Source organism: Flintibacter porci, assembly GCF_041925195.1.
GTDB classification, from domain to species: Bacteria; Bacillota; Clostridia; order Oscillospirales; family Oscillospiraceae; genus Lawsonibacter; species Lawsonibacter porci.
This window is the reverse complement of sequence record NZ_JBHEVB010000001.1, coordinates 228333-284898: the sequence shown is the minus strand read 5'-3', so window position 1 is coordinate 284898 and position 56566 is coordinate 228333. Positions and strand designations below refer to the sequence as shown.

Sequence of the window (56566 nt, the reverse complement as noted above, 5' to 3'; positions counted from 1 at the left end):
GGGGAGCACCTACGATGAGATTTTGACCTGGTACTACACCGGCGCGGAAGTCTCCCCGCTTTCTTAGAAAGAAAGCTTGGCAAAGAACTTCCTGCGAAGCTTCGCTTCGCCTCTGCGCCCGTAAGGGAGGTTTTTGGTAGGAGTGATGTGCTGCGTCGCTCCTACTGTTTATTTGGAGAGCTCCGCCCTGCGGGGCGGGTTCCTTTTTGGGGCGGCAGTGGTCGGGGGATTGGCTGCCACAGTTTTGCCAGAGTAGGCGGTGTGCGTACAGCGCAGATACTCCTAAATTTCTATTGAGTAGGCCCCAGTGGGCCGAGGCAAGAAGGAAAGTCTGACCTGGTTTTGCCCGCCGGATGAAATTGCCTATTTTTCAGGAGGGCGTTCCCCGTAATGGGGGCCTGGGGGGCAGATGACTGTGAGCGCCCGCTGCGCGAAGGCGCTCACCGGAATCAACCCCCAGCGCATCTTTGGTTACTTTCTGGGCGAGCAGAAAGTAACACTCGCCCCCAAAATAAAAAGGGAGCAGCCCAAGGCCGCTCCCAACAAAAACAGAACAATAACTTATTTCCCCACGCAAAACCGCTGAAAAATTCGCGCGGTAACATCCTCTCCCACACTCTGTCCGGTGAGCTCACCCAGAGCCTGGAGGGCCGCCTCCACATCGGTGAGCAGGGCGTCGGGGGTCATCCCGGCCTCCAGGGCCTGCCGGGCCCGTTCCACGCCCTCCAACGCCCGCCGGGCCGCCTGGGCCTGCCGGGCGTTGGACAGGAGTTCTCCATAAGCGGAGTCGCTGCCCTTGGGGAACAGCTGGGCCACGGCGGCCTCCAGGTCGGCCAGGCCCTCTCCGGTCTTGGTGCTCAGCTTCACCACCGGGGGCAGGGGGGACAGGTTGAGAAAGGGAACCGGGGCAGAGGGGAGGTCCGTTTTTGTGTGTATTAGAATGGTGGGGGCCAGACTCAGGGCGGTTTCCAGCAGCTCTTGGTCCTCCTGGGTGGCGGTCACGGAGCTGTCCCACAGCACCAGGATGAGCTCCGCCTCCTCCATGGCCTGACGGCTGCGCTCCACGCCCAGGCGCTCAATGGGGTCGCTGCTGTCCCGCAGACCGGCGGTGTCGATGAGCCGCAAAGGCACGCCGCCCAGCTCCACCTCCGCCTCCAGAGTGTCCCGGGTGGTGCCGGGGATGTCGGTGACGATGGCCCGGTCATAGCCCACCAGGGCATTGAGTAGAGAGGATTTTCCTGCGTTGGGCCGCCCTACCAGGGCGCATCGCACCCCTTGATTGAGCCGACGCCCCCGCTGATAGGTGGCCAGCAGGTCATGGAGAGCCCGGCTCTGGTCGGACAGATCGTCCTCCAGTTTGGTGAGGGTGAAGGGGTCGATATCCTCATCGGGGTAGTCCAGCACGGCGTGGAAGTGGGCCATAACGTCTACCAAAGCGGAGTAGATCTGCCCGACCCGGCGGCTCAGCGCGCCGGACAGCCGCCCGGCGGCGTGGCGGGCGCCCTCCCGGCTCCGGGCGTCCAGCAGATCGGCCACGGCCTCCGCCTGGGCCAGGTCCAGCCGCCCATTGAGAAAGGCACGCTGGGTAAACTCGCCGGGACCCGCCTGACGTGCTCCCTTAGCAAACAGGGCCTCCAGAGCCAGGGTGAGCACCATGGGGGAGCCGTGGCACTGCAGCTCCGCCGTGTCCTCCCCGGTGTAGCTGCCCGGTCCCCGGCTGTAAGTGCACAGTACCTGGTCGATGACCTCCCCCTGGGCGTCCAGCAGGCTGCCGTAGACCAGTTTGTGGGCCGGGTGGTCCTCCAAACGGTTGCCCGCGGCGGGCCGGAAGCAGGCCGAAGCCGTCTCCACCGCCCGGGGACCGGACAGGCGCAGAATACCGATGGCCGATGGGACGGCGGGGGTAGCCATAGCGGCAATGGTGTCTTGGTTCATGGGGAAGGCTCCCTTCTCAAAGAATGGTGGAAAACCGCCGGGATAGCGGGCAGTTCCTGCAAAAATCGGATTTGTGGATTTTTCCTCGAAAAAAAGGCTTGACACGGATTTTACCTGGATTTTCGGTAAAAATCCAATGTTTCTGTTCACATAACAACCTGTGGAAAACTTTGTGGATTGTGTGGAAAACCCTTGCCCCGCAAGGAAATGGGAGAGATAAAACCGGCGGTCGAAAAAATTTGTGGATTTGGATAGAGGATTTGGCAGCGCAGGGGGAGGAGAAAGAAAACTCCGCCGGAGCGTCTGCCCAAAATGCAGGAATGCCGCCGCGGGATGACCCGCGGCGGCAGGTGAGGGTTTAAACTTCCTCCTGGATGCGGCGCAGCACCGCCCGGGCGGCCTGCACGCCGGAGGCTCCGGCCTGGGCCAGACCGCGGGTGACGCCCGCGCCGTCGCCGGCGGCGAAGAAGCCGGGCAGGGCGGTCTCCAGCTCGGGGGAGAGAGCCAGACGGGCGGAGTAGAACTTGACCTCGGCACCGTAGAGCAGGGTGTCGTGGTTGGCGGTGCCCGGAGCGATCTTGTCCAGGACGTAGATCATCTCGATGATGTCGTCCAGCTGCCGCTTGGGCAGGGCCAGGGACAGGTCGCCGGGGACCGCGGCGGTGAGGGTGGGGCGGGTGAAGGACTTGCCCAGCCGGTGCTCGTTGGTGCGCACGCCCTTGACCAGGTCGCCGAAGCGCTGCACCAGCACGCCGCCGGCCAGCATGTTGCTCAGAGAGGCGATGTGCTTGCCGTAGCGGTAGGGCTCATTGAAGGGCTGGGTGAAGCGGTTACTTACCAGCAGGGCGAAGTTGGTGTTCTCACTGCGCAGGGAGGGGTCGGCGTAGGAGTGGCCGTTGACCGTGTTGATGCCCTCCACGTTCTCGGCCACCACGTGGCCGTAGGGGTTCATGCAGAAGGTGCGCACCTGGTCGCCGTACTGCTTGGTGCGGTAGACCAGCTTGGACTCGTAGACCACGTCGGTGATGTGCTCAAAGACGGTGGCGGGCAGCTCCACCCGCACGCCGATGTCCACCTGGTTGTTGAGCAGCTCCAGCCCCAGCTGCTTGCACTGGTTGGAGAACCACTCGGCGCCCGAGCGGCCGGGCGCGGCGATAAGCCGCTTGCAGGTGACTTCCTCCCCACCGGCCAGAGTCAGGCAGAAGCCGCCGTCGGCCTGGGCGATGTGCTCCACCGCGGTGTTGAAGCGGAACTCCAGCATGTCCTTGAGTCCCTCATAGATATTCTGGAGGATGCGCAGGTTGTTCTCCGTGCCCAGGTGCTTACACCGGGCCTGGAGCAGGTGCAGGTCATAGCCCAGGGCCTTCCGGGCCAGAGCCTTGGCCTCGTCGCTCTGGGTGGAGAAGACCTGGGTGGTGGCCCCGTGGGCGACGTTGATGGAGTCCACGTAGTCGATAAGGTCCATGACCACCTTGGGGTCCATAAAGTCGGTGAGCCAGCCGCCGAACTGGGTGGTAAAGTTGAACTTTCCGTCGGAGAAAGCGCCTGCGCCGCCAAAGCCGCACATGGTGTCGCATACGGCACAGTGGATGCACTCGCGGACCTTGCCCGCCACAATGGGGCAGCTGCGGTGGTAGATATCCCGGCCCTGGTCCAGGGCCAGTACCTTCAGGTCAGGACGGCTGTGGGCCAGCTCGTAGGCGGCAAAGATGCCCGCCTCGCCGCAGCCCAGGATCACTACGTCATACATGGCATTCATGGAAGTTCTCCTTACATTTTCTTCTGTTTCGGCGGCAAAAAGCCCCGTTCATACAAAATATAGTATAACATACTTTTCAAAAAAACAAAATGGGAAATCCGGTGAAAAGACACGAAAAAGGCCGCCCAAAGGCGGCCTGACAGGGAGAGATTCAGCTTCGCTCCTCAAAGCTGGCGCCGCAGCTGCGGCAGGTGACGGTAATTTTTCCCTTGCCCCGGGGGACACGCAGCTGTTGGCCGCAGTTGGGGCATTTGAAGTAGCGGTGTTCCTTGTCTCTGTGTGCCGTGCGCTGAAAGCGCAGCCAGCGGATCACGGGGCCGGCCACCTGGAGAAACTTTGCGTTTTCAGCCCGGCGGCGAGCAGCGTTGCGGGAGAGAGTACGAAACAGGAGAAGGACAAGCACCGCCAGGGACAGCCAGTACAGCACCCCCCACCGGGTGAGGGCGGAAACCAGATACAGGACCAGGTATAAACCCAGCAGAGCCAGATTGAGCTGGTCGGTCCCGTAGCGGCCGTACATAAAACGCTGGATGGCGTTGCGGATCATAGGCAGCCTCCTAAGTAGAGAAAACAGGCGCGAGGGCGGTTTTTTCTCTTGAAATATCTTGAAAATATGATAGCGCGAGAGTATGAACTCGTCAAGGAAGCAATCGTAAACAAAGTGTGAATTGTTCCTGGCAGAACAACAGAAACCGGGGCATTTGTCTTGCGCCAGGGGACAAAATAGGGTATACTTTTCCCAAATGAACTGGGAGGACCGCTGTATGAAGCGCATCGACAAAGAGAACTATTACCTGGATATCGCCGAGACCGTGCTGGAGCGGTCCACCTGTATGCGGCGGTGCTATGGAGCCATCATCGTCAAGAACGACGAGATCGTCTCCACCGGCTATAACGGCGCGCCCCGTGGCCGGAAGAACTGCATGGACCTGGGCTACTGCACCCGGGAGGCCATGAACGTGCCCAGCGGCGAGCGCTATGAGCTGTGCCGCTCTGTCCACGCGGAGATGAACGCCATCATCTCGGCCGCCCGGCGGGATACCCTGGGCGCCACCCTGTACCTGGCTGGCCGGGAGGCCAAGACCGGGGAGCTCCTTCACGACGCCACCTCCTGCTCCATGTGCCGCCGACTCATCATCAACGCGGGCATCCAGCGGGTGGTCATCCGCAACACCGACCGGGATTACAGCGTGGTCCATGTGGAGGACTGGGTGCGGGAGGACGACTCCCTGCCGGAGCAGCATAAGTAAGGCTCCACCTTGACAGCCCCTGCCGGGGCGGGTACAATAAAGATGACCGCATAACAATCGAGCACAGGGGCGCTGGAAGCTTTTCCAGCTGAGATGCAAAGGCGAATAGGCCGCCTTCGGTCCCTTAAACCTGATCCGGGTAATGCCGGCGTAGGAAGTGAACGGAATGTGGACTCATGTCGTTTCTTTCGTACCGCACTGCACCCGCTTGGATGTGTTGCGGTACAACATTTTTTAGGAGGAAACGAGTATGAATTCCACTGCTGTGACCCGGCGCGCCCAGTCCATCCGGCTGCGCCGCCTGGTAGAGAGCGCCATGATGCTGGCCATCGCCACGGTGCTGAGCATGTTCCCCTTCCAGGGACCCTGGGCGCTGGGGGGCGGCATCACCGTGTGCTCCATGCTGCCCTTGGTGGTGCTGTCCTGGCGGTACGGCTGCAAGTGGGGCGTGTTTGCCGCCTTTGTGTACAGCCTTCTGCAGATGGTGCTGGGCATCCAGAACGTGCAGTACGCCGACAGTGTGCCCACCGCAATTCTGATCATTTTGTTTGACTACGTGCTGGCCTTCTCGGTCATCGGACTGGCCGGAATGTTCAAAGGCCGGCTGGGCAATCCCCGCCTGGAGCTGGTGCTGGGCATTGTGCTCACCTTTTTGGTGCGCCTTGGCTGCCACTATGTCTCCGGCGTGGTGGTTTGGGAGGTGCTTTGGCCCAATGAGCTGGGCTGGGCCGCGCCCATCTGGTCCATTGCCTACAACGCCAGCTACATGATCCCGGAAATTATCATTACCTCCCTGGTGGCGGCGCTGTCCTACGGCCCGCTGAAGAAGTATTACCAGGGCCAGGACCTGAACTGACCCCTTCGGGGGCGAAGAAAGAGAGGCCCCCATGGGTAAATTTGACGGCCTGCTGCTGGTCAGCGACTTTGATGATACCTTATACGATTCCCACCACCGGGTGCCGCCCCGCAATCTGGCAGCCATCAACTACTGGCTGCGGGAGGGGGGACGGTTCACCGTGGCCACCGGGCGGGCCTACACCACCTTTGCCCCCTACGTCCACTTAGCGCCCATCAACGCCCCGGTGGTGCTGTCCAACGGCTCGGCCATCTACGATTTCCACACCGATACCATGCTGCTGGAGACCCAGCTGGACCCCCGGGCGCCCCAGGACTTCCAGGCCCTGATGGACGCCATGCCCTCTCTGGGAATGGAGGCCTACCACGGGGAGGATATCTATGTCTACCGCCCCAACTATGTCACCGACGGCCACATGCGCAAGGTGGGCACCGACTACACGGTAGCCCCCATTGCCGACATGCCCACCCCCTGGAACAAGGTCATTGTCCAGCAGGAGTACGACCAGTTGCTGCGCGCCCGGGCCTGGCTGGAGGAGCACTGCCCGGAGCGGTACGAGGCCATTTTCTCCAACCGCTACTACCTGGAGGTCACCCGCCGGGGATGCAATAAGGGCGGCATGGTGCAGCGGCTCATCGATATGCTGGGGGTGGAGCGGGACAACCTCTACTGTGTGGGGGACAACCAGAACGATATCCCCATGATGGCCCTGTCCGCCATCCCCTTCGCGCCGGCCAACTGTGCCCAGGAGGTCAAAGACTGGGGCGCCAAGCTGCTGTGCCACTGCGACGAGGGCGTCATCGGCGACATCGTGGAGATCCTGGACCGGAAATATTGAGTATCACCTCCCCGCCCTTCAAATGGGGATTGACAAAGAGGGGCGGGGGGGGGATAATAAACCCGTCCCAGCCAAGGCCGGGACATTCTTCGGACGGAAAATACAATGGGGAGCGCGTGAGCGCTGAGAGGAAGTTCGGCTTCGACCCAGAAACCTGATGCGGATCATGCCGCCGTAGGGATGTGGACGTGCTGTTGTGCGTCCGGGCGTGCCTGCGGCACGCCTCTTTTGTTTTTTTCGGCCGGAGTGCGAGGAAGGACTGCCAAAGGCGGCAGGCCGAGGGGGAGCGCCCTGGGCCTGTGTCCTGCTTTCGTATACAACTGGACAGCGATGGGAGGCCGTGTTCCGGCATGAGAGGAAGCCAGTAAGCTTCGACCGACCCGACCCGGTAGTTTGCCCGGGCGGGGGCTCCGCGGCGCCGGGAGACCGGCGTGGGGGAGGGCTGTCCATGTGGGATCCCACTCCTTTTCCGCGGAAGCTTTTGGGAAAAGGAGTCTTTTTTATGAAACGCAACCCCTCTCTTCTGCGCCTGGTGGTGCTGGCTATGCTGGTGGCCGTGGGCGTGGTCATCTCGCCCATCCTCCGTGTGGAGGGCATGTGCCCCACTGCCCACCTTATCAACATCGTGTGTGCGGTGCTGCTGGGTCCGGTGTACTCCTTCGTGTGCGCCTGCACCATCGGCGTCATCCGCATGAGCCTGATGGGTATTCCCCCTCTGGCCCTCACCGGAGCGGTGTTTGGCGCGGCCCTGTCGGGCATTTTGTACCGTCTCAGCGGCGGGCGGCTCATCTTCGCCGTCATCGGTGAGGTGGTGGGCACCGGCATCATCGGCGCGGTGGCCTCCTACCCGGTGATGACCCTGTGGTGGGGCTATACCGGCCTTACCTGGGTGTACTATGTGCCCTCCTTCATTGCCGGTACCCTCATCGGCGGCAGCGTGGCCTTCCTGCTGCTCAAGAAGCTGGCCAAAAACGGCATGCTGCTGAAGATGCAGCAGGATCTGGGGGCCAAGGTGTTTGACCGCCCGGTCACTGTGGCCGGCGACAGCATGGGCATCGTCTTCCTGGGCATCATTGCCTACCTGGCGGTGCTGGTGCTGGTAAAGAACGTGCTGAAGGCCACCGGCGCTGCCATGGCCATGCCCTGGGTGGTGCTGGCTCTGTTCGTGGCCGTGGCCGCCTACTACTATTTCTCCCACCGAAAGGAGAGCGTCAACGCATGAGTCAGTCCCTGGGAGCGCTGCTGGAGGCCCTGCGCAGCCGCCGGCCCCTCATCCACTGCATCACAAACCCCATCTCCATCAATGACTGCGCCAACCTGATCCTGGCGGCAGGGGGACGGCCCATCATGGCCGAGCACCCCGGGGAGGTGGCTGAGATCACCGCCACCGCTGCCGCTCTGGCGGTGAACCTGGGCAACATCACCGACGTGCGCATGGAGTCCATGGTGTTGGCCGGGCAGGCAGCCCGGGAGGCGGAGGTGCCCATGGTGCTGGACTGTGTGGGCGTGGGGTGCAGCAGCCTGCGCCGGCGTTATGCCCAGGACTACCTTGCCAGGATAAAGCCTCAGGTGGCCAAGGGGAACCTGTCGGAGCTGTTGTGCCTCTCCGGCGCCCGCCAGGGCATGTCTGGGGTGGACGCGGACGGCAGCGACCGGCTGGAGGGGCAGACCCTTTCCGCCCTACGGGAGTTCAGCCGCCGCCAGGGAGCGGTGCTGCTGGCCTCGGGGCCGGTGGACGGGGTGTTTGCTCCCGACGGGCGGCGCTGGGAGATCCGCAACGGCCACAGCATGATGAGCCGACTCACCGGTACAGGGTGTATGCTCAATGTGCTCACCGCCGCCTTTTTGGCGGTAGGGGAGCCGGAGGAAGCGGCCACGGCCGCTGCCGCCATGCTGGGCATCTGCGGAGAGCGGGCAGCCCGGGAGGCCCGTGGACCGGGGAGCCTGCGCGCCGCTCTGCTGGACGCGGCCTATACCCTCACGCCGGAAGAATTGGACCATGAGGCGGCGGTACGCCCCTTTGAGAAAGGATGAAACATATGAACCCTGTGGATTTGAAGCTGTACCTGGTGACGGACAGCGGCTACTACGACGAGAAGCGGTTTTTGGACATGGTGGAGAAGGCCTGCCGGGGCGGCGTGACCCTCTTGCAGCTGCGGGAGAAGAACCGGGGCGGCCGGGAGTACCTGCGCCTGGCCCAGGCGGTGAAGGAGATCACTGACCCCGCGGGGGTGCCTCTCATCATCGACGACCGGGTGGACGTGGCCCTGGCCTGCGGCGCGGCGGGCGTCCACGTGGGTCAGACCGACCTGCCTGTTTGGGCGGCCCGGCAGCTGATGGGACCGGACAAGATCGTGGGTGCTACCGCCAAGACGGTGCCCCAGGCCTTGGAGGCCTATGAGCAGGGGGCGGACTATCTGGGGGTAGGGGCCCTGTTCCCCACCGAGACCAAGGTGAACACCGTCCTCACCTCCATTGACACTTTGAAAGACATTGTCAAGGCGGTGCCCATCGGCGTAGTGGGCATCGGCGGCCTGGACGAGAGCAATGTGGACATCCTCACCGGCAGCGGAGCCCAGGGCGGCGCGGTGGTGCGGGCCATCGTCAAGGCCCAGGACCCGGAGCAGGCGGCCCGCCGTCTGCGGGAAAAGCTGGATGCCATCCTGAAATAAAAAATCCGGACCTGGTTTTTAAAACCGGGTCCGGATTTTTCTATGTGGATGAAACTGCCTGTTTAGTACCAGTACAGGGGGATAAAGAACAGCGAGGGGGCGGTGACGATAGCCATGGTGAGAGCCACCACGTGTTTTTCCCGCTGGGTGAGCAACTCGCACTCCTTCATGGCCCGCTTGTCAAAGTAGTAGATGCATATCCCGGCCAGGGCTACACCCGCCAGCATCCAAAGAAACGCTACGGGGTGAAGGAAGGCGTTGGCATAGATGGAAGCGCTTATGTCGTCGGCCCAGGACGCATGAGGGAAAAAGAAGGGGAGTAAGACCCCTGGCAGCAGGAGTGCCATCCCAATAAAATCGGCGACAAAGCCCCACCACCAGAATTTCAACCCTAGTTTTTTCACCACGGCCCACTTGTTTTTGTGCTTCAGGCCCAGCAGAGCCAGGGTGAGCACTAGGCAGTCCACCAGCAGGTTGGCGGGGGCGACGATCAAAAAGATCTGGGGAAAAAGCCAGAGAAGCCACACGGGAAAGAGCACGTTGTACAGGCGCACTTCCTTCTTCATGGAAGGTCCTCCTTCCCATTGTTGCGTTTTGTGCGGTTTTCCCGCCACAGCGCCCCCAGAATATTGCCTGCCAGAGCGGGTATGGCGGTCATAAAGCAGTGAAACAGGGCGCTTTCGTTAAACAGCAGGTATACCATAGGCAGATAGCACACAAAGCAGGCAATGGGAAACAGGGGACATACCCCCTGGCGCTTGCCAAGAGACAGCCCAGCGCACAGGCTGGCTACGGGAAGGATGAGGTAGGGGTACACAAGTCCGGTGAGGGCGGGGAAGTCAACCACCACGGCCCGCTCGATCCCACGCAGCCCCAGCGGAAGGGCGGTGCACAGCAAAAGGACAAAGGGCAAGTAGGGCAGAGTCTCCCGCCACTTGAGGGGAGTTGGCCCGGGGTCCAGACCCAGCAGCTCCCGCAGCTGAGCCACCTCCAAATACCACCCCGTCCAGCGGCCCAGCCAGATGAGCAGGTACAGCAAAAGCAGCAGGCTTTCCCAGAACAGCACGCCGCGTACATCCTTGGCCATATTCAGCTCTACTACCAACAGGGCAAAAAAGGCGGCGGTGCATACAAAATGGCCCATAGAATGGAGCAGCAGCGCACGGCCGCTGTCCGCAAAGGGCTGGGTGGCCAGTCCCGCCATGGCGCCAAGGCCCACGCAGGCCAGCACCGCCAGAAATGAGCTCTCCCGGCTGTGTATCACGTAGGGGATCCAGATGATCCCCACCAACAGTCCCAGTGCACTGCCCAAAAGGATGCGCACCAGCAGCATCCGTGTCTCTTGTTTCATCGTGTCCGCCTCCTCTCCAGCTGTAAGGCCTCTTTGATTTTCTTCACATACCGCCGGGACACATAGGCGTATCCTGCCTCTCCCAGGGTCATACGGATGGTGCCGGTGAGGGACAGATCCACCGCCGTCACCTTGTCCAGATTGATGATCTCTCCGTTGGAGATGCGCACAAATTTTCCCCGGTCCAGCTGCTCTTCCAGCTCATACAGCCGCTCCCGCAGCAGATAGACCGTCCCGCCGTTCACCGTGGCATACACCCGCTTGTCCTGGGCGTAACAGCGCACCAGCTGGCTCTGGGGCAGCAGAGTCATGGTGTCCTCCTGCCAGCCCCGCAGGGGGGAGAGCTGTTCCGCCTCCAGCCGGCGCACCAGCTCGTCCAGCTCCGGCGAGGGAGCGGGCGCCAGCACCACGATCCCGATCTCCTTGCGCTCCGGGTCCAGCTTCACTTCTACCTGCATCCCTTCGCCCCCTTTCTTGGTTTTAGTATAGACGACGGCTTCTTCTCCGTCTAGCGATTTTGGACGGATGGCCGTCAGCACAGGACAAACGGAGCGGGACAGCTTTCCCGTTGACAGTTTTCCGGCGGTGGGCTACAATAGAGGGGCTGTATCGCCAAACTGAATATGCGCCAGTAGCTCAATAGGATAGAGCGCGCCCCTCCTAACAATCCAACCGTTCGAATCCCGGAGCCTTGTATAACTGAATAATTTGTGTATATGCCCCCGTACCTCACCAGGATAGAGGGTCCGCCTCCTAAGCGGATGCTCTACACTCGCCGTTGGCACCCTTTTTTCCAAAATTTCATATCTGCGTCCGTAGCTCAGCAGGATAGAGCGTCCGCCTCCTAAGCGGAAGGCCAGCGGTTCGAATCCGCTCGGGCGTACCAAAAACACTGTAATTCAAAGGAATTGCGGTGTTTTTCTTTTTGAAAAGTTCAGATCAAAGCAGAATAAGGAGTATCTCATTTTGCGGCATCGCTGTCTTTGGCACACCCAAATTTATAGCAACGGTTTTCGTACCGTTCTGGGGTTTGGCACCGTTTTGGCACCACCCCTCAGCGCGCCGCCTGAGCCAAGATAAGCGATGTCAGGTTCGACAAGAGTTCCGGGGACTGCTGAAGCTGGGACAAAAGTGTTTGCGCATCCAGCACCGGCTGCGTTTTTTCTTCCTGCGGAGCGTGAACGCTTCGCAGGTCAGGGTTCGCATAAAATGCGGATTCAAACTTCTGTGCATTGACCTTACGATCTTCATCCAGAATATGAGCATAGATTTTTGTAATCATGTCCACCTGGGAGTGGCCGGTGTCACCCTGCGTCGCTTTCAGATCCCCGTGATTCAGCTTCAGCTTGTAAGTCGTGCTGCTGTGTCGGAGAGAATGAAAAACAACATTTGGAAGGTTGGCTTCTTTCTTGAGCCGTCTGAAGGCGTTATTGATGACGGTTTCCTCACAAGGACGACCGTTAGGCAAAGCAATGACAAGGCCATAGTCCAGATACTCATCACCAAGAAACGCCTTCTGCTTGTCCTGAGAAGCCTTCCATTCCCGGAGAATGTAAGCAACCGTTTTGGGCATCCACACTTTGCGAACGCTGCTTTCCGTTTTTGGCGTTTTCAGAACGATGACCGTGCTGGCATTCTCCAGATACATGGTTCTGGGGAAAACCTTAATGATTTCCTCCGTTCCCAGCACATTCAGCGTATCTTCACGGACACGCCAAAGGACTTTCTCCACGCACAGATGGGCGTCGTCTCGCGCTATATCGGCATCACTGATATGGATATTATCCCAAGTCAAGCCAAGTATCTCTCCAATCCGCAGCGAGCAGGCAAAGGAAAGGTTCATATCAAGCCATTCATCAAAAGATTGCTTAGATACTCTGATCGTTGTTCCGATCTGCACGGTCTTGAATACGCCAGAGTGAACAAGTTTATAAGCGGCAGTTCTCCCGATACCCAGGATGTCAGATATTTCTTTTACTGTATAGGTTCGTTTGCCGGAATAACTATTTATTGTGCTGCTTTCGTAGTCCATAACAGCCTCCTTTCCAAGCAGCATCGTACCGACAATCAAAATTGTAATACGGTGCCGCTAAATTCACAAATTTTTCAGGTCATAAAAAAGTAAAGCAGACAAGTGGCTGCTGGCAGCAGCTCCACAGGATTTTCACCTCGGCCCATGCTGATGGGTGCGCCGAACAATGCTTTGAGGGCGTTCAATTCGGGAGTATCGTTAGGGGTGGCAAAGGTCATGGCCGGCAGATTGCCAGTCTGCTTTCCGGCTGGATCGTAATCGCTCGCTCTGCAAAAAGAGGTCTTGGCGGATCTGCCGTGTGGCTCACTTTGACACGAATGTACCTGTCTGCCTTATTCTGCGTCCATAAGCCGCTTTCTTTTTCAAGGTACGATTAAGGCTCCTGTCGGCCCGTATCAGCCATCAAACAGAGAGCTTGATAACTGATACCCGCAAGCAGGAAAAGCCCATAGCGGCGGTGTGGAAAGGGGAACACGCCGCCGTCCGGGGGCAAGGGATTATGCTGCTCTGGTTACATCAAAGTCCAGAATTTTCGTAATCAGCTTGGTTTCCAGCCGACGCCGCATTTCTTCATCTACGCAGAGATGCGGCACACCGTTTTCGTCATACAGCGTCCTGGTGGAAAGAGCGCAGATGTAACGAGAATAATGCGCCAGCACAGCGTTGATGGCATCCACATTGCCGGACGCAGCCGCTTCAATGGTGGAATACGGCAGCAGCGAGGAAGTGCTATTCTTCTGATTGCCCGCCATCTTCATGAACCTCCAATCTATGTTTCATTTCTTTGAGAGAGCTTGTCCGTCTGTACTGGACTGTGCGGCGTACCATGTTCAGCTTGTCCGCAATTTCCTGATCGCTCATGTCCAGGAAATATGCCAGCAGTACGATGTCACGCTTATCATCCGGCAATGCGGTCAGCGCATCTGCCAGCTTCTCGTTGTTTATCGCAACATCATATCCTGTGTCAAACGCGGACCGATGTCCGTCATCTTAAAATCGTCCAGCTTCTTGATGTACCCAAAGGGGTCCGATGCGTCATATGCGTACATTCCGTGGCGGACAGCCCAATCCACAGTAGGCTCCGACGCCATTTTCTTTTTCATAATTGTGTTGATGGGTCCCCGGACATTATGACGGATCATCCACCGCATCACTCCCCACATGGATTTTGGCACCGCGTAAAGCGCTACATACAGGAAGTTCGGAAAGACGCTCCAGCCCACCACCCGGCAAATTCGCGACCGTTCAAAAGCTGCCGCGAGGGGGGCCAGCATTCCGCCCAGAGACGCCCCCATGATCGTCACATTCGTCTCGCCGATGGCATCCAGCACCGCTTTCACTGGCTTTTCCCACTGGTAGGTAAATTTCTTTCCCTGCACGCGCACCACACCGCCCTGACCAGGACCTTCAAACAGGTAGACTGCGTAGCCCTGCTTTGCCAGATACAGCATGGGGAAGAAGAACTCCTCCAGATAGCTGTCGTTGCCGCCGTGGAGCAGGATCACGCCTCTGCGGGGGCCATCCGGCTCCGTGTGAAGAATTGGCAGTTCCACATCCTCATAGGGGACAGTTATCCGTTCCACCATACCGCTCTCAAAATAGTCCCTGTAATAATCATAAAACATGGCTGTCGCCTTTTGATAATAGGCCAGCTTGTCAGGGTCTCCGTCATACATAAAAAACTCGCTCATACGGTAGTAGGCGATGGCGTTTTCCGTCCGGCCTTCTTGTTCGGCTTCATCTCCGAGGAAAATCAGAGTCTTTTTCCAGTCCGCACTGGAATGAATTCCTGCTGATACAGGCGCAATATCCTCCAGTCGTCCACCGTCCCATTGTATGACCCGGTTCAGCTGAAAATTGAAGTTTGGGTCCTGATTGAGCTGGTAGGTTCCTCTGGTAAATGAAATATCCGGGAGCATTTTCCTCACCTTCTAAAGTTAGTTATAACTAACTATTATTTTCAAAAAATGCCGTCCTCTTAAAACGGCTTTTCTGCTTAAATTATAGGCACAATTCCAGATAAAGTCAATATAGGAAGCGCCGGAAATCGGTTTTTGCCCAATTTCCGGCGCTTTTCGTTAGTCCAACAAATTCGTCATGCTGCGGATGCTGATGCCAAGGGTGGAGAGATTGTGCAGCAAGGCCGATGTGGCGGGTGGCAGGATGCCGGCGGCTCCCAATACGATGAGACTGCCATTGAAGCCCAGCACGAAGCGATAGTTTCCATTGATCCGCTTCAGCAGGCCGTTGGCGATCATCTTCAGCAGCACCAGCTCAAACAGGTCGTCCGCCGCGATGGTGATGTCCGCGATCTCCCGGGCAATGGCGGCGCCGTCGCTGATGGCAATGCCCACATCCGCCGCCGACAAGGCGGGAGAGTCGTTGATGCCGTCGCCAATCATGACCACCGTCCGGCCCGCCGCCTTTTCCTGCTCCACAAACCGAGCCTTATCCTCCGGAAGCACCTCGGCGAAGTATTCGTCCACGCCCACTTCCTTTGCAATGACGGCAGCGGTACGCTCGTTGTCGCCGGTCATCATCACCGCTTTGGAAATGCCTAACTTCCGCAGGCTGTTCAGCACCGCAGATGCCTCCTCCCGCAGTGGGTCCGCCACGCAGATGACGCCTGCCAGCTTTCCGCCGATAGCGAGGTACAGATGAGAATACTCCGCCGGGAGGGCGTCGAACCGCTCCCGCTCCTCGGCCGGGATCACGCAGCCTTCGTCCTCAAACACGAAGTGATAGCTGCCGATGACCACCTTTTCCCCGTCAATGCGGCTGGCGATGCCATGGGCCACCACATATTCCACCTCGGAGTGCATCTCCGCATGGGAGATTCCCCGGCGAACTGCCTCTTTCACCACAGCATTGGCCATGGAGTGGGGATAATGTTCTTCCAGACAAGCGGCAACGCAGAGAACGTCCCGCTCATCCCGGCCGCCGAAGGGGACCACCTGCGCCACTGTGGGGGTGGCGTGGGTCAGGGTGCCGGTCTTGTCAAAGACGATGGTATCCGCCTTGGCCACGGCCTCCAGATATTTGCCGCCCTTGACGGTAATGTGGTAGCTGCCGCACTCCCGCATGGCGGAGAGAACTGCCAGCGGCATGGACAGCTTCAGCGCACAGGAGAAGTCCACCATCAGAATGGAGATGGCCCGGGTGGCGTTCCGGGTCAGCAGGTACGTCAGCGCCGTCCCCGCCAGACTGTACGGCACCAGCCGATCCGCCAGAGCCAAAGCCCGGTTTTCTGAGGAGGACTTCAGCTTCTCCGATTCCTCGATCATGGTGACGATCTGGTCGTAACGACTGGCGCCGGACTGCTGCTCCACCTGGATGACACACTCGCCCTCCTCCACCACTGTTCCGGCGTAGACGCAGGCGCCTTCCGCTTTTCTGACAGCCAGGGATTCACCGGTTAGGGACGCCTGATTGACGCAGGCTTCACCGGAGAGGACCTTACCGTCCAGCGGGATCACATTGCCGGTGTGGACGCAGATGGCGTCCCCGGCCTTTACCTGAGTGATAGGCACCAGCACCTCAGAGTCCTCTGTTTGCAGCCACACCCGGTCCACGTTCAGGGACATGCAGCGGGCCAGGTCCCCCAGGGACTTCTTCCGGGTCCATTCCTCCAGCAATTCTCCCAGCCGCAGCAGGAACATGACAGACGCCGCTGTGCTGAAGTCACCCCGGGCGATAGATACGCCGATGGAGAGGGCGTCCAACACCTCTACCTCCAGTTTTCTCCGCAGCAGGCACCGGACTCCATGCCAGAGGTATCGGACGGAGCGGAACAGCGTGTACGCCTTTTCCAGAGGAGCCGGAAGGAACACCATCCGAACCGCTCGGAACAGGACCATATTCACCAGCTTCTCCTGATACTGGCGGTTCAGAGCCCTGCCGCTGTTTTCCGGGGTGGAGGACACCATGGCTTCACGGTCAAACCGAAACGCTGCCACACCGTCCAGGATTTGCTTCCGACCCTCCCGGTAGAGGATGACCATATCGCAGGTACGCTCATAGACTGTCGCCTGCCGCACACCGGGCAAAGCAGTGAGGTATGCTTCCAGCTGGTCCGCTTCCTCCAACGTCATGCGGCTCTTTTCAGCACGCAGGCGGATGCGCCCGCTGCTCTCATGCAGAATCTTACATTTCATGATAATCGCTCCAAATACGAAAGCCGCCCGCTGAGGCGGACGGCTTGGATGTACGGCTTATTCCGCGGCTTCCGCAGGCTCTGCGGCATCGACTACCTGCTCAGCGGCAGCCGCACGCGCTTCGTTGATGTCCTTGGCCTCCGCGAGAATGTCTCCGCAGTTCTCCTGTACCAGATTCGCAGTCTCCATGACACTATCCTTCATCCGCAGAACAGCGGCAGTGGCATGGGTGTATGCCTTTTTGGCGTCCTTGCTGGTCAGCAGCTTGATGCCGGCGGAACCAAACAGCGCACCGCCCGCAAACAGGGCGATTTTCTTGCAGTCAAAATTCATGGGAATACCTCCTGTTCACTTATGTTTATATCCGGTGATCATGACCATGAGCATACTGAAAACTGCCGCCCACGCCCAGAACTTATGTGCTTTCATTCCGATCACTCTCCGTCTTATCTATACTTGGTTTATAAAATAGAATATCACATTCTCAATTCGTTCACTGTTTGATTTGGTTTTTTCTCTGTTTGAATTGGACAAATCTTATGTGTCTGAATTCTGCCGGTACATCATCGGTGATTGCCCCTCACTGGTTCGGAACATCGCAGAAAACTGGCTGTGACTGTCATAACCTACCCGGTGAGCAATTTCCGAAACAGGCAACTCCGTTTCCCGGAGCAGCCGCTTGGCCTCAGAAATTCGCTTCTTTCGCAGATAGGTTTCTATCGGCATTCCGTAAAGGCACTGAAACGTCAGCTTCAGCGCCGTCAAGGAAATGCGGAATTCCTTTGCAATCTCCGCCTGTGTCATACGCCGGTCCAGATGCTCCGTCAAATAGCAACAGATTTCCCTGACACGCTTCTCTTGATACCAAGCGAGACCGTTCTGTTCCTGTGATTCTGAATGGACCACATTCCTATCTTCTCTTACTTCATCCATCTTTACTCAACTCACATATTCTGCCTGCCAACTCATTGCGGTAATATTCCGGCAGATTCAGCACGATCGTGTGTGCCAGATTCTTGGAGTCCTCTGCTGTCATATCCAACCCCAGAGCCGGGAGCCGTTGGTTGATTTCCTTTACACAGCGGGACAAGTCCTTTGCCAAAAGGAATCCCCTGTCCGTCAAATAGATTTTCCCGTACCGCTCCCGGACCAGCAGGCCCATCTCCATCAGATTGGACATCATATTGGTTACAGATGCCTTGGAGCAGTCCAGCGCTTTCGCAATGTCCGCTGTACCCACGTCCATGGTCACTTGTCCCAATTCATAGATCACCAGTAAATACCGCAAATGCGATTCCCGTAATTCCATGTTCTGATCCTCACCCTCATAACGGAAAGGAGACACGAACAGCTTCCCTTTGCCCGTGCCTCCTTTTCCGTATTTTCGCCTATTCGATTATTTGGAGTGGCAGCCGCCGTGGCACCCACCACAGGAGCCGCAGTCTCCATTACAGTGTCCGCCGGACTTGTGGGATCTCCACAGAGAACGGACAGCCAAGGCCACAACGATGGCCAGCACTGCCAGAACGATCACATTTCCCCAAATACCAGACATCGTCATGTCCTCCTTTTCTTTACTTCGCAGCCGCGGCCACGGAGGTCAGGTTATGAGTCTCATGCTCTCCCTGATAGCCCTTGCGCAGCAACAGGTACAGAATGCCAGCCAGAGCAGCAATGGCTACCACGGTCCACAGGCTGAACACCGCCTCGCCGGTGATGAGGCCGCCCAGTTGGTAGACGATCATGGACACCACATAGGCGAAGCCGCACATGTAGCCGATGGCGCCCAGCGTCCACTTTACGTTGTTCATCTCCCGCTTGATGGCGCCCATGGCCGCAAAGCAGGGAGCGCACAGCAGGTTGAAGATCATGAAGCTGTAAGCGGTCATGGCACCGAAGTCCGCGCCAATAGCCATCCAGATATCGTGGCTGTCCTCCAGCAGATCCGCTTCACCGGCATACTGATACAGGACGCCGAAGGTATTGACCACTTCCTCCTTGGCGATGAGGCCGGTGATCGTAGCGACAGTAGCCTTCCAGGCCATATCGCCGATCCAGCCCAGAGGGTAGAAGATCCAGGCGACAGCGCTGCCAATCATAGCCAGCAGGGAGTCGTTGTTGTCCTCCACAGCCTGCCACACGCCGTCCACAAAGCCGTAGCCCTGAAGGAACCACAGGATGATGGAAGAGAGCAGGATGATGGTACCGGCCCGCTTGATGAAGCTCCAGCCCCGCTCCCAGGTGGCCCGCAGGACGTTACCCATGGAGGGCAGGTGGTAGGTGGGCAGCTCCATGACAAAGGGGGCGGGCTCCCCGGCGAAGGCCTTGAACTTCTTCAGCATGATACCGGAGATGACCACGGCCGCGATGCCGATGAAGAAGGCAGAGGTGGCGACCCAGGGGGACTCGCCGAACACGGCGCCGGCAAACAGGCCGATGATGGGCATTTTCGCGCCGCAGGGGATGAAGCCGGTGGTCATAATGGTCATTTTCCGGTCCCGATCCTGCTCAATGGTCCGGGAGGCCATGATACCGGGCACGCCGCAGCCGGTAGCCACCAGCATGGGGATGAAGCTCTTGCCGGACAGGCCGAAGCGGCGGAAGATACGGTCCATGATGAAGGCGACACGGGCCATGTAGCCCACGTCCTCCAGAATAGCCAGCAGGAAGAACAGCACCAGCATCTGGGGCACAAAGCCCAGCACCGCGCCGACACCGGCCACAATACCGTCCATAATAAGGCCGTACAGCCAGCCGGAGACACCCAGAGAGGTCAGGATGCTGTCAAAGAAGCCGGGGACAATCTCACCGAACAGCACGTCGTTAGTATCAGCCCACTCCTAATCATTCGGCCATCTCCCTTAAAAGTATTGCACACACTTTTAAGATAGCCGGTCTTTAGGCGTGGGTCAATTTTTGCCCGGCGTATAGGTCTATTTTACTCCGGCGATGACACTTGCCAGCTCCGGTGACTTTTGAAGCTGCTCCACAAGGCTTGCCAAATCCAGGGTCGCCGGTTCCGGCTGCTTCGGTTCTTCTGGTGGACGGACGCCGCGCAGATCGGGGTTGGCATAGAAGGCGGTCTCGAACTTCTGAGCGTTGACCTTTCGATCCTCGTCCAGAATGTGTGCGTAGATGCTGGTGATCATGTCGATCTCCGCATGGCCCGTGTCGCCCTGGGTGGCCTTCAGATCGCCGTGATTCAGTTTCAGCTTGTAAGTGGTACTGAAATGACGGAGGGAATGAAAGACCACTCTGGGTAGCCCTGCTTCTTCACGGAGATTTGAAAACTCCTTCAGGATGATACGATCCTCACAGGGGCGTCCGTTGGGCAGCGCCACCACCAGATTGAAGTCCTGATACTCGTCTCCCAGGAAACTTCTCAGCTCGTCCTGGGACTTTTTCCATTCCCGCAGAATGTAGGCAAGGGTTTTCGGCAGCCACACCTTGCGGATACTGGACTCGGTTTTGGGCTTTTTCAGGATAATTCTTGTGCTGGTGTTCGGCATGAGCGGGGTGAAAATGTAGTAGATATCTTTCTCACCCAGGGTCTCGATTGCCCGTTTGGATGCCCGCGTCAGCTCCTTATCCACATAGACATAGGCGTTATCCGCCGCAATATCTTCATCGGAAATATGGACGTTATCCCAGGTCAAGCCAAGGATTTCACCCATGCGCAGGGAGCAGGCAAAGGAAAGGTTCATTGCCACATAGAGCTTGCTGTCCGTACACTTATCCAGGGCGGTGCGGATCATATCCGCATCCCAGATATCCCGCTTCTTGTACTCCGTCTTTGGGAGGATCACGTTATCAAACGGATTTCTCGCAATGATCTCCCAGCGTACCGCCTGCTTGAACGCACAGCGGAGGAGCTTGACGATCTTCTCAATGGTCTGGTTGCTGACATAGGTAGTGGTGGCCTTTCGTGTTTTGGTGGATACGGACCTTGTTTTCTGCAAGGTCTGGATGTACCCATCCACCACACGGGGCGTTACCGCCTGTACCTCCATATCACCGATGATCGGATTGATGTAGTTGGCAATCAGGGCCGTTTGGCTGTCATACATGGAGACGCCCCACTTTTTTTCCCCGTAAAGGGATACGAAGTCATATAGAAACTCGGATATCTTCTGATTGCTCGGAGGAAGGAAGGTTCCGGTGTGCTGCTGATTTTCGATCTCAGCCTTGCGTTTCAGGGCCTCCTTATGGGTACGCCAGGTTTCCCACTTCTGTTTGGTTTCGCCGTTCTCGTCAACATAGTTGTAAACAACGGAATAGTTTTTCTTTCGCTTGATGATAGATGCCATATCGATACTTCCTTTCTTAGATCACAGATTGAGGGTATCAAGCCACTCGTCGAATGACCGCTTAGAAATTCGTATGGCGTTACCAATTCGCACGATTTTGAAGTGCCCTTCTTTTACGAGAATATATGCGGAGGTTCTTCCAATGCCCAGGATTTGAGCAATATCGTCAACCGTATATGTTCTACGTTCAGGGGTTTCCTTCTTCGTGCCGTTCCATGTTTGAGACATGAGAACCCCCTTTCAGTATGAAAGGAACAGCACAAAGTTGATTAGGTGTAAGTTCTTCCACCATCATTTTACCGCGCTGTTCCGTGTTTGTCTGCTGCTAATGAAAAAGTTTACGATTTATCCGTAAACAGAAAAAACAATGATTTATCGAAAACTGAAAGAGGCAATACAGATGGCTGCTGGCACAGCTCCACGGGAGTTTCACCCCGGCCCATGCTGATGGGTGCGGCGCACAATGCTTTGCGGGCGTTCAATGCGCGAGTATCTTTAACCCTGTCTATGCGTCATCGCCCACAAGCTGCCACGCTTGTTTTGCTGCCTGGTTCTGATCGCTCGCCTGTTTTGTAGGAGTCCCGTCCTGCGGACTTGCAACAGGGTCATGGCGCACCGGCCGTATGGCTCGGCACAGACAGGAATGTATCCGTCTGCCTTATGCTGCGCCGGAGGCCTCCCGCCGGGCTTTCTTTTTCAAAGTGCAGCCTCAGCCCAGGGGAAACGGAAACAGGGAAAGGGTAAGCTGTTTCCGCTACCGGGGCTGGTTTTGTTAGTTCATGCTGACGATAGAATGGATGAGCTTGATTTCCAGTCGGCGCTTCATGTACTCGTCCACCCGGACACGGGGCTGGCCGTCGCAATCGTAGAGCGTCCTGGTACAGAGCTTGTTGATATAGCCCTCATAGTACCGAAGTACGCTGTCCACGGCCTGGGCATCACCATTACGGGCGGCGTCGATCACCGAAAGAGGAAGAAGCTCTTTTCCTTTGTATTTAGGCTGCTTCATTCGCGTTAACCTCCCTTCGGCATAAGCGCCATCAATTTGATCCGAAGCTCGCTGAGCGATTTTGTCCGTCGCCGCTGTACGGCGCTGCGGGACATTCCCACAAGGCGGCCGATCTCCTGGTCCGGCAGCTCCAGGACACAGTGCAGGATCAAAATGCTCTGCTCCTGGGAGGACAAACCGGCAAAGGCATCAGCTACAAGCTCATTGTCGATATGCAGGTCATACCCATGGGACGAGAAAGTAAATCTGTCGCTGGGATAGCTGTCAACCGTATAGAGCTTGTCCATCTCGGTCTGCGAAAGATCGCTGAACGACAGTTCCCTGTCCCGTCGTCTCTGCATTTCCCGGAGATAGTCAATTGCCTCATGGTAGAGTACCAGCTTGCAATAGGCATCGAACTGGCACCGCTCGCCATAGTCATTACGGGGGATCACATCCATCTTTTCACCCCCTTTCCTGGGGGAATGAGGTGGGTTTCTCCCTTTCCGCTAACAAGGCGAACGCAAGGCCGCTTGCTGCCCGCTAAAAGCCTCCTTTTTTGATTTTTGTGAAAATATTTTTTCGGTCGCCCTGTAAAACAGCAAAAAGCGCCCGACTGGTCAAAGACCAATCGGGCGCGCAAGGATGTAAAACCGCAGGATGCTACACCGTATACTGCACACTCAAAGTCGGACTTACCCGGAGGGGGAGCTACGCTTTTTTTAGCTGGTGAAGATCATGGGTACTATGAAAAAGTAAAATAAGCACGGCGGCATTCTCCTAATTGCCGCCGTGCCTTTACACGGTGTTCTGGGTCGTCGTAGGTTTCTGACAGACAAAAAGAAACGGCGGCTCTGAAAATCAAAGCCGCCACGGGCAAAATCATTTGGGCGTGGGAAATCGTCTGCCCAGCAGCCGCTTTTTTCGTGCATGAATATAAGCGGGGGCGCGGAATTATTATCTGCGCGTCTTTGGATAAAATCAGGTCAGGGCATTTCCGGATTGCTTACAACGCTTACGCTAATATCTTGTGTAGCTGCGTTCTCCGGCAGCAGCTTCGCCATGACAACAAGGCGGATATTTCCTGTCCAGTTGGTGTCATACTTACGGCAGCAGGTGGAAAGGGTCAATATCTGATCTCCTTCGGAGAAAGTGATGCCCTCCATATCCAGCCAGTTTTTCCGCCCCACGGTCTCAAAGAAATCCGTCAGATCGGTTCCGGTCGGATTGGGGTCGATATAGTCAAAGGATACATCCGTGATAAAGCAGGCCGTAATCTGAAAAATCAAATCCTCTCCATCTACGGAAAGATAGATATACGGGTTTTCCTCTACAAAGGCCGCATCCATATATCGGTGCAGCTTCGTAAACTTCGGTCCGCTCTCTGCATCGCAGTTGCTTGCGGAGTGGCCGTAAATGACGGTGTTGGTGTCCAGACCATCCCGCCCTTCAAAGCTGTTGCGGCAGTCTGCGTAATAGCAGCCCCACACAGCATAATTCCCGTTTTCGTCCAGATGTAGATAATATCCGTTGTCCTCAGCCTGCACCACGGGATCGTCAACATCCGCACCGGGGATATACAGCCATGCCACGATATCTGTGTTATTTTCCTTTGCGTCAGCAAGCTTGGCCTGCCTGTCCACGATAGGGATGGTTTCGCCGGGAGGTGTGGTCTCTGGCGCATCGGTGGTTGCAGATGTTTCGGTGCCTTCTGTGGGGATCGAGCTTTCCTGCGTCGGGTTTGTTGGTGTGTCCGGTTCTTTCTGGTTACATCCCAGCACCGAAACGGAGAGCGTCAGCACCACGGCAACAGTGCAGATTGCAAGGCGTATGATTTCTTTGGTTCGTTTCATTCGTAAAGTCTCCTGCCGCTTGAAGTGCGGCGTATCTGAAAATGTCGATAAAGTTTCGTGTGAAGAAAAAGCAGCAGCGCAGCGTTCGGTTTTACCCGTCCGCTGCGCTGTCGTTTCTCGTGATAAAGTTGTGCAGCGGCCTGATTTCAGCCGTATTTCTTTACTTCAAAATGTTCTCACAGAAGCGGTGCAGGATCGCTGCTACCTGTGCGCGGGTGGCGCTGCCCCGGGGCATCAGGTTTCCGTCGCTGCCGTTCAGGATACTCTCGCCGCAGATCCACTGCATGGCAGGGAACGCATACTCGGAAATATCCAGTGCATCGTTGTAGCTGAGGATATTGGTGTCCTCGCCCGCGCTGACATCCAGCCCCTTGTAGTGGGCATAGCGGAACAGAATAACCGCCATCTGCTCGCGGGTGATGGGGTCATCCGGCCCGAATAGATCGCTGCCATAGCCGCTGACGATACCCTTGGCCGCTGCCCAGGTGATCGCCTTCTCGTAATACGAGCCGGACTTCACATCATCAAAGGGGCAGATGCCGGAGAGGGTAGGCTCGCCCTCCAAACGGTACAGGATGGTTACAATCATGCCGCGGGTGGTGGTCACGTTTGGGCTGAACGTGATCATGCTAGTGCCAGCCATCAGGCCGTTGGCATAGACATAGGCTACGTCCGCATAGAACCAGTCGTTTTCCGAAATATCGGTAAAGGGAACGTCAACGCCGGTCTGCGGATTGCCGGTGGCTTTCATAAAGACCGCCTCAATGGTGTGATCGCCCTTGACACGTTCAAAGGTGTAGGTTTTTACCGCACCAATGCTCTGGCCGTCGATCTTCACATCGGCAATGGCGTAACCATTGTCCGGCGTGATGGTGAAAGTTTTATTCCTACCATAGAGAACGGCGGCATTGCCGGAGGGAGAAATGGTGCCGCCCGCACCGGCTGTTGCCTTGATGGTGTAGTAGATATGGCCTGTGCCGCCGGAGCTGTTCTTCGTCCAGTTTGCAGTCACGGCAACATCCTTCGCAGGCATGATGAAGCTGGCGTTTTTATTGTTGGCGTTGGTGATGGTGACATTATCAGAAGTCCAACCGTTGAAGCTGTAACCAGATTTCATGCTTGCGTAGATGTTGACGGTAACGCCCACGGCGTAGTTACCTGCACCGGTCGCGTCGGAGTTAACGCCGTTCAGCGTCACGGTGTAGGTTGGGGCTGACCACTGCACCGTCAGTTCCGTCACGGTAGCCGGAACACTGGCGCCGGGCACGTAGGAGTTGCCATTGCCGTCGAGCCACATGAAGTAACTGCCGGTATCTCCGTCCGGGCGGGTCAGACCGTCGGACGCAGGAGCGGTAAACGCGCTGCCGTTTTTCACAATGATTTGAATATCATCGGAGCTGCCGCCGATCTTGCCACCGTTCAGGTCAAGAGTAATGGCTTTCAGTCCGTCAGAGCCCAGGGTGTCAGAGGATGGGAGTTCAAGCACGGGACGGAAACCGACGCTTGGAGACAGTTTCAGGTCAAACTGCCAGGAGCGGGCTGTAAAGGACCCGCGCGTCGCACGGTTCCAGTCAGGATCGGGACCATCCTGGGTATCCTGCCCCCAGGAATCCATACCGTTCCAGTTTTTGATATAACCGACCGTGTTATCCTGATAGTTTTGGTTCGCTTTGTCCAAAATCGCGTCCCACTCGTTGCTTGCCGGGGTGCCGCCCGAAGCGGTGCCGCTGCTCCCCGCCGAGGGCACGCGGAGGGTGTAGTCCACGCCGCTGCTGGTGTAGGCCTTGCCAAAAATCAGGTTATGCCTATTCAGGTTATTCCAGTCGGCTCTACGGGTCACGTTGTAGTCCGCAATAAACAGGCCGTGGTCATAGGTGTAGCCAATGGGGTTGTCGGGGTCTGTGCTGCCTGCCGCATTTGCTGAATCCCCTTTTGCGGTGTTGTCATTGGCAGAACGGCTTTTCAGCACATAGGCGTTTACGGTGCCTGCGTAGGTGAAGGGCACCCAATGAAGGGAATCGTCCGGCAAGCTGCCGTTCTTGTCGCCCGGAATGTCCGCTCCGGAAAGGTCAAAATAATAGGTGCTGCCGGGAGCGAGGGAAAATTGCTCTTTATACCCAACGGTAAGATTGATATTTTCAAAGGTACTTGCATAGTCGGTCTGTTTATCCCCGTTATACTGTTCGCTGAACACTTTGAGGGTATAGCTGCCCGGCGCAAGACCGGCGGGGATCGTTACCCTTGCCGTACCGGAAGCGCTGCTACTTACAATCCGCCCATAGTAAAGGGGCGTGCCGCTTTCGCCCGCGAGCATTGCGGAAACATATTCGTTCGCACCTGTTGGTGCGCCGGAATAGTCGATGCTTACCGTCCAATCGGAATATCCAGGTTTCTGCATTAAGGCCGTGCCTGTGCCTGCGGAGGCAGTAAAGCTTTTTCTGCTGTTGTCCAAAAGCGTCAGTTTCCATTCCCCTGTGCCTGTGCCGACGGCAGTTAAGTTTTCGTCCACTGCGGTATCCGCTTTGCCGCCTGCGGCGGCGGAGGTAAAGAGGACAGAGCTCGTATTTAAGTTAAAAGCGGGGCGAGCCGCCCAAGGATTGATCACGCCCTCTTCACCCACCCCGCCGCGGTCTCCAATTCTACCCGCGAAAGGTAGGTCATGTTCATTAAGAAAAGAACGAAGCCACCATCCGCCCGCACTCGTGCCATAATTGGCAACTTGCGCGGCGTCATCTGTAAATCCATACTCGTCGTTTTCCGCTTCTTCTGCCGACAGGAAAAATACCCTGTCACCGCTTAAAATATTCTCGGAAGCACAAAAGGTGTGGTGTTCACTGTCAAATTCGGCATCGCTTTTAGAAGTTACCAAAATCGCGCCCAGTTCACCTGCTGTAAAAGCGTCATTTACATTGCTTTCCGCGCCCGATTCTCCGGCAAAATCCCTGCACCATGCCTGTGCGCTGCTGCCCTGCCATGCGTTGCTGAATCGGCTTGTGTTATCAAAATATACTCCGCCCCCTGAGCCCTTTCCAAGCAGCACATCGGACAGCAGGAAGAGGCCGCTTTCCCCGGTGTTGGTCTGGTCATCCAGCACCCGCCATCTGATTGGGCCGGAAGTGGTGTTGCTGTCCGGGGCCTCCCAATTACCAAAATAGATAAAATGATAACCGCCGTCATCTGAATAGCCGGAAATCCCGTCAGTGCCGATCACGATTGCCGGGCCGTCGTAGTAGGCGATGTATGTGGGAGTACTGCCGCCGCTCTGGGGCGAGGCGCCCTTGTAAAAACCATTCTCCTGATACCGGGCGTAGAAGGTGTAGCTTGTGGCCGCAGTCAGGCCGCTGAAGGTTGTTTCGCTCTGCCAGTTTGTATTGTCCTTGCTGTATTCCACAGCCGTTTCACCGGTGATGGGTCGGAGCGTAATGCTGTCTGCACTTACGGAATCAATCACCGGGGCACCGGGGAATTCCTTATAGGTCAGTTTCTTCTCTTCCGGCGTAATGGAGCCGGAGCCGAAAATAGTACCGTTGTTGGTCAGCGTACCTTGCACTGTAATTTTGCTGTTAACGGTCAGGGTCTTGCCCGAGGGAATATCCAACGCCTTATTCTCGGGAATGGTCAGGTCGTCCGCCAGCGTCGGATTCCCATAGACCTTGCCCTCGTCGCCCTCAAAGATGATGCCGTGCCACGCATTCGACGTCTTGCCGCTCTGGTCGCCAATGGAACTTGCGAAGATCACCGCGTTGCCGTTGTTGGTCTGGAAGGTGCCGGCGCTGCCGCTGGAGAAGTTGTATCTGCCGCCGCCGATGCCCGCAGCACTAGAACTGAAGGTTTGGCCGCTGGCGTTGCCGGTGGCGGTGACGGTGCCGCCGGTAATGGTGACTTCGCCGCCGCTGCCGCCGTAGTCTCCGAAGCCGCCGCCGATGGCCGTGCAGTAGTAGCCGCTGGCAGTGGTGTTGCCGCCGGTGATGGTGATCTTGCCGCCGTCGCCGCCCGTGCCGCCGCCGCCGTTGTATCCACCGCCGATGGCCGCGCCGTTGACGCCGGTTGCGATGACAGAACCGCCGTTGATGGTGATGGTGCCGCCGCTGCCGCCGTAGCTGTATCCGCCGCCGTCGCCCTGACCGCCGCCGATGCCCGCGCCGTTGACGCCGGTTGCGATGACAGAACCGCCGTTGATGGTGATCTCGCCGCCGCTGCCGCCGTCGCTGACGCCCTCGCCGCCGCCGATGCCTGCGCCGAATTGGCTGCTGGCCTCGACGTAGCCGCCGTTGATGGTGATGGTGCCGCCGCTGCCGCCGTAGTCTCCGAAGCCGCCGCCGATGCCCGCACCGTCTGTGTTGGTGGCCTCGACGTAGCCGCCGTTGATGGTGATGGCGCCGCCGCTGCCGCCGTAGCTGTTGCCTTCGTTGCCTCCTATGGCCGCATTGTAGTCGTGTTCAGCACCCTTGGCGATCAGCTTGCCCATGGTGCTTTTATCCGTGGACTGGGCGTAGATGGTCAGGGCGTTGGCGCTGCCGTTGGTGATATCGTTGTCATCGTCCTGCACCTGAATGCCGCCGTTAACTGTGAGAGTACAGCCGTCTGTCAGGATCAGGTGTACATCACCGCTGACGGTGACACGGCTACCGATCTCAACTGTGCCTTGCACCACATACCAGCCGGTTGTCCATCCGGTGTCACTGCTGGTCACTTCCGTGGCGCTGGCGCAGGTCTGCGACGTGCCGGTTTCGCCCAGATAGGACACATCTGTCACTGGGTCTGCCGCCAGTGCCACAGTGATGGCCTCCGCATTGGACGGGGTAGCCGTTTTCGCTTCTCCCTCACATAGCGTAAGGTCAGCATTTTCCACGCCGCACACAGGGCAATCTTCCTCTATGGCCTCCGTGGTGCAGAGGGTCGTGCAGATACACTCTGCCTCCGGCTGTTTTCCGGCTTCGCCGTTATCCTCACCGCCGCATAGTTCGCAGACATACCCGCAGGGCGTCCCCTCGATTGCCGGAGAATAGCCGCACTCGCCATCATGCTCATGATGGCAATTTAATTCCTTTGTGATACACCCGCTTTCCTCGTCGCAGATGTGAGGGCAGTTCTCCGGCTCCCGCTTCTGTGCGCCGGACGGCGTCGCCTCATTGCCGGAAACGCTTCCCGCTGGGTAACAGTCCTCGTCATGCTCATGGACGCAGTTGGTTACTTCCACATAGCAATCCTCCGTGTGTTCATGGCCGCAAGATGTTCCTGCCGTCCCCTCGCTATAGCCGCAATCCGCGTCATGCTCCGGGTGGTGTTCGCACAAGCCACTTGTGCCTATGGTAACGCCGCCCGTCTGCTCGTTCCCTACGGCCAGCGCCGATTGAGGGCAGAGGGAAAAGAGCATTACGACGCAGAGCAGCAGGCTCAATATCCGTTTTCTCATTTTCTTTCGTCCTCGCTTTCTTCCGTACTGCCTGTACGGTTTGTTGATTTGTTTTTCAGTCGGATACAGAGTACGGTCACAGACACGCCAATGACAAAAGCGACAATGCCAACGATGACATACGCCCCTGCGCCGTCCTGCAGCAGCACCCCGCCGTAGCCATCCGCTACCGACGCTACGCCCGATGTCTGTATGCTTCTGAAAAGAACGCCGATACCGGCGAGAAGAAACAGGCTGCACGCTGTCAGGCAGGAAAGTAGCCGGGTTTCATACCGCTTTCGGTACTGCCGTGTCCTGCGCCCGATCTCCCGCACCCGGGTTTCTGTCTTACCGGTCATCCAATACCCTCCCTTCGTATGATGTTTCGGGGGAATTTCAACCCCTCTATTTCCTAAAAGACATGAAATCAAAAATCCTTCCACCCGAAATGAAAATTTCTTCAAAAATTTTCAAAAATATGAGCCGCTCCATTTCTGGAGCGGCCCGTCACACAAAGCTGTTATTCAAATGTGATTTTGAGTTTGGGAAGCAGGAGCTTTCCTACAAATAAAAGCGCAATCAGGATAGACGGGAACAAATAGCCTGCGATCCGCCAGCCCCCGCCTCCCGAGATCAGCAGGTTATAGGTGGCATGGAACACGATACAGGCTCCCAGCAGGCCTACCGTTCCGGTAAACGCCAGCCATCGGTGGCGGAACACATAAGATAGTCCGAAACCGATGGAAATGCCACAGAGGATGTGCAGCGCTCCGGCGGAAATTCCACGGATCAGCAGGAACACAAAATTTTCCGCGCCGTTTTCCGTCAGATAGCACACATTTTCAAAGGTGGCGAAGCCCACGGCAAGGGCAACGGCGGCTTCCGGCAAATCCCGAACCCTTGGCTCAAAAATCAGGAAGTAGAAAAGCAGCGGCAGCAACTTCATAACTTCCTCACACACCGGCGTGATCTCAACAACGGCAACGGTGGCACTGACACCATAATGTCCCATAAAGAAACTGTTGACATAGGCAGACAGCAGGCATACGCCCATTCCGGTAATCATAAACAGCATGAATGTCCGAGTGCGCCCGCCCATGAACAGGATGCACAGCACCAGCGGGATGGCAAGGCAAACAAAAATATTCTCAATATAAATCATTTCTTCGCCACCTCCCGAAGCGCCAGCGGCAGCAGAGCCACGAATGAGAGTGTCAACGCAATGTCTACGGCAAAGTAGAGATTAAAGCGGGTGTAGTCCTGCGTAAAGCCGGACACCACAAACAGGAGAAGCTGCAGTCCCACGCAGAGCAGCAGCCAGCGGTCAATCCGCTGCCCCCCATCTCTGTGCAGGAGCCGCCAAACCGCAAGATATACGATTGCAGATACGACCCCGGCAAATGCAGCGGAAACAAAATAGGACGGACCGAAAATCCGAAATGCCAGAACGACCGCCGCCGTAAGCAGAGCGCAGGCCAGGGATGGCAGGGAAAACAACGGCTTTATTCGGTCTGTCTGTAGCATCTGGAACGACAGAAGGAACAGGTACGCCGCTATCCATGAAAACTCCGAAACATAGAAAACCTGTGGTACGTTGCCAAAAATGAAAAGGTGCAACACCCAATAGAGCGTTCCCATGGAAATGCAGATATCAAACAGGGCAAGAATCAGGAATCGGCGGTCTTTGTGCCGGAGCGCCGCTGCAATCGCCACCAGCGCCGCACAAAACAGCACGGCAACCTGAAAACAGTTGTCAATCAGTTCAAAATTCATCGTCTAAGTTCTCCCGTTGTTTTCTCTCATTCCTGCGGCGCAGGCGGTACAAAAGCACCGTCACGCATACGCCAAGCAGAAATGAGAGCAGCCCCATGAGGATATAACCCAATGCAGCGTGGCTTCCCACAAGGCTTGCTGCACCGGAAACATGGTGTACTTCACCGCCGACAATGCCCGCCGACAATCCAGGCATAAATGAGCCAATCCCAACGACCAGAAGCAGACAGGTCGCCATGCAGGCCACGTCAAGCACACGCCGTTTCTTTTGTTCCTTTTTCCGATTCAATTCTGCTGTCCTTTTATGTATCAGCCGGATGCGTTCTTCATTCGTCCGCATAGGTGAATCCCTCCTGCTCCAATATCATTTTCAAGCTCTGCTTGCCACGATGGACAAGGTGTGTGATTTGCGTCTCGCTTTTTCCCATGACCTCCGCCGCATTCCGATAGCTTAAATCCGCAAGGTAGACAAGATACAGCGCCTCGCGATATTCCACTTTCAGTTTTTCCAACGCGGCGTAAAGTTGGCGGTCGCGTTCGCTGTGGATCAGCTCTGTGTCGGCCAGTACCTCGCTTTGCGGTTCAAAATCCAGCTCGTCAAAGCTTAGGAAAAGGATACGGCGTTTTTTCTTGTGCCGTAGGCTAAGGTTGCGGGCGGTTTTATAAAGATAGGCTTTGAAACTGCCCTCGCCGCCAATCGGACGCTCTTTTGCAAAAATCTGTGAAAACGCTTCGATCATCAAGTCCTCGGCTTCATGAATATCTTTGATATAGCCATTTATGTATAGCGTCAATGCGTCGCCGTATTTTTCAACCAGCAAATCGGCGGCTTTTTGATCTCCGTCAAGATACCGCCGGTATGCGGTTTCATCTGAAATCATGTTTGCCGCCTCCTTTCGTGTTTTTTATGCGAGGGTCTGTCGGCTTTTCCGCGTTCTCCGGAATCGCCCAGGAGCGCCCGAAGCGCTCTACACCAGGGATGCGTCCCTGTGCCACATATTGATTGACACGGCGCTCTGATATACCCCATTTGTAGGAAGTTTCCCGTATGGAGAGATAACCTTTCATACGATCTCCTTTCTAATCGACACAATAATACAGAATATATTATATACGAATATCCGCAGATTTGCAAGAGATTCAGGAGAATATGTAGGCAGTCTATACGAGGCTACCTATTTTAATAGGCCGGGATACCGTAGCCGAGAATTTTATAATAGCCGAGAGGATAATCCCACCTGTTGCAGCTATCGCTCGTATTACCCTCAATGGTATAAACTCTGCCATGCGTTCCCCGGCAACCGCCGCTTTATCAATGGTCTTAAGACTGCTGCGTTTTTTCTGCCATCAGCAGGTTTTTCCGCATTCTTTGGGATCAGCCAGATCGTAGCCATTTTGATAGCTCCCGGAATACGGCCAGCAGAACATAGATAATTTATCCGGTGCGGGGTGACACCCCATTTTTCACTTGCCTCTTTCAAAGTCATATAATCCATATCGCACCTCCAACAAGAATTATAATTCGTCTGCTCGAATAATGTTAGAAACAAAGTGCGAATTATAAAGTGTTGGTTGTCTGCATATACCATCATTCCCAAGAGAAACTACGAAATATAAAATGTAAAATGGTGATGTTATATGGCTAAAATTGAAGATTGTCCTGGGTTTGAAACCTTCGGCTCCGATGTGAAGGCCGCAAGGGAAGCTCTGAATATCTCCCGCAGGGCATTGGCAGAACAGGTCAGCATTGATCCTCGCTACCTTGCCAATATCGAGTTGGAGCAGACGGTCCCCAGCGTGCCCGTTGTCCTTCAGCTCATACGGATTTGCAAGCTGCCGGTGGAGCGTTATTTCAATCCTTCCCTGATTGCGGAGAACACCGAACAGCGCCAGAGGGTCAACCACAAATTACAGCTCTGCCCGGAAAAATACCTGCCGATCATCGAGGCAACCATTGACGGAGCGATCAAACCGGACGAATAGAGGCCGCTTTACAGAAGATGTAAAGTGGCTTCTATTTTTTGCGTCTTTTTCTGCTCTTTTGCGGGTATTTTCAAGTGTCCGTAACGCTTTATAAGTAGGGAAAAGAAACGATAGCAAGCACAGCAAGCGAGTACCCGCTTGCGATTTTTGGCTTTAGGGAACCCTCCCCCTAAACCCGAAAAATGCTTGTTGGGAACATCCCAAACCCTGATACGAAAAGAGGCGAGATACCACGATGGCAAACCGAAAACGAAATATCCAGGTGAAGTTCTATGTGACCGCCGAGGAAAAGGAACTGATGGAACAGAAGATGGCTCAGCTCCCCACACAGCGGATCGGTGCCTACCTTCGCAAGATGGCGATTGACGGATATATCATCTACACCGACACCGCGGATATCAAGGCGTTCACCGCAGAGCTGTCCGCCATCGGGCGCAATATCAATCAGATCGCCAAGAGGCTCAACGCCGGAGACCCCGCGTATCAGGCCGACATGGACGAGATACGGGAAAGGCTGGATCAGATATGGCAGTTACAAAGACGCATCCTATCAAATCAACGCTAAAGGCGGCCATCGACTATATCTGCAATCCGCCCAAGACGGATGGAAAACTGCTGGTATCAAGCCTCCTTTAATGGGCACCGAAAAGGGATTTAGAGAGACTTCCGGTTTTGAACAATGCGAAACACAAAAGGACCGTGTAGCCCATGCAGCTCCAGATGGCCCCGGAGATATCGCCGCTTGTGGCGATGCTCTGGACCAGGACCGAATAGATACCAACGCATACCATGATAAGGAACGCCTGGAACGCCAGGGCGAACAGGGATTTTAAGTAGTTCTGCCCGGTGGAGCTCCAGTCACGGTTGGTCATGGTGGCAAGGGGGATCGGCCCTATGGAGGTGGTCAGATACACTTCGATCATGCGGCCGTAAATGACCAGCATGATACAGATGGAAAGAGCGTTCATGGTAAGCCCCACGAAAAGGGACTGGAACCACAGGCCGAACAATTCACCTGTTGAAAGCGCCTCCACCTGGGCCTCCAGGTCGGTTATCACACTGTTTACGTCAATGGAGGTATCCCCGATGATAACGCCTGCGCTGCTGCTCACAACGCTCTGGCCCACATCGAAGATCGCCATGACGATATTCCAGGTATTGGTTACGATCAGCACGGCGCAGAAGGTTTTGAATATCCACTTGAAGAACATCCAGGTATCCACGTCGTGCATATTGTTTTTCTCTGTTACAAGCTGTATCAGCTCATAGCACATCACAAATGTCAGGATAGGGGGATTTGATTGGATAGGATTTGATGGCTGAGTAATTGATAAATCTTTTTTTGATATCTGGTTACTTGATATATCTATATTTAATTGGTCGGGGTTTTCCTGTTCAGGTTTTCCCAAGACAGGAGAACCCAAGACTGGATTTGCCTGAACTGGATTTTCCCGTTCAGGTTTTTCCCGTTTAGGTTCGGGCGGTCGGGGCTGTTCCAGGATCGTGTACTCAATGGCTCCAAGCTGTCCGTTTGCGTTGCGGACACGCTCCCGGACCACATACCCGTGATCCTCCAGCTCCCGTACCCCGGCACAAATGCTGTCCACGCCATCCTTGCAGATACGAGCAAGGCCCTTTGTGGTGTAGTCCCATTCCTCCGGCAGCGACAGCATAAGGGAGAGCAGGCCCTTCGCTTTCAGGGAAAGGTCTGTGTTCCGCAAATGGTGGTTTGACATGACCGTGTAATCACGGGTCTTTTCTATGCGGAAAACTGCCATACCTGATACCTCCTTCCTCATGGTTTGAAAAGTGTTGATTTTCGGTGTTTCCTCCGTCTGTATCCCTCCGATATCCTCCGCATGGGAAAACATCCATGCCCCTTTCGGTTAGTGGCACAGAGGGGAAGGAACAGCGGATTTTCCACCCTTTTTGATACAGTTTTCAGCAGACAACAGAAAGTGGGCATGAAAAAACGCCGTAGGGTTTTATGCCTACGGCGTTCAGGTTGATATTTACAGTTCCAGACGTTCCAGCCATTCATCAAAGGATTTCTTCGATACCCGAATAGCGTTGCCTATGCGGACGATCCTGAATTGTTCTTCCTTGACAAGCTGGTATGCGGTCGTGCGGCCGATGTTGAGTATGGCTGCGATCTGCTCCACGGTGTATGTCCGGGGCTCCGGCAGCGGCTTTTTCTCCTTGCTATCCATAGTAACCTCCATATTCTATGCCTTGTTAAATTGAACAAAAGGGTGTAGAATGTTAGTAGTTATCGGCACTTCATGGAAGGCCTCCTGCTAAGAGTTTGCTAATAGGACCATCTGATGGACCCATAAAAGTGCGTCAGAATGAGCGTTTTGCACCATAAAGTTCGTTTACTACAAGTCATTCTGCGTAAGGGAAGGTATTGGAAGTTACACCCGAACCGTGTATCATGTGGCAAGCCATACTCCTAAGGGCGAGGCTGGGGGTTCGATTCCCTTCTGGCGTGCCAAAAATCCCGGAAATCGATTGATTTCCGGGATTTTTATTGATGATGCAAAATACAATACACATAAAAAAAGCCCCCGACGTGGAGCTGCAAGAAGCAGCAGCACGCCAGGGGCCTTGATATGTTTTTTTAGAATTCTGCGTTGCCCCAGGTTCTGGGATGCAGCTCCACGTCGCGGATGTTGTTTACGCCGGTGAGGTACATCACCATCCGCTCGAAGCCCAGGCCGTAGCCAGCGTGGCGGCAGGAGCCGTAGCGCCGCAGGTCGCAGTACCACCAATAGTCCTTGGGGTCCATGCCCAGCTCCTGGATGCGGTTCTCCAGCAGCTCCAGACGCTCCTCACGCTGGGAGCCGCCGATGAGCTCGCCGATGCCGGGCACCAGGCAGTCGGCGGCAGCAACGGTCTTGCCGTCGTCGTTCTGGCGCATATAGAAAGCCTTGATCTCCTTGGGGTAGTCGGTGACGAACACAGGGCGCTTGTACACCTGCTCGGTGAGGTAACGCTCGTGCTCGGTCTGCAGATCGCAGCCCCAGTAGACCTTAAAGTCAAACTTGTCGTTGTTTTCCTCCAGGATCTTCACCGCGTCGGTGTAGCTCACACGGGCGAAGTCGGAGGAGGCCACGTGCTCCAGGCGCTCCTTCAGGCCCTTGTCCACGAAGGAGTTGAAGAAGTTGATCTCATCGGGGCACTTGTCCAGCACATAGCGGATGACATACTTGATCATGGCCTCGGCGTTGTCCATGTAGTCGTTCAGGTCGGCAAAGGCCATCTCGGGCTCGATCATCCAGAACTCGGCGGCGTGGCGCTGGGTGTTGGACTTCTCAGCACGGAAGGTGGGGCCGAAGGTGTACACGTTGCCGAAGGCCATGGCAAAGTTCTCACAGTTGAGCTGGCCGGACACGGTCAGGTTGGCCCGCTTGCCGAAGAAGTCCTTGGAGTAGTCCACGGTGCCGTCCTCGTTCTTGGGCACGTTCTCCAGGTCCAGAGTGGTCACCTGGAACATCTCACCGGCGCCCTCGCAGTCGCTGGCGGTGATGATGGGGGTGTGGACATAGACAAAGCCCTGGTCCTGGAAGAAGCAGTGGATGGCGTGGGCCGTAGCGGAGCGGACCCGGAAGGCGGCGGAGAACAGGTTGGTCCGGGGACGCAGGTGCTGGATGGTGCGCAGGAACTCCACGCTGTGGCGCTTCTTCTGCAGGGGATAGTCGGGGGCGGAGGGACCCTCCACGGCGATGGTGTCGGCCTTTACCTCCAGGGGCTGCTTGGCGCTGGGGGTGAGCACCACAGTGCCGGTGACGATCAGGGCGGCGCCTACGTTCTGGCCGGCGATCTCCTTATAATTGTCCAGCACGTTGGCGTCCATGACGATCTGAAGATTCTTAAAGCAGGAGCCGTCATTGAGCTCGATAAAGCCAAAGGTCTTCATGTCTCGGATGGTGCGGGCCCAGCCGCAGACGGTGACCGTCTGGCCGCCCAGCGCCTCCTGATCCGCAAAAATGGCGGCAATGGTGGTGCGATCCATAGTTGTTCTCTCCATTTCTCCGCGTCTGCGCCGGAAAGAGGCGCAAGACGGTAATATAATGTGTCATTATACCGCGTTTTCCCCGGATTTACAACCCCTAAGCCTGGTGTGGAGATGGAGAAATGTGGGATTGCGGCTTGCTTTTTCGCACAAGGAATAGTATAATATGTACAAAGCTTTTTGGCGACTTTGATGAATTGGAGGCGACACTATGAATATCCGGTCCAAACTGAACCCCAAGGTAGAGGTATCCGTGATTGCAGGCCACTTTGCCACCCGTCACTCTCACAATTCCCACTACATCGACATCACCCGCATGAAGCACGAACACACCATGGCCCGGGAGGCCGCCATGACGCTGGCTCAGCGCTACGCCTACGACAAGGGTGTGGACACCATTGTCTGTCTGGACGGCAGCGAGGTGCTGGGTGCCTTCCTGGCCCGTCATCTCACCAAGAATGACCGTTTTGCCGTCAACAGTGATAAAAACATCAATGTTATCACCCCCGAGTACGACTCCAACGGCCAGCTGATCTTCCGTGATAACCTGTCTCCCATGGTCACCGGCAAGGATGTGCTGATCCTCATCTCCACCGTCAACTCCGGCAAGAGCGTGCGCCGGGCGGTGGAGTGCGTGCAGTACTACGGCGGCAAGGTGCAGGGCATCGCCTCGGGCTTCAGCACCTTGGATGCGGTGGACGATATCCCCATTTACAGCCTCTTTACCCCCGAGGATATTCCCGGATATGCCACCTACTCCCCCAAGGACTGCGCCATGTGTGCCCAGAGTCTTAAAATTGATGCCCTGTCCAACAGCTACGGCCTGTCCCGTCTGTAATCGATATTTCTTTGCGGCCGCCCGAAGGACGGCCGCTTTTTTAACCTTGCGCCGGATCATGGAATATAGTATGATGGTTTCGATCCAAACCATTTCGATACAGAGAAGGAGGGGCCAACTATGGTTCGACCTCGCAGTATTCCCCTATGTATTGTACTCTCAATTATTACGTGTGGTATTTATTTTATCTACTGGTTCGTCTGCGTTACCGATGACGTCAACGAGGTGACCCAGGAGTATGATACCTCGGGTATCGTGGCATTTCTGCTCAGCCTCATCACCTGCGGCATTTATAGCATCTACTGGGGCTACAAGATGGGTGACAAGCTGGACCGGGCGCGGATGCGCAACAATATACCGGCCGGTTCCTTCCCCATTCTGTTTCTGGTGCTGAATATTTTTGGCCTGAGCATCGTTACCTGCGCCATTATCCAGAGTGAGCTGAACCACTATACCCCTGTACAGCCCCTGTGAAAGAACGCCTGAAAAAGCTGGCCATTGGGGGTGCGGTCCTGGTGGGGTTAGGAATGGCCTACACCGTTCTGATCCTTGTCATCGGAAGGGCACTGTATTGTCCGTTCTGGAAGCTGACCGGCCTTCTGTGTCCCGGCTGCGGGGTGACCCGGATGTGTCTGGCCCTGCTGCGCCTGGATGTGGCGGCAGCCTGGCGGGCCAACGCGGCCCTGCTGCTGGCCCTGCCGGTGCTGCTTTTGCTGGCGGCGCGCATGGCGGTGCGCTATGTGCGTACCGGCCAAAAGCTGCCCAGCCGGGGAGAGGAGCGGGTTTTCTGGGCCCTGCTTATTTACTTTCTGGCCTGGGGTGTCCTGCGCAATCTGCTGGGCTGACCATAAAGAAGAAAACGGAGAGGACTATGTCCTCTCCGTTTTGTTATGTATGGCAATAAAACTCCAATTTGTATTGGGAATCCCGGTGCGTTCAGCCTGCGGCGCTCTGCTGGTCGGATTCCTCCATGGCCTGCTTCACCGCGCTGATGAGAGCGGGGACCATCTGCTTTTTCCGGCTGACGACCTGGGGCAGGACCGCCATGCCGTCCTTGACCTCCACGCCGAAGGCGTGCTCCACCAGGCGCTGGGCGCCCTTGCCCGCCATGAGCAGATCGGTGCTGGCCGAGCGTACATCGGTGAACATGTAGAAGATGAAGTCCAGACCCTGCTTCTCCAGGGCGATGGGCAGGTAGGGACCCAGCAGCTTTTCGCTGGCCAGACGGTTTTTCTGGCTCATGTAGCTGCCCTGGCCCACGCCGAAGCGCACCTCGCCGCTGGTGAAGATCTTGTAGTCGCCCCGGAAGACCTCCTCGGCGGTCTTGCCGGTGATGTCGCCGCCCGCCTCAAACATGGCGTCGGCGTACTTCTCCAGATCCACACCGGCGATCTCAGCCAGAGCCCGGGCGGCCCGCTCGTCCATGGGGGTGCAGGTGGGGCTGCGGAACATCAGGGTGTCGGAGAGGATGGCGGAGAGCATGAGTCCGGCGGTGGTGGGGTCGATCTCCGCTGCATTTTCCAGGTACATCTGGTAGATGATGGTGCAGGTGCAGCCCACCGGGACATTGCGGAAATAGACGGGACCCTCGGTCTCCATGGAACCGATGCGGTGGTGGTCGATGATCTCCAGCACCTCGGCCTGGTCAATGCCGTCCACGGCTTGGCTCTTCTCGTTGTGGTCCACCAGAATGATCTGCTTTTTCCGCAGGTTCATCATGTTCCGGCGGGAGACCACGCCCACATACTTGCCCTCATCGTCCAGAATGGGGAAGTAGCGGAAACGTACCGAGGCCATGCGCTTGGTGGCCGCCTCCACCGAGGTGTTCAAATTAAAGTAGAGCAGATTTTTCTGCACCATGTAGTGGCGGATGGGAGCAGCCTGGCGGATCATCTGCCCGGCCACATAGGTGTTGCAGGTGGTGCTGAGGATGATGCAGCCCTTTTCCTCGGCCAGCATGCAGATGGTGCGGGAGATCTTGCTGTCCATGCACACCACCAGACAGCCTGCATCCATCTCCAGGGCGGTGAGCTGGCTTTCAATGCGGTTGCCCACGATGACGATGTCACCCTTGGAGATGGCCTTCTCCATCTGCTCGGGGCTGCCCGAGCCGATGATGATGCTGCCCTCGACCCGCTTGCCCTCCACGTCGCCTACCACCACGGTGGCGCCCAGGGTGTCGATGATGTTCTGATAGCTGGTTTTGGCCTCGGCCAAGATGTAGGTGTCCAGCACGTCCATGTTGGCGGTGGCCACGTCTTTTACGGTGATGACGCCTTTCAGATTTTGCTCCTCGTCCACCACACACAGGGTGTCGATCTCCTGGTCACGCATGGTGACCCAGGCGCTGCGCAGGCTCATCTCGCCGTCCACGCCTGCCATGCGGCGGATGTCCACGTCCCGGATCTGGGAGCGCACGTCGGTGTAGAGCTGCGGCGCGGGTACGCTAAAATAATTGAGGACAAACTCGGTCTCCCGGTTGAGAAGACCGGCCCGGCAGGGCTTGCAGGGGTGGTTGGGGTCGATCATATTTTTCAGCCGGCTGTATGCAATGGCGGAACAGATGGAGTCTGTATCCGGGTTGCAGTGGCCGATCACCTTGATCTGATGGGTGTTCAGTTCCTGATTGGTCATATACGCCTCATTCCTTCTCATAGGGCGGCAAGTGCCGCGGATATTGGGGTCGGTTTGGGGTGGATTCGCTCTTTTCTATGTCATTATAGCATAGTTCGCAGAAAGGAGGACGTTTTTTAAGAAAACTTTTCCTTCCTTTCTGTTTTTTAAAGATGGAAAAGCCGGGCCGCCTGTCTCAGGCGGTCCGGCTTACGGAACATCTGGCTCTTACGCGGGGAACGAAGCCGGCGGTGCGGCTCAGGATTCCGAGGTTTTTTTCTTGCAGGGTTCGGGCTCCACAGGGGGAAGCTGCTTTTTCAGCTGCTCCAGGTGGAGCATCATGCGGGTAAGGGTGCCCTGCATCTCGTCCAGGGTGGCCTTGTCCACGTTGTAGTGGAGGAACAGGCTCTCCAGCTCGTGGGAGAGTTCCACACCCTTGCGGGAGACGTCCACAAACTCCTCAAAGTTGCTGCTGTGCTCCGCGGTGCGGAAACGGCGCAGATCCTCTTTGATAAACTTGGTGATCTCCTTGGTGTCGGCATACTTGCCCTGCACCATGGCGTAGGGGCGCATACGCTGTAGAAAGTACTTGTCGTGCTTGGTGATGTTGAAGACATAGGAGATCTCTGTGCCGTTTTCCAGGGCAAAGTCCACGATGTACATGTGGCTGCGCAGCTTGGTGATCTGGGTGGCGCCCAGCTGACTGAGCTTTAAATCTACGATATCACCACTTACGGTATTTTGGTTCATAACCCTTCCTCCCTTTCCATCACGCAAATCGAATCAGCAGATAGACGGTACAAATGGCTACCGACAGCAGCATCAAGGGGAAGCCCTTTTTCAGGTAGCTCATAAAGGTGATGGGGTATCCGTTCTTGGCACTGACTCCGGCCAGAACCACGTTGGCGCTGGCGCCGATGAGGCTGCCGTTGCCGCCCAGGCAGGCGCCCAGGGACAGGGCCCACCACAGGGGCAGCACATCCATGCCGCCCTGCTGCATGGTCTGGATCATGGGGATGAGGGTGGCCACAAAGGGGATGTTGTCCAGGAAGGCGGAAATGAGGGCGGAGGCCCACAAAACCAACACAATGGCCAGCACCTCATTGTCGCCCACCAGCTCCAGCATGCCGTTGGCCAGCATGGCGATGACGCCGGTGCTGTTCAGGCCGCCTACCACCACAAACAGGCCGATGAAGAACAAGATGGTGGACCACTCCACGCCCAGAATCACGTCTTCTGCGTCCTGACCGCCGATGAGCAGCATCACGCCTGCCGCGGTGAGTGCCACGGTGGCCGACTCGATGCCCAGCTGGGCATGGAAGATGAATCCCACCACCACCAGTACGATCATTATAACACTTTTCCGCAGAAGGGAAGCATCTTTTATGGTCAGTTTTTCATCCAGGGTGAGAACTTTTTCCATGTTCTCCGACTCCACGTGGAGGTTCCCCCGATACATGAGGAAAAAGATGGCTACCACCACGGCCAGAATGATCAGTACCACCGGGCCGGTGTTGACAATGAAGTCGGCAAAGCTCAGACCGGCGGCGCTGCCGATCATGATGTTGGGCGGGTCACCGATGAGGGTAGCGGTACCGCCGATGTTGGAGGCCATGATCTGAGAGAGCAGAAAAGGCACCGGATTGACCTCCAGGATCTGGGTAATGGCAATGGTCATGGGGCCGATCAGCAGCACCGTGGTGACGTTATCCAAAAAGGCGGAGAGCACCGCGGTGATGACCGCGAATACCGCCAGGATAGCCATGGGCTGGCCCCGGGTCAGCTTGGCCGACCAGATGGCGATGTACTCAAACAGGCCGGAACTCTTGACCACGGCCACAAAGAGCATCATGCCCACCAGCACGCCGATGGTGTTCAGATCCACATAGTCGGCGGCGGTTTCAATGGTAAGTACGTGGGTCAGCAGCAGGACCACCGCTCCGGCCAGCGCAGCCACGCTGCGGTGTACTTTTTCCGAGATGATGGCGGCCATCACCAACAGGAATACGCCCACCGCAATCATTTGTTGCAGGTTCATACTCGATCACTTCCTTCACAGGCGGTCATTTTAACGCTTTGTTTCCCTGGTTGTAAAGCACAATCCTGCAAGATTAACAACATTTTAACGATGAAATTTTTGACGTTTTCACCTGTATATCACATATAACAGTCTAAATGCGACTTTTCTTCGTGCTCTGTTTTCCTGATGCAGGATATCCTGCAAATCAATGGAGTGAGCGGTTGGAGCCGAGGCCGGGCAGAAAGAAGTGGAAAAACAAAAACGCAGGAGCGGCGCAGAGCGTCACTCCTACGGAACTGTTTCTTATGGGGGCAGAGGCGAAACGAAGTTTCGCATAAAGTTTATTGCCCAGCTTTCTTTCAAGAAAGCGGAGCTTCGCAGAAAGCTTTTTTGCCTACTTTTTTCTCGAAAAAAGTAGGAGATTTCTTTCAAGAAAGCTGACGAGAAGAAATGCGGACCACCATGGCGGTGCGGTCGTCGGTGGCCTGCTGAGGACTGTTGGCGATGAGATCCCGGGCCAGCTCCTTGGGACTATCGCCTTTGAATTGCAGGAAGCGGTCCCGCAGCCACTGGTCGTCCTGAGGTCCTGCCACGCCGTCGCTGATCATCAGCACGCAGTCCCCTGGGGAGAGGTGGATGGGGGTGCGGTCGGGCACGGCGGCGCTCCCTTGCTCCAGCCCTGCCGGGAGGGAAGCGGCGGTGATGCGGCGGACCGTCTCACCCTTCTTCACGTAGGTGGGCGCGGCTCCCAGCTTGAAGATGACTCCGTCGCCGGTGAACAGGTCCAGCTGGAGCAGGTCCACCGTGGTAAATCCCCCCGTCTCCTCCCCCCGGAGGGCCAGAGCGGAATTCAGTGTCGTAAGCGCGTGCTCCGTGTCCACCCCCGCCTGCAAGAACTGTTCCAACAGCCGCAGCGCCAAACTGCTCTCCCGATTGGCAGCCAGACCGCTGCCCATTCCATCACACAGTAAAACATATAACGTTCCATCCTCCCGCTTGAAGTAGGTGCCGCCGTCGCCGCTGACCGTCTCTCCGTCCTTCTTCCGGGCCGCCACCCCGGCTACCGCCATGAGAGGCTCCTGCTGGATGAGAACCAGACGCTCTTCCTCCTGCTCCTCCACCCGGAGAGGCAGTCCCAGCAGCTGAATGAGAGAGCCCAAGTGCTGGGGCTGGGCCAGCTGGGCCGCGGCAGGACCTACCACTTCCAGGCGGAGAAGTCCCCGCCCATCCCGGAAGGCGCTGCCCTGGCTCTGGTCGTCCAGCAGAGCCAGTCGGCCCTGGAGCTTGCGCTGGGTCACCGGATCGGGAATCAATTCCTCTCCCAACTGGGCGGCGGCCTGCTCCAGCACGCTGGAGAGCTGGGCATACTGGCGGCACACCGCCCAGCGGCTCTCCTGGATGCGGCTGTTGTACTGGCGGCGGTAAAGAAGAGCGGTGAGCTCCCGGTTGACCGCCGCCAAAAACTCGGGAAAGTGGATGCACCGGCTGGAAAAGTGGGCAGGGAAGTCCCCAGGCTCCCCCTGGCCCCGCTCCACCATGGCCTGGGTGGCATCGTTGAGGGCGTTGAAGGTAGTCACATAGCCCCGCTCCCAGCACTGGCTGCGCAGGGAGCAGGTGCGGCACACCTGACAGGCCGCCCGGTCAAAGACGGTGGCCACATCGTTGTCATTCCGGGGCGGCCGAAAGGAGGAGCGCATGGTTTCGTAGAGGGTGCGGAAGGCGTGGGCGGTGTCCTCCAGGCGGCGGCGGGTGCGCTGCTGGGCGGCCTGGTCCGGATCGGCGGGCACGGCAGGGGTGAGCCACCGGCCCAGCTTTTTCAGGGGCACCTGCGGCAGCAGGAGAAAGATCACCGAGCCTAAAAACGCCTCATATAAAATGGAAATGGGCAGCCCCTTGTCCCAAGTCCACAGGACCGAGGCTCCATTGACCAGGACATAGGCCAGGGCGGAGCGGAGCTTCCGCCCGCCGGAAAAGGCCCCCGCCGCCAGTCCCGCCAGCCCCAGGGCCATGGCATACATAGGCACCCCGTTGGCGGCCAGATCCAGGGCCAATCCCGCCGAGATGCCCAGCACTGTCCCGGCGGCGCAGCCTCCCTGCCAGGCCACTGCCAAGACCGCGGTCACCGCCAGACACCGGCCCAGGGAGATATCCCGGTAGAGGCAGACCGGAGCCAGGGCCAGCAGCACCGAGCAGAACAGAAACAGCAGGCTGGCGGTGCGGGCGGGGGTGGAGAGGGTGTCGGTGCGTCCGGCACGCATGGGTGCCAGGAGCTGCCGGTAACACCAGCCCGCCGCGGCGCACAGGATGAGCTCGGTGGCAAAGTAGATGACGTCCACCGTGCGCCAGCCCTCCTGGGAGAGGTAGACAAACCCGGTGCAGCCGTTGAGCAGGGCGGTCAGCAGGGGCATGGCCCAGGGGCGGCGGAGAGCCTGTACATCATAAAACGCAAAGCTCACCGCAAAGGTGAGGATGGCCGCGGCGGCATAGCGAAGGCCGTCAGCAAAGCCAAGCTGAATGAGATACCCACCAAAGGCTCCCAGCAGGGCGGCCGCCCCGCAGGTGCCGGAACCCGCCGCCCCCACCAGGGCCACCCCGAAGGGGGCGTATTCTTCAAATACCGCCGCTCCCGTCAGTACCGAGGCGAGCAAAAAGTGGATGCCCGCCTCGCTCCAGCGCAGCAGCGCCGAGGCGTTTACCGGCACCGGCTCCCCCTGTTTTGAGTGCCAGCGCAGTCTGTTGAGTTTGGTTTTCACCGATTCCCTGGCCGCCATAGCCTTTCCTCCTTTGTAAAAGACCCGGTCGCCGGGCCGTGTGTGGAAGCCATTATATTCCATATACTGGAAAAATCGCGTCGGAACAGGGAGAGGCGCACCGGCGGGGCAAGCCAGCAAATTCTACTTGTAATTCCAAGGAAAATAGACTACAATATAGACTATATCAGTGTGAAATCCTATCCTCAGCGAAAGGAAGGTATCCAACCTATGAAACTGCAAAACGATCTGGGCGAGATCCGCATCAGCAGCGAGGTGTTCACCGCTGTCACCGGCAGCGCCGCTACCAACTGCTATGGCGTTAAGGGCATGGCGGTGCGCTCCAAGACCGACGGCCTGGTCCACCTGCTCAAGCGGGAGTCCATGGCTAAGGGCGTAAAGGTATATTATAATGAGGACGGTACCGTCTCCATCGAACTGCACATCATCGTGGAAAACGGAGTGAATCTGATGGCGGTCTGCCGCTCCATTATGAGCGAAGTGCGCTATGTGGTCAGCAAGACCACCGGCGTGGAAGTAAAGTCTGTGGATGTCTGTGTGGACTCCATGCGCTTTTAAGGACATTTGTAGAAAGGAATTTTGCCGATATGACACAAACCATTGACGCGGCGGCCTTTCAGCAGATGGTCATCCACGCAGCCGCCTCTATCAACGCTGAAAAGCAGCAGATCAACGACCTGAACGTGTTCCCCGTGCCCGACGGCGATACCGGCACCAATATGAGCCTGACCATCGGCGCCGCGGCCACCGAGCTGAAAAAGAACCAGTATGCCACCGTGGGACTGGCCGCCAAGGCGGCCGCTTCCGCGCTGCTGCGGGGCGCCCGCGGCAACTCGGGCGTCATCCTGTCCCTGCTGTTCCGCGGCTTTGCCAAGGGCATCAAGGAGTGCGAGACCATCGACGGCCGGGATCTGGCCATTGCGCTGGACTTCGGCGTGGCCGCCGCCTACAAGGCCGTTATGAAGCCCGCCGAGGGCACCATCCTCACCGTGTCCCGCATGGCGGCCGCCCGTGCCGCCGGTGCTGCCCGGGAGGATAACTGCCTGGAGAGCGTGCTCCAGGCCGCCATTGAAGAGGGCCAGATCGCCCTGGACAACACCATCAACCAGAACCCCGTGCTGAAAAAGGCGGGCGTGGTGGATGCCGGCGGCAAGGGATTCCTGGTGATCCTCCAGGGTATGCTGGACGAGATCCGGGGCGTGCCCATGCCCCAGAGTGAGCAGGAGGAGGAGAGCGCCCCCGCAGACAAGGCCGACTTTGCGGCCATGGCTGCCGAGGACATCACCTTTGCCTTTGATACCGTGTTCATCGTGCGCAAGCACACCGAAAATGTGGACCTGGACCCCTTCCGCAAGTACCTCAACAGCATCGGCGACAGCCTGGTCATCGGCGAGGATGACGAGGCCTTCAAGGTCCATGTCCATACCAATATCCCCGGTGAGGCTCTCACCGAGGCCCAGAAGTACGGTACCCTGGAGCTGGCCAAGATCGAGAACATGCGCACCCAGGCCGACGATCTGGCCGCGGGCAAGCATGTCCAGAGCACCGACGACCTGGAGGCCATCGAGGCCGAGCTGGAGGCGGGCTGTGCCCAGAGCGAGCCGGTGAAGGCCGCGCCCGAGAAGAAGTACGGCTATGTGGCGGTGTGCGCCGGCGCGGGCCTGGAGTCCGTGTTCAAGGACCTGGGCGTGGACGGCGTCATCTCCGGCGGCCAGACCATGAACCCCTCCACCGAGGATATTCTTCGGGAGATCGACAAGACTCCCGCGGAGATCGTCTTCGTGCTGCCCAACAACAAGAACATTATCATGGCCGCCCAGCAGTGTCAGCGGCTGTGTGAGGACAAGAAGGTAGTGGTCCTGCCCACCAAGACTGTGCCCCAGGGCATCGCGGCCATGCTGGCGGTGGACCCGGACATGGACGAGGACGCCATGACCGAGGCCATGACCGAGGCCTTCGGCCGGGTGCGTACCGCCGAGATCACCTACGCCGCCCGGAATTCCGACTTTGGCGGCTTTGCCATCCAGCAGGGAGACTACCTGGCTCTGCTGGAGCACCAGCTCTTCGGTACCGACCAGGATCTGGACGCGCTGCTCAGCAAGCTGGCTCAGTCGGAGGAGATGCAGGATGCGGAGTTTATCTCCGTGTTCTACGGCGAGGACGTGAACGAGGAGCAGGCCCAGAAGGCGGCCGACCTCATCACTGCCGCTTGCCCCAACGCCGAGGTCAGCCTGCTGCCCGGCGGACAGCCTGTGTACTACTATATGATCTCTGCCGAGTAAAACGGAAAACCAAATTCAGTGCCCCCGCCCGAACAGGGACGGGGGCGCTGTTCTATCCGCCAGAGGCGAGGGAGGGGAAGACGATGAGAAGATGGATGGCGGGCGTGCTGTCCGGCGTGATGCTGGCAGGCGCATTGACTCTGGAGGCCGGAGCAGCCCCGGTACCGGATACCCAAAATCCCGGCCAGAGCGGCCAGGAACAGGAGACGGTGGGACTATTTTTGGATGTGCCGGAGGACGCCTACTACGCCCCATGGGTCCGTTGGGCTGTAGAGCGGGGAATGGCCAGCGGCACCGGAGAGGGAATGTTCTCCCCGGATGCCCAGTGTACCACCGCCCAGGTGGTGACCATGCTGTGGCGAAGCGTGGGGTCGCCGGAGCCTGTGGGCCAAAATTCCTTCTCCGACGTGCCTGCCGGCTGCTACTATGAAAAGGCGGCGGTGTGGGCCGCAGAGGCGGGACTGGTGTCGGGCACAGAGTTTGGCGGCGATGGGCTGTGCAGCCGGGGAACCATCGTCACCATGCTATGGAAGCTGGCGGGAAAGCCGGCTGCCCAGCAGGAGAGCCAGAGCGGGACGGAGTGGAATCTGCTTCTGGTCAATCCCTGGAACCCTGTGCCCCAGGATTTTTCCATCACGCTCTCCCAGATCGAGGGGAGCGATTACTCGGTGGATGAGCGGTGTGTGGATGCCTTGAATCAAATGATGGCCCACTGCTGGTGGGCGGGAAATAGGCCGGTGGTCTGCTCGGCCTACCGCACCCCGGAGAAGCAGGAGCAGCTGTTTGCCAAGGCGGTGGCCAAGTGGATGGGGTTTGGGCTGTCCCGGGCGGACGCGGAGCGGGAGGCGGCACAGGAGACCGCCGTGCCCGGTACCAGCGAGCACCAGGCGGGCCTGGCGGTGGATATTATCGACGCCGGCTACCCCAAGCTCAACGAGAAGCAGGCCACCATGCCCACCCAGAAGTGGCTGATGGAGCACTGCTGGGAGTACGGATTTATCCTGCGTTACCCGGAGGATAAATCAGAGATTACAGGCATCATCTACGAGCCCTGGCACTACCGCTATGTGGGCGTGGAGACTGCCAAGGTGATCCATGAACAGGGGCTATGCCTGGAGGAGTATCTCCAGCAGCGGGCGGAGTACCAAAGCGCCGTGGCCTGGGCCTGGGAAAAGGGTGTCACCGCCAGTCAGAATGTGGACGACTTTGCGCCCTATAACACTTGCACCCGAGCCCAGCTGGTCACCTTTTTACATCAGGCTCTTGCCGAAAGCTAGAAATCCCAATCCTCCCCCACTGACCTGCGGCACAGTGGGGGAGTGGTTTTTACCGGAAGTTTTCCACCGTTAGCCCACAAAATGGGGAAAACTTTTTGAAATTTGGATTTTCCTCTTGACTGTATACCTGGTGGATAGCTTACGCTCCAGACAGAAGGAGGTGGCGGCATGACCATCAAGGAGCTGGAGAAGCGCAGCGGACTGCCTCGCACAGCCATCCGCTTTTATGAGCAGCAGGGGCTTATTACCCCGCAGCGCCGGGAGAACAACTACCGCGACTACTCGGAGGAGGACGCCCGGACCCTGGAGAAAGTGAAGCTGCTGCGGCAGCTGAGTTTGGACCTGGAGGCCATCCGGGCGCTGAAGGAGGGGAGCCTCTCTCTGGCCCAGGCCATGGAGTGCCAGGCGGAGGTGCTGGAGGGGGGGAGCCTCTCTCTGGCCCAGGCCATGGAGTGCCAGGCGGAGGTGCTGGAGGGGGACCGGGCGGACCTGGAGCGGTATGCCCGGGTGTGCCGGGAGCTGAGCCAGGCTCAAGCCGACTATGACTCTCTGGAGCCAGGCCCCTGGCTGGAGGAGCTGTCCCAGACCGAGCTGCCCCCCACGCGAAGGGTGGACCCAGCCCGGGAGGACGGCCTGCGGGGGCCTCACCCCTGGCGGCGGTTTTGGGCCCGGTATCTGGACCTGATGTTGATGACCCTGGTGTGGCAGGTCCTGCAATTTCAGGTGCTGCACTGGTATATGCCCACCCTTTGGTTTCGGGACCAGCTCCAAACAGCCGTCAGCGTGGGTCTGTCTTGGGTACTGTTGCTGTTGGTAGAACCAATCCTTCTATGTACCTGGGGATACACCCCGGGCAAGTGGCTGCTTGGCCTTCGGGTGCGGCGGTTGGACGGCCGGAAACTCGCTTGGGACCAGGCGGTGGAGCGGCTGTTTTTGGTGCTGTGGCGGGGACAGGGGCTGTGTATCCCTCTGTACCGGGAGTGGCGCAGTTGGATGTGCTTTGTGGACTGCACCGACGGGAAACCATTGCCCTGGGAGAAGGAGAACCGCTGCATGGCCCAGCCCATTCGCCGGGGCCGCTGGGTGGCCTGGGCGGTCTGCTGGGCTGCTATGACGGCCCTGTCCGGTGTGAGCCTGCTGTGGAGCCGGGTGCCGCCCTATCCAGACGCGCCGTTGACTCCTATCAAGGTAGTGGAGAACTACAATTTCTATGAACGCCAGCTCTCCGACTTTGACCAGCACGCCAGCGCTCTGACCCCCGACGGAAGCTGGGAGACCGTGCCGGCTGTCTACCAGAACCGGGAGTGGAGAGAACTGAGGGAGGAAGAATTTGGAGAGTGGTCTTCCGTCCGTTTTGAAACCAATGCAGATGGGACAGTGGCCGCCATGCAGCTGGATTTTTCCCCCAAGGGAGACCCCTATGATGAACTGGTTCATGTGGGGTGGGTGATGAATGAGGTGCTGGAGCCGCTGCTCCTGGCGGCGGACCCCAGCGGAGAGGCCCGCAACCCGCTCCAGGAGGGGGAGAGACAGCGCCAGGCCGGGGGTGCCTGTGATGCCCTGCTGAGCATCCCTTTCCAGGGGGCGGAGGTAGAAAACCGAGTTGAGGGTCCCGGCGGCATAACGGTGACCTTGGAGGTGACCCAGTGCCAGGGGTATTGGGCTTCACCCTATTTTGGGGATTACTCCATCCTGATTCAGGAAAGGCCTGGAGCGGGTACGCTCTCCTTCCATATTACCCTTGAAATGCCCTAAACGCGCAAAAAAGTCCGCCGTCCCACAGGGACGGCGGACTTTTTCAGGAAAATCAGCGGTCGGCCACCGCTTTGCGCATCCACTTGCCGCTCTTGACTCGCAGCAGGGAGACCGCAGCGCCGATGGCCCAGCCGGCGGGAATGGACCACCAGATGGAGTTGGCACCCAGAGGGGTGAGGTAGGCCAGACCGTAGGCGATGGCCACACGGGAGAACAGGTTGGCCATGGAGCTGAAGGTAAAGGCGCCCATGTCACCCGCGCCCCGGAGCATGCCGTTGGGCACGAAGAGCAGGCCCATGAGGATGTAAAACACCGACACGGTGTGCATATAAGCAAGGCCGTAGCCCAGTGCGCCGGAGGTATCTCCCGGGTCCAGGAACAGGGAGAGCAGCTGGCTGCCGAAGAGAAAGATGATGATGGTAATGGCCAGGGAGAAGACCACCACCATAAACAGGCAGGCCTTCAGACCCTCTTTCACCCGGTCGTACTTGCCCGCGCCGATGTTCTGGGCAGTATAGCTGGACATGGCGTTGGAGAAGTTCATGTTGGGCAGCATGGCCAGGGTGTCGATCTTGGTGGCGGCGGTATAGCCGGCCACCAGCACCTTGCCGTAGGAGTTGACCAATCCCTGCATCATCATCATAGACAGGGAGACCAGAGACTGCTGGAGCATGGAGGGCAGACCGATCTGGGCGATACGCCGCACGGCAGTCATGTGAAACAGGGGAACTTTCTCATTTTCCCGGCCCTCCTCGCAGGGCAGACGCTTCATCCGCCGGTACATAACGATGAGGGAGGCCACCGCGCATATGCCCTGGGCAATCAGAGTGGCCCAGGCCACGCCGGCCACCCGCATGTCAAACTGGATGACAAACAGCAGATCCAGCACGATGTTGGTCAGGCTGGAGATGATCAGGAAAATCAGCGGGGTTTTACTGTCACCCTGGGCATTGTAGATGCCGTTGAGGGTGTTGTAAAGGAAGAGGAATACCGCTCCGCCAAAGTAAATCTGCAAGTACAGCTCCGAGTCGGCCATAATGTCCGGGTCGGTGCCCAGCAGATGGAGCAGAGGACCGGCAAACACGGTGCCCAGCCCCATAATGATGAGACCCAGCACGCTCAGGGAGATGATAGCGGTGGAGATGGTGGATTTCATCTCATGGATACGCCCCGCGCCAAACAGCTGGGACACCACCACGTTGCAGCCCATGGACAGTCCCGAGGCCACGGCCACCGACAAAAACACGATGGGGAAGGAGGAGCCTACGGCCGCCACCGCGTCCTCGCCCACAAATTTTCCTACCACTGCCGTGTCCACCATGTTGTACAGCTGCTGAAACAGGTTGCCTGCCACCATGGGCAGGGCAAAAAAGAACAGTAGCGGCAGCGGCTTTCCTTCCGTCAGATTTTTAACCATGCTCCTTCTCTCCTTGCTTGTATTCCATAGCATTCTGGGTGATGCGGGTAAACAGATCGGTAAACAAAGCCCGCTCCTGGGGAGAAAATCCCTGGAAACAGACGGCGTCCCACTCGTCCACCGACTGCTGGATGGCGCCCGCCAGCACCAGTCCCTCCGGGGTGGGGGAGACCAGCTTCTCCCGGCGGCAGCGGTCGCTCACCGCCCGCTCCACCAGGCCCAGCTCCTCCAGCCGGGCCAAGGCGCGGGCCACCGCCCCCTTGTCCAGAACCAACTGCACTACCAGGTCTTCCTGGCGGGTCTGGCCCTGTTTGCCCAGCCAGCGCAGAAGCATTCCCTCCACGGTGGAAAGGCCCAGCGCCCCCATCCGGTCCCGGTAATATTGACGCTCAATCCGTCGAAAAACGTCCTTGTTGTCCTGCAACCTGAATTCCTCCTTTGTTGCTAGTATCAACAGTTGTATTTTACAACAGTATAAACCGGCTTGCCAATCCACAAAATATACAAAAAAGGAAGAAAAGGGGCGCACTTTTTAAAAAGTGCGCCCCTTTTCTTAAAAAATGGGAACATTTGGTTCAAGGCCGGCGGAAGATCACCGTGCCGTTTTGCGTCTCCATGACCAGGTCGCCCCGGTCCACCAGAAACTCCAGGAAGAAGCGGATGTTGCGCTCGAAGCGCAGGGCACGGCGGGGTTTTCCGGTGAGCAGCTTGTGGTACTGACACACCGCCTGACATACCTCGCTGGCCGTCATGGGCCGGGTGACCTGGTCATAGACCTCCCGGGAGCGAAGCTGGGCCAGCTCCTGGTTCTGGTCAATGAGTTTGTTCAGCTCTGTGCCGGGGCAGACTCCCCGATGGGCCATGATGAGGTAGTCCCAAGAAAAGCTCCGCAGCTTCTCCCGGCTCTCAATCCCCATCTGGTGGGACAGGCAGTAGGGCAGCTTAGAGGTAAGCATCTCCTGGGAAAGGAGGGCGTCGCCGGCATAGCACACGTTGTCGGGGGTGACGGTGCACACATGACCCACCGAGTGGCCGGGGGTGTGGAGAATGGTGAACTCCGCTCCGGCAAAGGAGAAGGGGCCGTCCTGGTCGGGGATGATCACGTCGGGGGTGTGGACCAGGTTGGAGGACTCCCGCTCCACCATGTCGGGGGGAAGGAGCAGAAAGTAGCACTTCAGAGACAAAACGCTGGCGCACATGCCCGCCTCCCGGGCGGTGAGGGCTACGGGGATATGGTACTTCTCCTGAAAATAGCGGTTATTTCCCGCGTGGTCGATGTGGGCGTGGGAGCAGAGGATGCCCGCAGGAATGAGCCCCGCTTCCAGCAGGGTGTTCTCGATGTCCTCCCGCTCCTGCTCCAATCCGGTGTCCAGCAGGATGCACTTGTTGTTGTCCAGGCGGTAGAGGGGGATGAGCTCAAACCCCTCCAGCACCCAGGTGTTGCCTTTGACTTGGGTCAGTTTCATATCGGTCTCCTCCTGAGACGGTCACGCGCGTCCATCGATGCGCTGCTTCAAATAGACCATCAGCACCGCCACGTCCGCCGGGGACACGCCGGACACCCGGCTGGCCTGGCCCAGGTTCCGGGGGCGGATCTGCTGCAATTTCTGCCGGGCCTCCAGACGCAGACCCTGGATGGCCTCATAGTCCGTGTCGGCGGGCATGGGCCAGCTCTCCAGCTTTTTCATTTCCTCTACTTGGCGCAGCTGGCGCTGGATGTAGCCCTGATACTTGACGGCGATCTCCACCGCCTGGGTGATCTCCAGGGAGAGGTCCGGGCGGTCGGGATCAAAGGGAGCCAGGGACTCATAGCTCACCGGGGGACGGCGGAGCAGGTCGGCCAGCCGCGCTCCGTTCTGCACGGGGGCTTGGTTCCGGTCCGCCAAAAAGGCATCCAGAGCGGGGGAGGGGGCCACGCCGGTGTGCTCCAGGCGCTTGCACTCCCGGTCCACGGCGGCGTATTTGGCCTGCACAGCCTCCAGCTGCTCCTTGGGGACCAGGCCCAGCTCATAGCCCAGGGGGGTGAGCCGCTGGTCGGCGTTGTCCTGGCGGTGAAGCAGGCGGTACTCGGTGCGGGAGGTCATCATGCGGTAGGGTTCGTTGGTGCCCTTGGTGACCAGGTCGTCAATGAGCACCCCGATGTAACCCTGATCCCGGCCCAGGATAAAGGGCTCCTTGCCCTGAATTTTCAAAGCGGCGTTCACGCCCGCAACAAAACCCTGGACGGCGGCCTCCTCATAGCCGGAGGAGCCGTTGAACTGTCCCGCGCCGTACAGGCCGGGGACGGTCTTGACCTCCAGAGTGGCCAGCAGCTGGGTGGGGTCAATGCAGTCGTACTCGATGGCGTAGGCGGGACGGGTCATCTCGGCCTGCTCCAAGCCGGGGATGGTGTGGAGCATCTCGATCTGCACCTGTTCGGGCAGGGAGGAGGAGAAGCCCTGGATGTACAGCTCCTCGGTGTCCAGGCCCATGGGCTCCACAAAGAGCTGGTGGCGCTCCTTGTCGGGGAAGCGGACGATTTTCGTCTCAATGGAGGGGCAGTACCGGGGGCCTACCCCTTCGATGGTGCCGTCGTAGAGGGGGGAGCGGTCCAGATTGGCCCGGATGATGTCGTGGGTCTTCTCATTGGTGTAGGTGAGGTAGCACACCGCCCGGTTCTGGGGGTGCTCCCGGGTGGTGAAGGAGAAGGGCTGGGCGTCCGGGTCCCCCTCCTGAAGCTCCATCTGGGAGAAGTCCACGCTGCGGGCGTTCACCCGGGGGGGCGTGCCCGTCTTGAAGCGGCGGATGGACACCCCCAACTCCAGCAGAGACTGGGTGAGGGGCAGGGCGGCGGCCAGCCCGTCGGGACCGGAGTCCCGCACGACCTCGCCCACAATGGTGCGGCCGCCCAGGTAGGTGCCGGTGGCAATAATGGCCGCCTTCACGGCGAACACTGCCCCGGTGTGGGTGACTACGGCGGAGACGGCCCCGTTTTCGGTACGGATGGCAACCACCTCGGCCTGCTTCACCCACAGGTTCTCCTGGCGCTCCAGGGTGTGCTTCATGATCTTCTGGTACTCCCGCCGGTCGGCCTGAGCCCGCAGCGACCACACCGCCGGGCCTTTGCCCCGGTTGAGGATGCGGTACTGGATGCAGGCCTTGTCGGCGGCCCGGCCCATCTCGCCGCCCAGGGCGTCCAGCTCCCGCACCAGGTGGCCCTTGCCCGTGCCGCCGATGGCGGGGTTGCAGGGCATGTTGCCCACCGCGTCCAGGTTGATGGTAAAACATACCGTGCGCAGGCCCATGCGGGCGGCGGCCAAAGCCGCTTCAATGCCCGCGTGGCCCGCCCCGATCACGGCGATATCATATTGTCCAGCGTTATAGTAGGTCATAAGCATGACTTCCTTTTTCGGATTGCGGGCCCCGCGGGAACCCGAGAGAAATTAAAATGCTCGGGCGAAATGAATTCGCCCTGCGCCAAGGTTTTGGCCTGGAGGCCAAAACGCTTGTACGCGCAAAGCGCGCCCCATCTGCGATGGGGCCCCATATGCCCCGCGCCAATCACGGCGATATCATATTGTCCAGCGTCGTAATAGGTCATAAGTTCGTCTCTTTTCTCTCCGCAGAGCGGGGGAAACCCCAAAATAACTCCCGTATTTTATCACGTTTTTTTTCGTCGGACAAGAGCCAGGGCGCCCATGGGCGGGGTGTGCTTTTCCACTTGTTTCTTTGCACAAAAATATGGTATAATAAGTAGTGATACTGCCGCAGTATGCTTGCGGCAAGCTGGGAGGAGGTGACCGCCGGTGAAGTACAAAGAGTGGAGTATGCCCTCGGGCAGCCCCAGGGTGCGCCAAAATCTGGAGGCGGCGGGCATCCCTGCCCTGCTGGCGGCCATCCTGGCCGCCCGGGGCATCACCCAGCCCGACCAGGCCCGGCGGCTGCTCACCCCTGGAGCGGAACCGGTGCTGGACCCCATGCTGCTGCGGGACATGGACCGGGCGGCGGCGCGGGTGCGCCGGGCCCTGGAGACAGGGGAGCACCTGGCGGTCTACGGAGACTACGATGTGGATGGCATCACCTCCACCTGCCTGCTTACCGACTGCCTGCGGCGCATGGGGGGACAGGTGACCCCCTACATCCCCGACCGTTTGGAGGAGGGGTACGGCCTCAACCTGGAGGCCATCCACACCCTGGCCGACCAGGGGGTGACCCTCATCGTCACGGTGGACTGCGGCATCACTGCCGTGGAGGAGGTGGCCTTTGCCGCCGGACTTGGCGTGGACGTGGTGGTCACCGACCACCACGAGTGTAAAGACCCGCTGCCCGCCGCCGTAGCGGTGGTGGACCCCCACCGTTCCGACTGTCCCTACCCCTTCAAGGGGCTGGCCGGTGTGGGCGTGGCATTGAAGCTGGCCATGGCGGTAGCCGGGCCGGAGCGGGCGCGGCAGGT

The 56566-nt window shown here is 57.9% G+C and carries 53 protein-coding genes, 1 tRNA gene, 3 pseudogenes and 2 riboswitches (2 of these 59 only partly in view); of the genes and pseudogenes, 18 read left to right on the top strand and 39 right to left on the bottom strand.

All coding sequences use genetic code 11. The features are described 5' to 3' along the window. Positions 1–67, top strand: the end of a protein-coding gene (gene spoIID, locus ACEVJL_RS01340; RefSeq protein WP_374736652.1) for a stage II sporulation protein D. Its footprint begins 977 nt before the window's first position; only the last 67 of its 1044 coding nucleotides appear in the window; its start codon lies beyond the left edge, outside the window; its stop codon occupies positions 65–67. A gap of 494 nt (positions 68–561) precedes the next feature. On the opposite strand, the gene mnmE is transcribed toward spoIID, so the two are convergent. The 3 genes from mnmE to ACEVJL_RS01325 form a co-directional block, all read right to left on the bottom strand. Further along, positions 562–1935 carry a tRNA uridine-5-carboxymethylaminomethyl(34) synthesis GTPase MnmE gene (mnmE, locus tag ACEVJL_RS01335; protein WP_374736651.1) on the bottom strand — a complete coding sequence of 458 codons (1374 nt, stop codon included), beginning with the start codon at positions 1933–1935 and terminating at the stop codon, positions 562–564. 358 nt (positions 1936–2293) lie between these two features. Next, positions 2294–3694, bottom strand: a complete 1401-nt coding sequence (locus ACEVJL_RS01330) for an NAD(P)/FAD-dependent oxidoreductase (protein ID WP_020989781.1) — start codon at positions 3692–3694, stop codon at positions 2294–2296. A 151-nt stretch (positions 3695–3845) separates the two neighbouring features. After that, positions 3846–4241 (bottom strand): Zn-finger containing protein, encoded by a 396-nt coding sequence (locus tag ACEVJL_RS01325; RefSeq protein WP_008982592.1) that lies wholly within the window; start codon positions 4239–4241, stop codon positions 3846–3848. A 217-nt stretch (positions 4242–4458) separates the two neighbouring features. On the opposite strand from ACEVJL_RS01325, the gene ACEVJL_RS01320 reads away from it, so the two are divergent. The 6 genes and pseudogenes from ACEVJL_RS01320 to thiE all read left to right on the top strand — a co-directional run bounded on the left by ACEVJL_RS01320 (position 4459) and on the right by thiE (position 9310). After that, entirely contained in the window at positions 4459–4944 is a 486-nt protein-coding gene (locus ACEVJL_RS01320; protein ID WP_110441730.1) for a deoxycytidylate deaminase, read from the top strand. Positions 4945–4999: 55 nt separating this feature from the next. After that, positions 5000–5118: riboswitch (TPP riboswitch) on the top strand. A 76-nt stretch (positions 5119–5194) separates the two neighbouring features. Further along, entirely contained in the window at positions 5195–5800 is a 606-nt protein-coding gene (locus ACEVJL_RS01315; RefSeq protein ID WP_325207137.1) for an energy-coupled thiamine transporter ThiT, read from the top strand. 31 nt (positions 5801–5831) lie between these two features. Continuing rightward, a complete protein-coding gene (locus ACEVJL_RS01310) occupies positions 5832–6638 on the top strand; it encodes an HAD-IIB family hydrolase (protein WP_374736650.1) in 807 nt (268 codons plus the stop codon). A 96-nt stretch (positions 6639–6734) separates the two neighbouring features. Beyond that, positions 6735–6837: riboswitch (TPP riboswitch) on the top strand. 303 nt (positions 6838–7140) lie between these two features. Beyond that, a pseudogene (gene thiW / locus ACEVJL_RS01305) lies at positions 7141–7662 on the top strand (energy coupling factor transporter S component ThiW); the annotation flags it as partial. A gap of 194 nt (positions 7663–7856) precedes the next feature. Next, positions 7857–8672: a hydroxyethylthiazole kinase gene (gene thiM, locus ACEVJL_RS01300; protein ID WP_374736649.1), complete on the top strand. Its 816-nt coding sequence runs from the start codon at positions 7857–7859 to the stop codon at positions 8670–8672. A gap of 5 nt (positions 8673–8677) precedes the next feature. Beyond that, complete coding sequence (gene thiE, locus ACEVJL_RS01295) at positions 8678–9310, top strand: thiamine phosphate synthase (RefSeq protein ID WP_084203550.1); 633 nt, start codon at positions 8678–8680, stop codon at positions 9308–9310. 62 nt (positions 9311–9372) lie between these two features. Here the strand turns inward: thiE and ACEVJL_RS01290 are convergent, their stop codons facing one another. From ACEVJL_RS01290 to ACEVJL_RS01280, 3 genes are read right to left on the bottom strand one after another with little or no spacing between them, the layout of a single operon-like run. Then, positions 9373–9876 (bottom strand): hypothetical protein, encoded by a 504-nt coding sequence (locus ACEVJL_RS01290; protein ID WP_374736648.1) that lies wholly within the window; start codon positions 9874–9876, stop codon positions 9373–9375. Continuing rightward, positions 9873–10661, bottom strand: coding sequence for a DUF3021 family protein (locus ACEVJL_RS01285; protein WP_374736647.1), 789 nt, complete (start codon positions 10659–10661; stop codon positions 9873–9875). Before ACEVJL_RS01285 ends, ACEVJL_RS01290 begins: the two co-directional genes overlap by 4 nt. Continuing rightward, a complete protein-coding gene (locus ACEVJL_RS01280) occupies positions 10658–11119 on the bottom strand; it encodes a LytTR family DNA-binding domain-containing protein (RefSeq protein WP_374736646.1) in 462 nt (153 codons plus the stop codon). Before ACEVJL_RS01280 ends, ACEVJL_RS01285 begins: the two co-directional genes overlap by 4 nt. Before the next feature lie 351 nt (positions 11120–11470). Between ACEVJL_RS01280 and ACEVJL_RS01275 the strand changes: the two genes are divergently transcribed. After that, a tRNA-Arg gene (locus ACEVJL_RS01275) sits at positions 11471–11547 on the top strand. Between the two features lie 168 nt (positions 11548–11715). Here ACEVJL_RS01275 and ACEVJL_RS01270 read toward each other — a convergent pair. From ACEVJL_RS01270 to ACEVJL_RS01165, 22 genes and pseudogenes are all read right to left on the bottom strand, one after another. Beyond that, positions 11716–12693 (bottom strand): tyrosine-type recombinase/integrase, encoded by a 978-nt coding sequence (locus tag ACEVJL_RS01270; protein WP_374736645.1) that lies wholly within the window; start codon positions 12691–12693, stop codon positions 11716–11718. 497 nt (positions 12694–13190) lie between these two features. After that, the gene (locus ACEVJL_RS01265) at positions 13191–13445 is read right to left on the bottom strand and encodes a helix-turn-helix domain-containing protein (protein ID WP_235398194.1); all 255 of its coding nucleotides are present in this window, start codon (positions 13443–13445) and stop codon (positions 13191–13193) included. Then, positions 13423–13602, bottom strand: coding sequence for a sigma factor-like helix-turn-helix DNA-binding protein (locus ACEVJL_RS01260; RefSeq protein ID WP_374736644.1), 180 nt, complete (start codon positions 13600–13602; stop codon positions 13423–13425). The genes ACEVJL_RS01265 and ACEVJL_RS01260 overlap by 23 nt, the downstream gene beginning before the upstream one ends. 32 nt (positions 13603–13634) lie before the next feature. Beyond that, a complete protein-coding gene (locus ACEVJL_RS01255) occupies positions 13635–14612 on the bottom strand; it encodes an alpha/beta hydrolase (RefSeq protein WP_374736643.1) in 978 nt (325 codons plus the stop codon). A 159-nt stretch (positions 14613–14771) separates the two neighbouring features. Then, on the bottom strand, positions 14772–16847 hold the full coding sequence (locus ACEVJL_RS01250; RefSeq protein ID WP_374736642.1) for a heavy metal translocating P-type ATPase: 2076 nt from the start codon (positions 16845–16847) through the stop codon (positions 14772–14774). Positions 16848–16904: 57 nt separating this feature from the next. Beyond that, positions 16905–17180 (bottom strand): DUF6110 family protein, encoded by a 276-nt coding sequence (locus ACEVJL_RS01245; RefSeq protein WP_374736641.1) that lies wholly within the window; start codon positions 17178–17180, stop codon positions 16905–16907. Between the two features lie 204 nt (positions 17181–17384). After that, positions 17385–17780, bottom strand: coding sequence for a helix-turn-helix domain-containing protein (locus ACEVJL_RS01240; RefSeq protein WP_374736640.1), 396 nt, complete (start codon positions 17778–17780; stop codon positions 17385–17387). Continuing rightward, on the bottom strand, positions 17773–18156 hold the full coding sequence (locus ACEVJL_RS01235; protein ID WP_374736639.1) for a metal-dependent transcriptional regulator: 384 nt from the start codon (positions 18154–18156) through the stop codon (positions 17773–17775). Before ACEVJL_RS01235 ends, ACEVJL_RS01240 begins: the two co-directional genes overlap by 8 nt. 87 nt (positions 18157–18243) lie before the next feature. Then, complete coding sequence (locus ACEVJL_RS01230) at positions 18244–18402, bottom strand: FeoB-associated Cys-rich membrane protein (RefSeq protein ID WP_374736638.1); 159 nt, start codon at positions 18400–18402, stop codon at positions 18244–18246. Positions 18403–18421: 19 nt separating this feature from the next. Further along, positions 18422–19675 (bottom strand): annotated as a pseudogene (gene feoB / locus ACEVJL_RS01225) (ferrous iron transporter B); the annotation flags it as partial. Between the two features lie 105 nt (positions 19676–19780). Further along, a complete protein-coding gene (locus ACEVJL_RS01220) occupies positions 19781–21154 on the bottom strand; it encodes a site-specific integrase (RefSeq protein WP_374736637.1) in 1374 nt (457 codons plus the stop codon). 21 nt (positions 21155–21175) lie between these two features. Continuing rightward, positions 21176–21382, bottom strand: a complete 207-nt coding sequence (locus ACEVJL_RS01215; RefSeq protein ID WP_374736636.1) for a helix-turn-helix domain-containing protein — start codon at positions 21380–21382, stop codon at positions 21176–21178. Between the two features lie 544 nt (positions 21383–21926). Further along, positions 21927–22163, bottom strand: a complete 237-nt coding sequence (locus ACEVJL_RS01210) for a helix-turn-helix domain-containing protein (protein ID WP_374736635.1) — start codon at positions 22161–22163, stop codon at positions 21927–21929. 5 nt (positions 22164–22168) lie between these two features. Further along, positions 22169–22603: a sigma-70 family RNA polymerase sigma factor gene (locus ACEVJL_RS01205; protein ID WP_374736634.1), complete on the bottom strand. Its 435-nt coding sequence runs from the start codon at positions 22601–22603 to the stop codon at positions 22169–22171. A 525-nt stretch (positions 22604–23128) separates the two neighbouring features. Then, complete coding sequence (locus ACEVJL_RS01200; RefSeq protein WP_374736633.1) at positions 23129–23995, bottom strand: class B sortase; 867 nt, start codon at positions 23993–23995, stop codon at positions 23129–23131. 160 nt (positions 23996–24155) lie between these two features. Then, positions 24156–29411 carry an S-layer homology domain-containing protein gene (locus tag ACEVJL_RS01195; protein ID WP_374736632.1) on the bottom strand — a complete coding sequence of 1752 codons (5256 nt, stop codon included), beginning with the start codon at positions 29409–29411 and terminating at the stop codon, positions 24156–24158. Then, a complete protein-coding gene (locus ACEVJL_RS01190) occupies positions 29408–29749 on the bottom strand; it encodes a hypothetical protein (protein ID WP_374736631.1) in 342 nt (113 codons plus the stop codon). The genes ACEVJL_RS01195 and ACEVJL_RS01190 overlap by 4 nt, the downstream gene beginning before the upstream one ends. A 161-nt stretch (positions 29750–29910) precedes the next feature. Then, positions 29911–30552 (bottom strand): PrsW family glutamic-type intramembrane protease, encoded by a 642-nt coding sequence (locus ACEVJL_RS01185; RefSeq protein WP_374736630.1) that lies wholly within the window; start codon positions 30550–30552, stop codon positions 29911–29913. Continuing rightward, on the bottom strand, positions 30549–31163 hold the full coding sequence (locus tag ACEVJL_RS01180) for a hypothetical protein (protein ID WP_374736629.1): 615 nt from the start codon (positions 31161–31163) through the stop codon (positions 30549–30551). The genes ACEVJL_RS01185 and ACEVJL_RS01180 overlap by 4 nt, the downstream gene beginning before the upstream one ends. Further along, entirely contained in the window at positions 31153–31503 is a 351-nt protein-coding gene (locus tag ACEVJL_RS01175) for a DUF4179 domain-containing protein (RefSeq protein WP_374736628.1), read from the bottom strand. The genes ACEVJL_RS01180 and ACEVJL_RS01175 overlap by 11 nt, the downstream gene beginning before the upstream one ends. Then, the gene (locus ACEVJL_RS01170) at positions 31490–32044 is read right to left on the bottom strand and encodes an RNA polymerase sigma factor (RefSeq protein ID WP_374736627.1); all 555 of its coding nucleotides are present in this window, start codon (positions 32042–32044) and stop codon (positions 31490–31492) included. The genes ACEVJL_RS01175 and ACEVJL_RS01170 overlap by 14 nt, the downstream gene beginning before the upstream one ends. A 384-nt stretch (positions 32045–32428) precedes the next feature. Next, positions 32429–32659 (bottom strand): helix-turn-helix domain-containing protein, encoded by a 231-nt coding sequence (locus ACEVJL_RS01165; RefSeq protein WP_374736626.1) that lies wholly within the window; start codon positions 32657–32659, stop codon positions 32429–32431. Between the two features lie 142 nt (positions 32660–32801). On the opposite strand from ACEVJL_RS01165, the gene ACEVJL_RS01160 reads away from it, so the two are divergent. Continuing rightward, positions 32802–33146: a helix-turn-helix domain-containing protein gene (locus ACEVJL_RS01160; protein WP_374736625.1), complete on the top strand. Its 345-nt coding sequence runs from the start codon at positions 32802–32804 to the stop codon at positions 33144–33146. A gap of 235 nt (positions 33147–33381) precedes the next feature. Continuing rightward, positions 33382–33711 (top strand): plasmid mobilization protein, encoded by a 330-nt coding sequence (locus ACEVJL_RS01155; protein ID WP_374736624.1) that lies wholly within the window; start codon positions 33382–33384, stop codon positions 33709–33711. 67 nt (positions 33712–33778) lie between these two features. Here the strand turns inward: ACEVJL_RS01155 and ACEVJL_RS01150 are convergent. The 3 genes and pseudogenes from ACEVJL_RS01150 to asnS all read right to left on the bottom strand — a co-directional run. Further along, positions 33779–34435, bottom strand: a pseudogene (locus tag ACEVJL_RS01150) (VirB6/TrbL-like conjugal transfer protein, CD1112 family); the annotation flags it as partial. Positions 34436–35158: 723 nt separating this feature from the next. Beyond that, positions 35159–35356 carry a helix-turn-helix domain-containing protein gene (locus ACEVJL_RS01140; RefSeq protein WP_374736623.1) on the bottom strand — a complete coding sequence of 66 codons (198 nt, stop codon included), beginning with the start codon at positions 35354–35356 and terminating at the stop codon, positions 35159–35161. 410 nt (positions 35357–35766) lie between these two features. Then, complete coding sequence (gene asnS, locus ACEVJL_RS01135) at positions 35767–37161, bottom strand: asparagine--tRNA ligase (protein WP_374736622.1); 1395 nt, start codon at positions 37159–37161, stop codon at positions 35767–35769. Between the two features lie 211 nt (positions 37162–37372). Between asnS and ACEVJL_RS01130 the strand changes: the two genes are divergently transcribed. The 3 genes from ACEVJL_RS01130 (at position 37373) to ACEVJL_RS01120 (ending at position 38844) form a co-directional block, all read left to right on the top strand. Continuing rightward, positions 37373–37999, top strand: a complete 627-nt coding sequence (locus ACEVJL_RS01130; protein WP_374736621.1) for a type I phosphoribosyltransferase — start codon at positions 37373–37375, stop codon at positions 37997–37999. Between the two features lie 120 nt (positions 38000–38119). After that, entirely contained in the window at positions 38120–38473 is a 354-nt protein-coding gene (locus ACEVJL_RS01125) for a DUF4234 domain-containing protein (protein WP_374736620.1), read from the top strand. Between the two features lie 53 nt (positions 38474–38526). Then, on the top strand, positions 38527–38844 hold the full coding sequence (locus ACEVJL_RS01120) for a DUF2752 domain-containing protein (RefSeq protein ID WP_325207101.1): 318 nt from the start codon (positions 38527–38529) through the stop codon (positions 38842–38844). Between the two features lie 91 nt (positions 38845–38935). Here the strand turns inward: ACEVJL_RS01120 and ACEVJL_RS01115 are convergent, their stop codons facing one another. The 4 genes from ACEVJL_RS01115 to ACEVJL_RS01100 all read right to left on the bottom strand — a co-directional run bounded on the left by ACEVJL_RS01115 (position 38936) and on the right by ACEVJL_RS01100 (position 45403). Then, on the bottom strand, positions 38936–40633 hold the full coding sequence (locus ACEVJL_RS01115; protein ID WP_374736619.1) for a putative manganese-dependent inorganic diphosphatase: 1698 nt from the start codon (positions 40631–40633) through the stop codon (positions 38936–38938). A gap of 237 nt (positions 40634–40870) precedes the next feature. After that, positions 40871–41362, bottom strand: coding sequence for a hypothetical protein (locus ACEVJL_RS01110; protein ID WP_008981181.1), 492 nt, complete (start codon positions 41360–41362; stop codon positions 40871–40873). A 19-nt stretch (positions 41363–41381) separates the two neighbouring features. After that, the gene (locus tag ACEVJL_RS01105; protein WP_110442172.1) at positions 41382–42650 is read right to left on the bottom strand and encodes an ArsB/NhaD family transporter; all 1269 of its coding nucleotides are present in this window, start codon (positions 42648–42650) and stop codon (positions 41382–41384) included. Positions 42651–43060: 410 nt separating this feature from the next. Beyond that, the gene (locus ACEVJL_RS01100) at positions 43061–45403 is read right to left on the bottom strand and encodes a SpoIIE family protein phosphatase (protein ID WP_374736618.1); all 2343 of its coding nucleotides are present in this window, start codon (positions 45401–45403) and stop codon (positions 43061–43063) included. Between the two features lie 210 nt (positions 45404–45613). Between ACEVJL_RS01100 and ACEVJL_RS01095 the strand changes: the two genes are divergently transcribed. From ACEVJL_RS01095 to ACEVJL_RS01080, 4 genes are all read left to right on the top strand, one after another. Beyond that, entirely contained in the window at positions 45614–45961 is a 348-nt protein-coding gene (locus tag ACEVJL_RS01095; RefSeq protein WP_008981184.1) for an Asp23/Gls24 family envelope stress response protein, read from the top strand. 29 nt (positions 45962–45990) lie between these two features. Then, the gene (locus ACEVJL_RS01090; RefSeq protein WP_302668432.1) at positions 45991–47685 is read left to right on the top strand and encodes a DAK2 domain-containing protein; all 1695 of its coding nucleotides are present in this window, start codon (positions 45991–45993) and stop codon (positions 47683–47685) included. Positions 47686–47768: 83 nt separating this feature from the next. Next, positions 47769–48962 carry a D-alanyl-D-alanine carboxypeptidase family protein gene (locus ACEVJL_RS01085; protein WP_374736617.1) on the top strand — a complete coding sequence of 398 codons (1194 nt, stop codon included), beginning with the start codon at positions 47769–47771 and terminating at the stop codon, positions 48960–48962. Positions 48963–49130: 168 nt separating this feature from the next. Then, positions 49131–50717 (top strand): MerR family transcriptional regulator, encoded by a 1587-nt coding sequence (locus ACEVJL_RS01080; protein ID WP_374736616.1) that lies wholly within the window; start codon positions 49131–49133, stop codon positions 50715–50717. 52 nt (positions 50718–50769) lie between these two features. On the opposite strand, the gene ACEVJL_RS01075 is transcribed toward ACEVJL_RS01080, so the two are convergent. The 4 genes from ACEVJL_RS01075 to mnmG all read right to left on the bottom strand — a co-directional run bounded on the left by ACEVJL_RS01075 (position 50770) and on the right by mnmG (position 55505). Continuing rightward, positions 50770–52134, bottom strand: coding sequence for an MATE family efflux transporter (locus ACEVJL_RS01075; protein ID WP_374736615.1), 1365 nt, complete (start codon positions 52132–52134; stop codon positions 50770–50772). Further along, positions 52127–52558, bottom strand: coding sequence for a MarR family winged helix-turn-helix transcriptional regulator (locus ACEVJL_RS01070; protein ID WP_374736614.1), 432 nt, complete (start codon positions 52556–52558; stop codon positions 52127–52129). The genes ACEVJL_RS01075 and ACEVJL_RS01070 overlap by 8 nt, the downstream gene beginning before the upstream one ends. A 151-nt stretch (positions 52559–52709) precedes the next feature. Then, a complete protein-coding gene (locus ACEVJL_RS01065; protein WP_235397760.1) occupies positions 52710–53600 on the bottom strand; it encodes an MBL fold metallo-hydrolase in 891 nt (296 codons plus the stop codon). A 21-nt stretch (positions 53601–53621) separates the two neighbouring features. Further along, positions 53622–55505 carry a tRNA uridine-5-carboxymethylaminomethyl(34) synthesis enzyme MnmG gene (gene mnmG, locus ACEVJL_RS01060; protein WP_374736613.1) on the bottom strand — a complete coding sequence of 628 codons (1884 nt, stop codon included), beginning with the start codon at positions 55503–55505 and terminating at the stop codon, positions 53622–53624. A 414-nt stretch (positions 55506–55919) separates the two neighbouring features. On the opposite strand from mnmG, the gene recJ reads away from it, so the two are divergent. After that, a protein-coding gene (recJ, locus tag ACEVJL_RS01055; RefSeq protein WP_302668425.1) for a single-stranded-DNA-specific exonuclease RecJ crosses the window boundary here: on the top strand, positions 55920–56566 show its 5' end (the start). It continues 1417 nt past the right edge of the window; only the first 647 of its 2064 coding nucleotides appear in the window; its start codon is at positions 55920–55922; the stop codon falls past the right edge of the window.

Bases quoted from the DNA above. Each gene is read 5' to 3' on its own strand.
- ACEVJL_RS01090 (WP_302668432.1), top strand. From the start codon at position 45,991: ATGACACAAACCATTGACGCGGCGGCCTTTCAGCAGATGGTCATCCAC.
- thiE (WP_084203550.1), top strand. From the start codon at position 8,678: ATGAACCCTGTGGATTTGAAGCTGTACCTGGTGACGGACAGCGGCTAC.
- ACEVJL_RS01075 (WP_374736615.1), bottom strand. From the start codon at position 52,134: ATGGTTAAAAATCTGACGGAAGGAAAGCCGCTGCCGCTACTGTTCTTT.
- ACEVJL_RS01200 (WP_374736633.1), bottom strand. From the start codon at position 23,995: ATGAAACGAACCAAAGAAATCATACGCCTTGCAATCTGCACTGTTGCC.
- ACEVJL_RS01210 (WP_374736635.1), bottom strand. From the start codon at position 22,163: ATGAAGCAGCCTAAATACAAAGGAAAAGAGCTTCTTCCTCTTTCGGTG.
- ACEVJL_RS01115 (WP_374736619.1), bottom strand. From the start codon at position 40,633: ATGACCAATCAGGAACTGAACACCCATCAGATCAAGGTGATCGGCCAC.
- ACEVJL_RS01285 (WP_374736647.1), bottom strand. From the start codon at position 10,661: ATGAAACAAGAGACACGGATGCTGCTGGTGCGCATCCTTTTGGGCAGT.
- ACEVJL_RS01065 (WP_235397760.1), bottom strand. From the start codon at position 53,600: ATGAAACTGACCCAAGTCAAAGGCAACACCTGGGTGCTGGAGGGGTTT.
- ACEVJL_RS01130 (WP_374736621.1), top strand. From the start codon at position 37,373: ATGAATATCCGGTCCAAACTGAACCCCAAGGTAGAGGTATCCGTGATT.
- ACEVJL_RS01105 (WP_110442172.1), bottom strand. From the start codon at position 42,650: ATGAACCTGCAACAAATGATTGCGGTGGGCGTATTCCTGTTGGTGATG.
- ACEVJL_RS01315 (WP_325207137.1), top strand. From the start codon at position 5,195: ATGAATTCCACTGCTGTGACCCGGCGCGCCCAGTCCATCCGGCTGCGC.
- ACEVJL_RS01250 (WP_374736642.1), bottom strand. From the start codon at position 16,847: ATGAAATGTAAGATTCTGCATGAGAGCAGCGGGCGCATCCGCCTGCGT.
- ACEVJL_RS01265 (WP_235398194.1), bottom strand. From the start codon at position 13,445: ATGGCGGGCAATCAGAAGAATAGCACTTCCTCGCTGCTGCCGTATTCC.
- ACEVJL_RS01165 (WP_374736626.1), bottom strand. From the start codon at position 32,659: ATGGATTATATGACTTTGAAAGAGGCAAGTGAAAAATGGGGTGTCACC.
- ACEVJL_RS01290 (WP_374736648.1), bottom strand. From the start codon at position 9,876: ATGAAGAAGGAAGTGCGCCTGTACAACGTGCTCTTTCCCGTGTGGCTT.
- ACEVJL_RS01195 (WP_374736632.1), bottom strand. From the start codon at position 29,411: ATGAGAAAACGGATATTGAGCCTGCTGCTCTGCGTCGTAATGCTCTTT.
- ACEVJL_RS01235 (WP_374736639.1), bottom strand. From the start codon at position 18,156: ATGGAATTACGGGAATCGCATTTGCGGTATTTACTGGTGATCTATGAA.
- ACEVJL_RS01155 (WP_374736624.1), top strand. From the start codon at position 33,382: ATGGCAAACCGAAAACGAAATATCCAGGTGAAGTTCTATGTGACCGCC.
- mnmE (WP_374736651.1), bottom strand. From the start codon at position 1,935: ATGAACCAAGACACCATTGCCGCTATGGCTACCCCCGCCGTCCCATCG.
- ACEVJL_RS01240 (WP_374736640.1), bottom strand. From the start codon at position 17,780: ATGGATGAAGTAAGAGAAGATAGGAATGTGGTCCATTCAGAATCACAG.
- ACEVJL_RS01190 (WP_374736631.1), bottom strand. From the start codon at position 29,749: ATGACCGGTAAGACAGAAACCCGGGTGCGGGAGATCGGGCGCAGGACA.
- asnS (WP_374736622.1), bottom strand. From the start codon at position 37,161: ATGGATCGCACCACCATTGCCGCCATTTTTGCGGATCAGGAGGCGCTG.
- ACEVJL_RS01220 (WP_374736637.1), bottom strand. From the start codon at position 21,154: ATGGCATCTATCATCAAGCGAAAGAAAAACTATTCCGTTGTTTACAAC.
- ACEVJL_RS01080 (WP_374736616.1), top strand. From the start codon at position 49,131: ATGACCATCAAGGAGCTGGAGAAGCGCAGCGGACTGCCTCGCACAGCC.
- ACEVJL_RS01325 (WP_008982592.1), bottom strand. From the start codon at position 4,241: ATGATCCGCAACGCCATCCAGCGTTTTATGTACGGCCGCTACGGGACC.
- ACEVJL_RS01185 (WP_374736630.1), bottom strand. From the start codon at position 30,552: ATGATTTATATTGAGAATATTTTTGTTTGCCTTGCCATCCCGCTGGTG.
- ACEVJL_RS01320 (WP_110441730.1), top strand. From the start codon at position 4,459: ATGAAGCGCATCGACAAAGAGAACTATTACCTGGATATCGCCGAGACC.
- ACEVJL_RS01100 (WP_374736618.1), bottom strand. From the start codon at position 45,403: ATGGCGGCCAGGGAATCGGTGAAAACCAAACTCAACAGACTGCGCTGG.
- ACEVJL_RS01160 (WP_374736625.1), top strand. From the start codon at position 32,802: ATGGCTAAAATTGAAGATTGTCCTGGGTTTGAAACCTTCGGCTCCGAT.
- ACEVJL_RS01085 (WP_374736617.1), top strand. From the start codon at position 47,769: ATGAGAAGATGGATGGCGGGCGTGCTGTCCGGCGTGATGCTGGCAGGC.
- ACEVJL_RS01310 (WP_374736650.1), top strand. From the start codon at position 5,832: ATGGGTAAATTTGACGGCCTGCTGCTGGTCAGCGACTTTGATGATACC.
- ACEVJL_RS01270 (WP_374736645.1), bottom strand. From the start codon at position 12,693: ATGGACTACGAAAGCAGCACAATAAATAGTTATTCCGGCAAACGAACC.
- ACEVJL_RS01125 (WP_374736620.1), top strand. From the start codon at position 38,120: ATGGTTCGACCTCGCAGTATTCCCCTATGTATTGTACTCTCAATTATT.
- ACEVJL_RS01170 (WP_374736627.1), bottom strand. From the start codon at position 32,044: ATGATTTCAGATGAAACCGCATACCGGCGGTATCTTGACGGAGATCAA.
- ACEVJL_RS01280 (WP_374736646.1), bottom strand. From the start codon at position 11,119: ATGCAGGTAGAAGTGAAGCTGGACCCGGAGCGCAAGGAGATCGGGATC.
- ACEVJL_RS01175 (WP_374736628.1), bottom strand. From the start codon at position 31,503: ATGCGGACGAATGAAGAACGCATCCGGCTGATACATAAAAGGACAGCA.
- ACEVJL_RS01140 (WP_374736623.1), bottom strand. From the start codon at position 35,356: ATGGATAGCAAGGAGAAAAAGCCGCTGCCGGAGCCCCGGACATACACC.
- ACEVJL_RS01230 (WP_374736638.1), bottom strand. From the start codon at position 18,402: ATGTCTGGTATTTGGGGAAATGTGATCGTTCTGGCAGTGCTGGCCATC.
- ACEVJL_RS01110 (WP_008981181.1), bottom strand. From the start codon at position 41,362: ATGAACCAAAATACCGTAAGTGGTGATATCGTAGATTTAAAGCTCAGT.
- ACEVJL_RS01205 (WP_374736634.1), bottom strand. From the start codon at position 22,603: ATGGATGTGATCCCCCGTAATGACTATGGCGAGCGGTGCCAGTTCGAT.
- ACEVJL_RS01215 (WP_374736636.1), bottom strand. From the start codon at position 21,382: ATGTCTCAAACATGGAACGGCACGAAGAAGGAAACCCCTGAACGTAGA.
- ACEVJL_RS01120 (WP_325207101.1), top strand. From the start codon at position 38,527: ATGGCCTACACCGTTCTGATCCTTGTCATCGGAAGGGCACTGTATTGT.
- ACEVJL_RS01095 (WP_008981184.1), top strand. From the start codon at position 45,614: ATGAAACTGCAAAACGATCTGGGCGAGATCCGCATCAGCAGCGAGGTG.
- mnmG (WP_374736613.1), bottom strand. From the start codon at position 55,505: ATGACCTACTATAACGCTGGACAATATGATATCGCCGTGATCGGGGCG.
- ACEVJL_RS01180 (WP_374736629.1), bottom strand. From the start codon at position 31,163: ATGAATTTTGAACTGATTGACAACTGTTTTCAGGTTGCCGTGCTGTTT.
- ACEVJL_RS01245 (WP_374736641.1), bottom strand. From the start codon at position 17,180: ATGAATTTTGACTGCAAGAAAATCGCCCTGTTTGCGGGCGGTGCGCTG.
- thiM (WP_374736649.1), top strand. From the start codon at position 7,857: ATGAGTCAGTCCCTGGGAGCGCTGCTGGAGGCCCTGCGCAGCCGCCGG.
- ACEVJL_RS01255 (WP_374736643.1), bottom strand. From the start codon at position 14,612: ATGCTCCCGGATATTTCATTTACCAGAGGAACCTACCAGCTCAATCAG.
- ACEVJL_RS01330 (WP_020989781.1), bottom strand. From the start codon at position 3,694: ATGAATGCCATGTATGACGTAGTGATCCTGGGCTGCGGCGAGGCGGGC.